Origin of the sequence: Pseudomonas sp. OV226 (assembly GCF_003148705.1) — a bacterium.
Taxonomy (GTDB): domain Bacteria; phylum Pseudomonadota; class Gammaproteobacteria; order Pseudomonadales; family Pseudomonadaceae; genus Aquipseudomonas.
Genome location: NZ_QGGS01000018.1, coordinates 57672 through 115342, shown reverse-complemented (window position 1 = coordinate 115342; position 57671 = coordinate 57672). Strand labels below are relative to the sequence as shown.

Below are 57671 nucleotides of genomic sequence, written 5' to 3'. Positions count from 1 at the left end.
AGCCTTGAAGGGTTGTATGTGGCCTTCGACAACGCGGCCACGGCGCGGCGCGTGGAGCATGAGCAGTGATTGGTGAAGGCATTCAGGAAGAGGTGCTCCGCGCCCTAGTCGAGCAGCACGCCGTGGGCGAATGCCTGGTGGCCAAGGTCGATGGCGGGCCGGATTGGGCTGTCGATCCGCCTCGGCGCCCGCTGGGTGCCGGCGCGTTCACGCCGCGAGAAGGTGCGCACCTGGCCAGCCTGACCGCTGTGGGTCGAATTGCGCCCCTCACTCACTGTGACTGATCCACCCTCATCCTCCCTCAACGTGGAGGATCAGCCATGAACACTAATGCCGCACACAGCCATCAGCCTTGGAACAAGGGAAAGATTGTCGGGCAGAAAGCACCACTTCGAGTCAGAGATATCTGGGCCATTCGGGTCAGACTCCAGCTCGCGGAGAAGACACGGGATCTGGCGCTCTTAAACTTGGCCATCGACAGCAAACTGCGTGCCTGTGACTTAACCAAGCTGCGAGTCCGAGACATAGCCCACGGGGAACATGTGTCGTCACGGGTCATCGTGATGCAGCAGAAAACTCATCACCCAGTACAATTTGAAATCACTGAGCAAACCCGAACGGTTTTGGAGGTTTGGATGCATCAGGCCACCTGCGCAGTGAGAATTTCTTGTTTCCGACCCGGTTGCATGACTCTAACCATCTCTCCACCAGACAGTACGCTCGAATAGTCAAAGCGTGGGTGACCGCCATTGGCCTTGACCCAACCATGTACGGTACTCACACGCTACGACGAACCAAGGCATCGTTGATCTATCGCAGAACAAAGAACCTGAGAGCAGTTCAACTCTTGCTGGGACATACGAAGCTTGAAAGCACCGTCAGATACCTGGGAATCGAGGTCGATGATGCCCTGGAAATGGCGGAACAGACTGAAGTCTGAGCATCCTTAGTGACGGTCGATGCTAGACCGTCGCTATTCGACCGATTCTGTTGAAAAAGTAGCTCCCATGTCTGGGCTGCGGCAAAATTGCTGCATTGGCCGGCGGGGGATCACACAGCATGATGGGACAGTTATCGAGTGGGCAGGAGCGACTGTTTTACTCGTTCAACCTTGAAGATCACATCCCAGCCAATCACCTTCTGCGCAGCATTGATCGGTGTCTCGATCTGAGTGATTTGCGCCATCACCTCGCCGACTTCTACAGCCCGATTGGGCGCCCGTCGATTGATCCTGAATTGATGATCCGCATGCTGATCGTGGGTTATTGCTACGGCATTCGCTCAGAGCGCCGGTTGTGCGAAGAGGCCCATTTGAACCTGGCGTATCGCTGGTTCTGCCGGTTGAGCCTTGAAGATGAAGTCCCCAATCACTCGACCTTTTCCAAAAATCGACACGGCCGTTTTCGGGACAGCGATCTGTTTCGCTGGCTGTTCAACGAGGTGCTGCGTCGTTGCATGGACGCTGGGTTGGTCAAGGGCGAAGGCTTTGCCGTGGACGCCAGCATCATCAAGGCGGATGCCAGCCGGCAACGCGGCGTACCGGGCGATGAGCCGATCAACTGGAGCGATCCGGCCTTTAGCACCCGCGCTGTACGTGAGTATCTTGAGGCGCTCGATGAAGAGGCTTTGGCCGAAACGCTGCCGAAGCGCCTATCGCTGACTGATCCTCAAGCCCGCTGGACCGCAGCTCCAGGCGGCCCAGCGTTCTACGCTTACTCTACGAATTATCTGATCGATACCGAGCACGGCGTCATCATGGATGTGGAACCCACACCGGCTCATCGCACGGCTGAGGTCGAGAGTACAAAGACCATGATCGACCGGGTCGAAGCGCAGTTCGACATCAAGCCGGATCGCCTCATCGGCGATACCGCTTACGGTACAGCGCCGATGTTGGCCTGGATGGTGGAGGAAAAAGACATCGAGCCGCATGTGCCGGTATGGGACAAAACCGAGCGCAAGAACGACAGTTTTTCGAGTAACGATTTCCACTGGAATGAAGAGGCCGAGGAATACCGCTGCCCAGCTGGCAACGTATTACGCAGTGAATGGCGAGCCTTCAAGAACGAGCGTTTGCACGTCACCAAAGCCAACACCATCATCTTCCGCTCCAGACAGACCGACTGCGCGACGTGTCCGATGAAAGCCAAGTGCTGCCCGAACACGTCGTTTCGCAAGATCGCTCGCAGCGTTCATGAAGCCGCTCGTGATGTCGCTCGACGCATCGCAGCGACGCCGGAGTACGTGCGCTCTCGCCATGAACGTAAGAAGGTCGAAATGTTGTTTGCCCACCTCAAGCGCATCCTGAAATTGGATCGCTTGCGACTACGTGGCATGAGTGGCGCGACCGATGAGTTCACGCTGGCAGCCACAGTGCAGAACCTACGTCGGCTGGCCAAACTGACATCTCAAGGGCCACCAGTCACGGGATAGGTGCGCCTGCACTAAGCCAAAAACCTCAAATTAACCCAATAACGACGCAGCAAAGGTCAACGAAGGGCCGAGAAACCACACAAAGTGGTGAGTAGGCTATCCGGTGGTAGCTGTGCTTGATTTTACTCAGGCTGAAAATCCGACTTTTTCAACAGAATCGACCCAAAGCCGCCCTTCGTAAAGGGCAGAGATCGGCCAACAGCTGACTGTCGATTTCGTCTGAGGCACATGCATGTGCATGTGCATGTGCATGTGCATGTGCATGGCATTTGACCAACTGCTTATTAGGATTAAAGTCTAAGGGAAAGATCGACCCCGTCAGTCTTTGATCCGCAACGGCTATCGCCACGCAGGTTCCTCAATGGCAGGTTCAGAAACGGAGTATTGCTCATGATCAAATATCTTCGAATGATGGCAATGATTTCAGTACTCGCGATCACGGCGGGCTGCCAAACGAATCAATCTACTTCCGCCTCAGATGTGAAGGCTGCTAACGCAGAAATGAACCGGGACGCGAACGCGGCGTTACAGAGTTTGTATACCAAAACGCCGCAAGCGCGCGCCCTGGCGCAGCGAGCCAAGGGTATCCTCGTTTTCCCTGATGTGCTGAAAGCGGGCCTCATCGCCGGCGCACAGCATGGCGAAGGCGAACTCATTGAGAACGGAAAAGTCACGGGATACTTCGCGACCACAGCGGCCTCATACGGCCTTCAGGCGGGCGTGCAGCGGTTTGGATACGTGATGTTCTTCATGACCTATTCAGCGATGAACGACCTGAAAAATGTTAATGGATTTGAGGTCGGCGTGGGCCCAAGCATCGTGGTCGTAGATTCGGGCATGGCCAAATCGTTGACTACCTCGACGGCTCAGTCCGATGTCTATGCGTTCATCTTTGATCAAAAGGGCTTAATGGCCGGGCTGGGATTGCAGGGTTCAAAAATTACCAGGCTCAATCGTTGAGGCCGTCTGCATATCGCTAACACTGAGTTGGGTTGTGTTGCATCGACCTGCTGAATTCACAATCCCTGGCTGCCCTTAGCGGAGGGCAGCAATGAGTCGTTCTCTGCCGGTCGTCACTGCGGCGCCTGTAGGTCAAGTTGAATTCAAACGGCTGGTCGGTGGACATACAAATGGGGGGGGCGAGTGGAATGTAATCTCCCACAAAGAATCCCATTTTTTCCCGCATTACATCGGGACTCGCTAGTGAAAGATGGGTAACAGGGCGTTAGATGATGCCTATAATTGCCGTAGTCTCATGATAGCGTCTGTGATGCCTTGAGCATTCTTGTCCAGCGTTTCCATGGCAGCAATTGCGTTAGCGGCAACACTCCCCACTCCATTCTCAGAGAGCCACTTGGTCACCTCTTCAATGGCCGCACATATGGCGTGCTGGTTGTGCAGGAGCAGTGTCAGAGCGTCTGCTGTGGCTATATTCGTTTCAGAGTTATCTGGCATGGGGGTCGTCGTTGAGTAACCGGTGCGGGAAGACTAGCTGAACTCACCGCTGGCTGGAGCCACTTCTCCAGATCCGCTGACACTTGGGTGTTTGAACTGACTTGACCACCCATTTGCATTCGACCTAACCAGCCACTTGCCCCGGATTGGACCCACTCCCTTAGCAAACATGACCAGAAGTGAACGACCAGAAGAAGTCCTCAGCAGTCAGCATCATGATTTAACATGCGAAGACATTGCGAGCTTAATGAATCGTGCCCGCCACGACAAAAAGTGTGAGTAACATCATGACCGAAGCCAAACGTTGGACAGTGAAATGCCAAGATCCTTTGGATGGAAGTGGCGACGTCATCATTGACTTGCCGACGGATCTTCTCGCCAGTTTTGGACTGAGCATCGGTGACGTGTTGACGATTGAAGTGATCGAAGATGCGATAGTCCTGACGCCGAAGTCGAGCGACTCAGCTACACCCTGAGTCGAGCCCGCGCGCTTCACCTAATCTTCAAACGGGCATAAGCGAACGGCACATCTCAGCGGCGGCGATTGAACACAAGTTGCCGGCGGTGACATGGCCAACTCACCCTTGAAGTGAGCAATTCAACAGGTGTGAGAAACCAAGATTCTCAAACCTCATGACGGTTTTGGCGCGCAGAGGCGCGATTGGCGGTACGCCGAGAAGGACAGGGGCCTGATTCACAAAAAGCCCGGGCCGATCCCGGTGATAGACTCAATGGGCCGTCTTGGTTTAGGTGTAGGCTGTAGGCGATTTACCAGGTAAAAAACTGCGTCGGACGCCATCAAGCGCGGAGCGGCTGGACCGTGCACGGTGTGTGCGAGGAGGACACCATGACAATGCCCAACGAGCGCACGCGCGCACTCATCCAGACGCGAGACCTTCTGGTCGAGCTGGCGCAAGATCCTGCGCAGTCAGAGTCCATTCGCCGTCAGGCCCGTCAGCTGTTACGCCATTATCCCCTTGCCAACGAGATCCTACTGGCTGGGCAGCTCGAAGAGCGCAGAGTCGACCGACTGACCGAACCCTTCCTGAGCTCCAGCATCGATTGACCGCCGTGGCCACTCATCATCAGCTCAAAGCCGCTGATCCTGAGCCATGGGTAGGTAGAGGGGAAAGGGCTCCCTCGCCTCATCGACCTAGGGTGTTATGGAATTCCACTGGCGCTCAATGGCGCTTCCGGTTAGACCGGTGTTAGCTCATATTCCTTAGGATGGGCAATCATTGGGGGGAAGTGTTAATGAGCACTTCAACTGCGACTCGACGTCCGGTAAAAAAGAAAGAGGTGTCTCGAGAGGTGGCGATCGCGGCCTTTTGGCGATTCTGTTCCGATCAAGAGTCGCTGACGGATGCGCAGAGGCTGCACCAAATTAAAGAAGGGTTGCCCGCTGACCTCATCCAGGTTGTTCGTTTGGCCTTCGACCTTCAAGAGCGCCACCTGGAAACGCTGCTCAATGCCTCAATTTCGACCCTGGAAAGACGCCGGCGAGAGCACAAGAAACTGGATTCTGTCGCCTCCGAGCGTGTGGACAGAATTGCTACGCTCAGTCGCTTGGCTGAGGCGATATTTGAGACACAAATGACAGCCACACAGTGGATGTCGGCACCGAATAAAGCGCTCGGTGGGACGGCACCGATCATGCTCTGCGAAACCGAGATCGGCGCTAAACAAGTTCGTCGTATTCTTCAGGCCCTTGAGTGGGGTGGTGCAACCTGATGGAAGGCGTTGGCAATAAGCTAGGGCGAAATGTGCGACCGGTCTTCGCGATTCATCCTGGGGAATCCGACGGGTCGGTATTGCCATGGTCGACCAACCACTGCCAGCCGAGTGTTGAGAAAAAACCGAATGTTTCATCGAGACCCGCTTATGCGGCGTCAGCTAAATGACTGGGCAGGTACTGATTTTCGGCTTTTCGTTTAGGGGGACGCTGGAGCGTGTTTGCCTAACGGTTTCGATTATAGGTGCGACGAACTGCACTGCACGTGAGGGCTGCATGACGCTACGCCCTAGAACCCCATACAAGAGGTGCCTCAGTTATGTTGACAACCGTCAGCTGTAGCCAAGCTCGCCGGCGACTCCGACGCCTTATTGCGCTGGTCGCCCAGGGGCACAGTTTCGTCATAACCAAGAACGGGCGAGCATTTTGCCGGTTGGAGGGCACCGAAGCGATTCAGCTTGATCATGGCGCCTCCTGCAAAGCCTCACTGTGATGCCTACTGGACGTGTCTACGCAACTTGGAGGTAAGCGTCCGTCCAGCTCACCTTGCACAATTTAAGGTGAGTACCTACATGCGCAGTCAGCCCAACCTTCCCTAGCCAACCTAGGGCTGTTTATCGTATTCGCTCAAAGCTGGTGAGATTGAAGCCGATTTCTGCCTGTCGCCACCCTCTCTTTGGGTCGATTTCGACTACTCGTGATACCGAGAAACCCAATGACGACGAAACTCATCGCGCGCGGGTAGATGCGTCGTTTTGTTTCTCCACTTTGCACTTAAATATCAGCTCTAAGGGAAAGAAATCTTTTCTCTGAATGCATAAATCACCCGCAATGACAAAATTTCTTTACTTAATCCTAAAGCTTTACGCGCAGCGTAAGCTGCGCGCCTAGCTACGAAATGCAGCGCCGAACCACCCGAATGCATCGAAATCTACCAGTATTCCCACAGTGAAGACCGGCAAAGTACGGCCAGAAGCGGTCACTGGACAGTCCACCACGGGATGAGTAGCGTGCAGTCGAAACATCGTCTCATTAGAGTTGGCTCATGGTTTCTATCGTTGTTCAAGAAGAGGTTCGAGACCGGCTACGTCGTGCTGAGAACGAGCATGACGTGAAAGTTCTTTTAGCTATTGAGTCTGGCAGTCGTGCCTGGGGATTTGCCTCTCCCAACAGCGACTACGACGCACGCTTCATCTACGTAAATAAACCCGAGTGGTATCTCTCTGTCGGCCTCGAGGAGCAACGCGACGTCATCGAGTATCCGATCATTGACGACATGGATATCAATGGCTGGGATCTACGTAAGGCACTCAGGCTATTTTGGAAGTCCAATCCAGGCTTTGTGGAGTGGATACAGTCGACCATCATTTACGAGCATGCTGGCTGTTTCCACGAGCGGGCAAAGGAGTTATTGCCGCAGGTGTATTCGTTGGAGAGTGGCGTCTACCACTATCGCAGCATGGCCAAAACCAACTATAGGGGATATTTGCAGGCCCCTCAGGTACCGCTGAAAAAATACTTCTACGTTCTGCGCCCGCTGTTATCGGTGCGGTGGCTTGAGCAGTTTGGTACACCTGCCCCCATAGAGTTTGAGAAGCTGCGCGGTGTCATCGAGCGAGAGTCCGGGCTCCAGCAGGCCATTGATGAATTGCTTGCGATCAAGCGCGCGTCTCCGGAGATGGGGTTATCACCCCAGATCACTCCCATCCAACAATTCATTGAGCGTGAACTGAATCGACTTGAGTCCATTAAGCCGATACGCACCGAGCGCAAAGACGTTGAGCCATTACTTTCGGAGCTGTTTCGAACTGTACTCAAAGAAACTTGGGGATGAGGTGCCCAATGGAATAAAGCGTTTGAAAAACCGATAACGGATCGTCAAAGCAATGCGCACGCGTTCACTTTGACCATCCGCTTTGGGTCGCTCTTTGCCGGTCATAGTTACGAAGCGTGCTGGCCAAGTCGAAGGCAAACGGGTGGGCAAGTGGAATGCAATTTCGCAACAGCTTCAATTTCCATATCCACTTCTGCCTTGTCGCCTTCACCACGTGGTCCTCCTACCCTTCCCCATTCGGCAACGAGTAATTCACCGACGTGCGTCACTGCATCAACGGTCTGAGCGAGGAGATCTGCAAGGTTCGAAGTGAGCATGGGACTCGGTACCTGGGAGCGGAGTTATTGATTGATGATTGCCTCAGTTGCCGCTCGGCACGCCCCACCCGCAAGTCTTCCACAAGGCTCGCATTCCATTACAAAAGGCGAGACAGAGTCTAGGAATCTACTGGCCGCATTTTTTGATCGTTTTGCGCATGTCCGACGGGACTCGACCTGAAATTGAATCATCAAAAGCCACTTGGCGTTTTTGATCTTACGTTTTCCTTTCATTTTGGGTCCCGTGGTACGACCTACCAGCATTGTGGACGAGGCGGCAGCGAGGCCGTGCCGAGAAGACAGCGTCGATTACTCAATATCACCTGATGCATCAGGAGAATTAACCGCATTCACCAACCGAGCAACGACAACGGATAGCCAAGTCTGGTGGGCAAGCAACTCTACAGCCTCGGGGCCATCAGGCGTGCATACTTCATAAAGTGAACGCCAGCACAAGACATCCGCAGGATCGATCTTCTCGTTGTCGCGGAAAACCTCGTTGGAGGCGAGGCGATACGCAAAGGTATCCACGCAAGGCTCGACGGGAGTCCGAAGTTTTACTTGAGCGAAATCGACCACAGTCTCCGCGACCCACTGGGGCGAACCATTTAGCTGTGGAGGTACCGCTAGCAGGATACCAACGAGATCTTTTTCTGAATCTGGATGATCCAGCTCTAAAAAGAGTTCAACCAGGTTTTGCCCCGACAGGCGTTTGACTATTTCGGTCCCCCGCTCAGGATGAATAACATTTGCAACCGCTACCAAGATCATGGTGGAGAAGCTATCTGCATTGCGATGTGCAGCTACCTGACGGGAGGTAATTTGCAGCGAAGTCATAAGAGTTACCAAAAAAATGAATACTATAGATTGTAGCCCTATAGAACTCAAAAAGGCTTCATCGTTCCTTTTGTGGGTCGAACACAATGGAACTCAAAGAGGCATTTGCCATCGCATTACGCACCACTCGAATTCGTCGTGGCTTAACACAAGAAGACTTCGGAATAATCAGTAGCAGGACCTACCTCAGCACGCTTGAACGGGGGCTTAAAAATGTCACGCTGGAGAAGGCATCGGAGCTAGCTCAAAGGATGGACGTGCACCCTCTCACCCTACTTGTGAAGAGTTTTTTACTCCTTGACCCAGAAGCTGATTTCGATTCGCTGGTAGAACGAATTCGGCGCGAGATTGAAGACAGCCAGCGCGGGTGACCGCATCGTTCTTTCGTCTAAAAAACACACACTTCTACTTGAACAAAACTAGCCGTCAATTGCTGCCTCTGTTTCACCGCAGAAGCGTCTAGCCGTTCTAATCCAATCGCGTATCTGGCTTTCTCACCACCAATAAGCGCTGCGGTGTCGCAGATCAAAATATGAAACCTTCTGCGACCTGAAACAACGTTTCCTCAACCAGGTGAGAGCCTTGGAAGGTGAAAAGCATCGCGAACGGACTGTTGCCCGAAAAGCGTGATTTGGAAGCCGAAAGCCAGCGTTTTGCTTTCTGCTGGTCGCAGAACCGCTGGTCGGCTATGGCAATGATGTGTACAGCACGAACAAGCGATCACTTTCGATGGCTGTGAGCCGGTTTCCATTTGTCAACGTGCGCGTGAGCGTCTTATACGGGATAATTTGGTCGCGCACAGTAGCGCTGATGACGGGAGGTTCAAAAAGACGACAGATACTCTCACTCGTGAAACCCGCTTCGATGGGTGCGTGAAGGCCTTGATCGGAAGCATCTATAGAAATTAGAAACAACGTTTCCAAGCGAACCCGACAAACAAAGCGATTGATGGCTCTCATCGTGTTTTCTACGTAAGGAGCACCATATGGGTATGCATCTACCTGCTAACATTCTGCAAAACTGGTCAGACGTGAAGGCGATCTTCCAACTTTAATCAATATGTTTCAGTTGATATCAAATAATCGGCCACGCATGCTAGAGCCTGATAAATATCGAAGCTATTTTCCTTAAAGTACCAAATGATGGATCAGAAGATACTGGTAGTACACTAGAGCGTACGATACCAGTTCGTGTGGCCACTGACTCTTCTACTGGAAATTGCAATGATCGACGTTAAGCTGGGTAAAAGCGCGAGCCGCGTTGTAGAGCGATAGGAAGGTGCTATTACGGTCCGACGCCTAATTTGTACGATTTAACTACGATTCTATATAGCATCGGCCCGAACATAGAATCGCTGTTGCTAGCATCCATGTGCGCTTATGGTAAGATAATCCCTGGACTGGCGGTGGATGAAATCATGCGACCGATTATTAGTGAAGAGATGGTAGAGCAAGCGTTATTCAGACTAAAGGAGAATGGTACTAAGCCAACTTTGGACGCTATTCGTACGGAACTAGGTAATCATGGATCAAAAACCACTATAGTAAAACATCTGCGAGCTTTGAAAGCTAAAAACACAGACAGCTGTTCGGATCAATCGCGAATGACTACGAGGTTCAATATTCCTGACGTCCGCTTCAAAAACTCCTCCGACTCGTGGAGTCGTAGCAATGACTTCGTTCGCCTGTTAGAGACCATTAACAAGCTTCGCGCAGTCACTTCGAACCCCCAAGTGATAGAAGAAATCACCACGATATTTCTGGAACTAAAGGAAGAGAATCTAAAATATCAAAACCTTTTGAGCACATTACAATTTTTTCAGCAGCAGCTTATAGAGTCGCTTAATAAATCCGTCAAACCTTAATTGCCCATCAAGAAATCAATTGAGAGCCTACGCGCTTTTCGGATAAGTTCATATCGACGATTGCGCACTTTCCTATAGACATATATTTGTTCAGTCTTTTTCTCATCGGAATCGCAAGGTGAAGCGTTACCTACAAACTCTAGATATGCTTTTCTCTCTAACCAATTCAAGCGAGATACCGAACCGCACCATACCGCCCACGTGGCAGGACTCAAATCTCGCTTATTCTCCTTGTAATCATCAAAAATAGCGCTCCAGAATTTATGGTTTGCTTCATTGTTAGATGAAATAAATTCGGCCGAAGAAAACCAAGGGACGCTCTCAAATCTTATTAGTATTAAATTTGATAAAGCCGTACTCAAATAAAACCATTCAGGCTCTAGGCTAAGCTGGGCGTAACTGTCTGCCAACCAATTAGTCACTATAGAAACAGTGGATTCATGATCTTCGGCCGACAATATCATTAAAACAAATAACGCAATACGGTCCAGCGCTGACATTGTGCTCATGTCATCTTCGAGTGAAGACAAGTAAAATGACTTTTTTGGATATGTCCTATTTTTTAAAATAGAATAAATATCTACTAAATCAGATTCCTCATCCATGATATCCCACAAAGGGTGATTAAATAATTTAACGAGTGCAGGTTCCAAATCAAGCAATATAGCCAATCTAGTTTTTTGGGGCATTAAACCTTCAAGAAATCTCCCCCAGGTACTATTAGATTCAGACTCATGGGGCAATCCCAGTTCCCTCTCATACCACCTTGCGAGTTGATGCCCGTTTGGCTTCACACCCGCAAGTACCGCCAGCAGGTGAGCTAAAGCTGATGCTTTCAGCACCTGTATTAGTGTCTTTCTCTTGCGCCCCATCGACCACCACCGTATCGGATAACTAAAAATATCATTCCGTACAAAATGGTACGGAGGCAAGAGATTTTTTTAGTCGTCGATGCGTAAACATTTCAACGCCATTTTATCCCGTGTTTACTGGGTTTCACGGTAAAAAAATATTTATATTTCGCATCTAGCGCAATTCCAAATTCCCTCTTAGCATTTTAATTACGAAAACGGTATCAGCAGTCACGCTATCGACAACGTACTGTATGACGACGCATCGGAACCCAAAATGCTGATATTTATACCTTCTGGGAGTTTATGTTGAGGATTGCAATCAAACGAGGCCAACTCGTGGTGGCTAATGGAGTACTGTCGATAGTTAGGGATATTGGAAAAAAAGGAGACGTTATAGTCAGTGACTATGGTTGCGAAACCATATCGGTTGTAGACGTCGCACATATCCAACCCATTCCCCAATCTAGTGACAGCCTAGAAAGCCATAAAAAAATAGAGGGAATTCTTACCGAGCATAACGCCACACAAATAATTTTAGCTGGCGAACGTTCAGTAGTTATCGAACTTTACTTAGGCGGTTCATTATCTGTAAAACAAGCTGCCGACATGCTTGGCTTAAAAAAAACTGCGTTTTACGCTCTGAAAAAAAAATACAGCCCCGAACTAGGCCCAGTTACGTTAATAAAAGGCAACCCTGGGCCTCACAAAGGGAGCATGAGAGTTACTGAAGAAATTAAAACCATCATCACGGATTGCTACAACGAGCACTATCACGGCCGGTCCGCCTCATACTCAAATGTGTGGAAACAGGTACAAAGTGAATGTTTTGCAAAAGGCCTGACTTCACCGAGCAGGGCATCGGTAAAAAAAATAATCGTGGGATTTGATCAAAAAAACACTTATAGGAAAAACATGGCGTTGATTCTTCAAATCAAATGTTTCAGCCTCGACCCGGTATTGCTCATACCGACTATCCGCTACAAGTAGCTCAAATGGATCATACGCGCGTGGACCTTCTCCTCCGTGCCGAACATGACCGCACAATCATAATTGGAAGGCCTTGGTTGTCGGTAATAATGGATCTACACACACGCGTCATACTGGGTTACTACTTAACTATGTTTCCACCCTCAATTATATCTGTGCAACAAACCATGGGCATGGCGATGCTTCCTAAGAATACAGGTTACTTTCAATTGGCCAGCGAGTCATGTCACTACCCGTATTTTGGATTTCCAGAACGTTTATTGATGGACAATGCTGCGGAGTTTCGCTCTCCGATTGTTGAAGCTGCAATGCGTAAATACAAAATAAAACCGGAGTGGCGAAAGCCTGGAAAAAAGCACATGGGAGGTCATATAGAGCGCCTAATAGGCACATTTATGACTTCGGCTGTCCATTTTTTACCTGGCACTACGTTCTCTAACACTCAACAGCGTGGAGACTACGATAGCGAAAAACAATCTGCATTAACCTTTAAAGAGTTTTGTACTTGGTTTGCCGGACAAGTCCTTATATATCACGGCACGGTCCATGCCGAGCTAGGAACCTCTCCTAAGGATGCTTGGGAGAAGGCGTTCGATAGCACCGAAATCCAACTTCCTGAAGTAGCGATAAATCCGCGAGCGCTTTATTTGGATTTTTTACCAGAAACAATAAAGCCCGTGAGAAATAACGGTATAACCCTGAATAAAAGGCGCTATTATTCAAGCCAGTTAAATCGCATACAGGGACGAGCTAGAGTTGTCGTAAAGTTCGACCCATTTGACATGACCATAGTATGGGTAAGCATTGATAGTGAATACGTTAAAGTTCCACAAGTTTCCTCAGGGCAAGACTATATCAGCTATGAAGAGTATCGATGCGACCGCCAGCACAATAAAAAAATACCGCCAGGCACAATCACAGACGAGGATGCGCTCAGGCAAATGCGCACCAATAATGCACTGGTCAAAAACAGCCAACGAAGCACTCGTATCGCCAAGATAGCGAGTAAACAATTGGAAGGAAACGCCCATCACGCCGAGCAACGTAAGCATGGTATTCCTAAAGCTGTCTGGGATGCGCATATTCCTAGCGACGACTTTATTGTTGACGAAAGCGAAGTAAATTTTTCATTAACTCCTAGATTATTTGACCAAAATGACTGATACGACTATCGATGTAAGCCATGTGCGTCAATCAAGGCAACATTTGTTAAACCTCACTAAGGAGGAACGACTCATGATATGTCTACAAGACGTATTTATCGAATACCCCAACTCCCAAGCGATCTTGAATGCAATGCACTACATGTTACGAACTGAAAACAAGGTTCAGGCCCCCTGCATGCTGGTTTGGGGTAGTGGTGGGTACGGAAAAACAAGCATTATCAATAAAATAAAAGAAGTCAACAAAAATGAAAAACATAAATTGGTATTCATGAGCTTCAGGCAGAACCCGAATAATTACAACTTCAGGGAACTACTGCTCGAAGCATTTGGTATGGAGGTCACCAAGAAATTCAGCGGGTACAATGCGTCAAAAGAATTTGCACGAACTGTCGAACGAAATAATATCAAAGGTATTGTCATTGACGAAATCCACGACGCCGTGACGCTTTCGACAATGCAGCAGAAAATCAACCTTTCGCTACTCAAAAACCTCTCCGGTGATCAGTACAATCTTAGTGTTTTCGCCTTTGGTGTAGATAAGGCAAGCGAGGCTCTTCGTCTAGACCCACAATTGGAACGCCGCTACTTGCAGTGGCCTTTAGAGAAATGGAAATTGAACGAAGAGTTCAGGGGGTTTATTGCAGCTTATGAGCGCACACTACCCTTAAAACAACCCTCGCATTTGCACAGTAAGGAATTAGCAACCGCTATATTAAAGCAAGCGGATGGCGTGATGGATAACGTAGTAAAAATCATTCAGGTTTGCGCTGCAGAAGCTGTTTCGTCTGGCATAGAAAAGATCACAATTGAGCTTATCACTAATGCGCCTTTTTTAGCAGCAAAATACGGAGTGTCGTTGCTTCGGCGCATCAAACGATAGCAAACAAATGACCAAACATAATTTCGATGCCAAAATTGCGCGGATTCATAATAGGTTTAATGTACCAACACCCCAAGTGTTAAGCATTTCAAATGCTATCGTAGCGACGCTTTTAAGCACTGATAAAGCAGGATCATTACACATTATTTTAGGCAAGACTGGCTCAGGACGTTCAACTGCAATTCAACTGTGCCGCAAACGATTGCAACGCAACTTAAAAAACGTAATAGTTTTGCGCCCATCTCCACTTGATGAAGAGTTCAATCCATGGAGACTTTTATTGCAATATTATGGGTTGGATTTCGATGAATCTGATCTAAAGATAAAAACAAGCTATATCCCTCCTCCAGTGATTGATCTAATTGAGCTCGCGGAAATTGATTGTATTATTTTTGAAGATTTCTCAGAGAATCTTTATAAATCGGCAGACAAGCAACAAGCAGTTGAGGCGTGGCTTAGCATTGCCCTCCATACTGTTTGCGTGGATGTAATATTATCAACTCACGATACCGCCTACGCCAAACGCTTTGCGAATGAAGAGTCAGCTACAATCCATCGTATAGACGAATGGAACGATGACCAGGAATTTTCGCTATACATTGGCGAACTCCAATACAATCTTCAAACTAAATTCAAGATCACGGTGAATCTGAGCGTTGGCAGAGATCAACTTTATAAGCTGTGCGATGGAAACACCGGAAATCTATTGAATTTGGTTCGGGAGTACGCCGTGGCGGAGCTACTTTCCCCATCATTCGCGAACTCGGATGTCACTGAATATCTATCACTAAAAAATATGGTCGGACAAAATGCCATTTTATTCGCTGTTAAATCCAGTCAACGATGAGTCTTTTACATCCTGGATCAGGAGATGTGAGCTTAAATTATCTCCACGCTTATTTTCATCAACAAAAATAAATTCTATGTTTTACTCAAATATAGATTGCTTTCCAATCCTTGACCCTGATTTCTCTGTGGATACCCTAGTATCAACCTCGGTGAATGACACGATTAAGGTCGATCAGCAAATACTACTTAATCTTTTCCGTCCTAGAACTACATGGGTGATCCCGTTTTCAGATTGGCAAAACGCTTGTACAGCCTGCCTAATGGAATCTTTAAAGGAAAAGGGATGCTATGTATTTCTAAAACGCTGGAGATACACTGCGCATCCTATTTGCTCCGTGCATCAGTGTCTATTAAGTCCATTACCATATAAGCAACGCAATAGTATAAGGGCGTTTCCGGACAAGTACATTGCCACTCACAAATGTACTCTTGATAGTCTAAGTCTCAAAAAACTCGTATTGCTTGCTCTGAAAATACAGCGCCATATTTATCGTTTGGAAAACTCTACAGATAATAGTGCGCTGGAAATTATGGCTGCTTACCGTTTTGTTATGGAGTTATTTTTGTGTGCTGGAGAATATAGGGGGCTTGCCTGTTTTCTATATTCGAAACCTACTCCGCAGCGGGGTGCCCTAAAACATTCAGGAGCACGATCGCTGATGCTCATAGGAGCATACACTGCTTCTTCTTTTGAACGCATGTGTGCATTGATATTAACAGGTTATGTCATCGGAGCATTTTCTCAATTAGACGCTCGCGCCTTTGAATCAATATCAAACGAACACAGTTCGCTTTACTCGTGCACGGCTTATGATATAGGCAGATTTAGCAAGATCTTTCCTTCAGATGAGTCTCCCGCGATACGACGTCGCCTTGCAAAATTGTGCTCGGTATTTCCCAGTCGAAGCTATCTGGACTTTTTGAAAGGCTTTGGAAATGATTAGTACATATAGGAAAATTGATTTTCTCTATATCGATATCGGCTTAGTAGTCACTGATGGTTATGGTAGCTCTTGCTCTGGGCTATATATGATATATGCAACCTCAAACAATCAAATAATTGGCTATATACTATCAAATCAAAAGCCGTCATACCCACCGTTAAATTTACTTAAGCTACAAATACCAGAGAACATCAAAGATATAAAAAAATGGATGATAAATCCGTACAGCTACAATCCGTTTTTTAAAACATCCCCTTTTATTTCACGCGCGCGAGAATCATATCTTCGCACTGCGAAATCAATCAAATATTTAAACATGATATTGAAGGTGGGTTCGGATGAGTTTTTAGACGCAATACTTGATATACCATCAGAATATCTTAGCCCACTGTTAAGAGTCTGGCTTTTCACACCACAACTAGCATTGCAATTAGTTCACGACCAAATGAAGCGAAATAGCTGTCTTATTGCCGCAGATGTTAAGCCCGAAGACTACGGCCGGAAATTTGTTGAGACCAACAACGCCCACTCAAGAAACATTTAGCTAACTTTAATGCCAAAAGGCCATCCGCTGCGATGAATCTATCTTCAAGAGAGCGCCGGATCAATAGTGGTTAAAGTATTAAGTTCCCCACTCCAGCCTTCCGCAGCAGCTTGGCTCCTCGGACCAGCGCCGACAACAGTACCAACCTCAGGTACGGCTTTTAACAAATCACGCAAAACGCCTGGAGCGACCACTATCTGTGCGAAGTATGCTGCGAAGCGTTAACTGCGAACACGGTTCCTAGAATGGTTTTTTCTATCGTCTTCAAGCGCTCCCATCGCCATCTCTTGGAATAGAGCCGATCTTTCGTCGACATTAGAATGAATTGCATTGAACTGCGTTTGAGCATTGACGCTATCGAAGGGGTGAGAGGACAGCTTGTGCGGTGAAGGTCTGTTCATCGTTTCTGAACAATGTAGCCATAGGTCTGGCACCTGAGAAAGCTTTGGGTGACTCATGGGCGAAACAGATATTCCGCGTCGGATTCATCTTCAATAAAAGCGAACCGCAGCAGCTTTAAAGCCAGGCACCAGCGCCAGGGCAAGGTGAAGCCTGAGCGGGAGAAACTCAAAGCCGTGCTGATCGAACATCACAAGGAATCCAGAGCCTCTGCCGGCTCGTGCACCTTGGCCAAGGAGCTGCAAGGCAAGGGACATCGTGTCGGGCGGCATATGGCTTGCGGCTAGATGCGCGAGGCGGGTGTTGCCAGTAATCAGCGGCGGCGGCACAAGTACAAACTCCGGCGTCAAAGCGCTGGTGGCGCCGCATGTGCTCAAGCGCAAGTTTGCTGTCACGGCGCAAGGGGGAACGGTGCCTACTTCGAATAAGAGCGAGACCTAGGCGTGGGGCATGAGGCCCAACCTGATGTGTAATTAACCGGAAAAAACGCGAAATATTCGTTACTTTTTCCGGTTAATTACAGAAAATAACCGGAAAGCGTTAATTTTCAATTAGTTACCGAGCTCCGGTTGATTGCGGATGCTGACATCGGTATTCATCTCCAGCAATCGACGCTCGAACCGTCTGATCATGTATGACCCGCCTCGGGAAGCTTCGGCTCAGCGTTCGATGGCAGGCACCCAGTTCAAAGCATCAGCCGGCTACCGCTGCGGCGACAAGACCGGCGCAGCGAACTTCGCCTATGGGACATTGAAGGACTCTATAAATCTCAAAAACCACCTGCATCGTTGCGTCTTCGATCGTTCCTTCATTGCGGCATAAAACCCAGCCGTTATCTGCAATCGCTTGCTCGAACGCCTGGGTACAAGCGACATGTTCTTCCAGCTTATGGATCACCGTACTACTCAGTCCACGACGTCGTGCCGCTGCCCTTGCCCATGAAATTTCAGGGTTGGTGACAACCCCGACATGCAGATCTGGCACTTGCACGTTTCGATCAATGTTCAACTGTAGAATTTCTGCAAACGGGACTAGCCGGCGAAACGCGGCATCAGACGGGTACCAGCGATCGATCAAGATGATGCTGTCTTGTGGCTGTTTAGACAGAACGTGCTGGGAAATCCAGGTACGGCTATCTGCAAAGCGCTCACAAACCTCCAACTCCAAATCCCGGGTGGGATTTCTGACGAGCTTGTTAACGAGGGTCATTGTTTCACGCCGATAGGGATCGCTTTTTTTCTCGCAAAGTCGGATCACCTTTTTGTTGTCCGCCCTCAGTACTTTCGTAACGGCCTCCAAAAGTGTGGTTTTTCCGGCTCCCTTGGGCCCATCTAGAGAAACAAACAGCGGACGATTCATTCTTCAAATATCGATTGATATACGGTTTTTTTTGCCCGGCTCGTGCGCTGGAACCGCTTGGCGCGGCTACCCGAATCGGGTGGAAGGCCCTATGAACAGGCATTGCTGAGCACTCTAACCCAGTTTCTGACCCAAGGGTCTCAAAACCAAGAGTCACAGTTGCTTATGAACACCGGTCATCGCCCATAAGTTAAATCATGTATCTGGTGGAGCTTCTCTCGCATCCATCCACTTCCCGGCACCCGGAAGCAATTCTTCGACGTTCACGGATCTGTCGTTGCAGTGTGCCTAATTCAATCGACGCAAATCCCCTTCTGAATCTGCGCCCCGCTACATTTCGCTGAAAATCAGCCCGGCATTGGCAAACTGTTGGTTAGCGTTGTGACCCAGCACGAACAGGACGGATTCGAGGCTGAAGTTGCCGATGTACTTGCCTTGGGAAGCAATACACGCGGCGATGTGACCGAAGACACTCAGCTGGTTCTGGCTCAGGGACAGTTTCAACGCCAGCAACAGGTTTTCCGTGCCCACCAATGTATTGGAATCCGCCAGCAGACTGCGATAGCAACCTTCAACCTCGCCTCCGTCGGCTGAGCCGGCAAGTTGCCGCAAGCGGTCGAGCATCGCATCGCCCAGGCGCAACGTTTGTAGCCGGTTATTGCGCAGGCGTAATTCGCCATAGCCGGGCTTGAGTCGGACTCGGCCGCGACTAAACGCAACACCCAGATTTTTCAGAAAATCGAGGTCCAGCGCTTCGTCGCTCTTGGCCTCGCCGTACAAGGACACGCGGCCGTTGATCTGGTTGTCCGCCAGCAAGGTATCCGCCTCGGCATCGCCAAGGGCCAGGGCGAAGCCGGTGTGGTTGAGCATCAGTTCCGTTCGTAAACGGTCCAGCGAGAGCAGCAGTCGACGCTGGCTGGCACCCTGTTCGATATCGCTGCGCAGCGTTGACAATGCCAATATTTCATCGGTGTTGAGGACTACCTGACGGCGATCCACTTGTTGCCCGAAAGCCTTGCGCTGAGCGGCGCTGAACGCTGCAAAGGCATCGACCACCTTGCTTGGGATAGCCGCAAAAAGTTCGCCCTTGCCTGATTTCATCGCCGCCTCCAGGGGGGCGAGCAAGGGTATGGCATCAAACAGTTCCCGGGCGTGCTGTGTCCCGCTCGACGAGTAGGCGTTGATCAGGCAAGCGCTCAGGTCAATGCGCTGGGCGTCGTCGATTTGCACCAGGCTGATCCCGGGAACCGTCAGCCCCGACAGGCGCATTCGTTGCAAGCGCAAATGCTGATTGCCTTGAAAACGCAGGCACTGGTTCTCGCCCAGCATGACGATGTCGAAATCCAGAAACGTCAGGGAGGCAAAATCGAAACAGTTGAACTCTTGATTACGCAGCACCAGCCGGCTCGCGGGGCCGCTACCGTGGATGAACAGATGGGTGCCGTTCGGCGCGACCTGGTCGATGCTGTCGGCCAGGTGATGCTCGCCAGGTAGCAGGCACAAGCAGATGTCGCGTTGACCCTGTTCGAGTAACACTTTGAGCGCGATGTCGAGGTTCTCGAACTCGCCGCCGACACCGACACTGGTGCAGCAGCCACCGCCGTGGTTTTTTTGACAGAGCGCGTCGAGCGCATCCTGCACGGTATGAATGCCCTGGGCGGCCATGTCGGCGCACTTCGCCGGGTCATAGGCGACTTGTGTGGCCACGGACAGACTGGCGGAAAAATGCAGGACGTTGTACTTGCCGGCCGCTACCTGGCCGGCTTCGAGCAGTTGCGCCGTGCAGGTCTGGTTCAGCACGCCGGGCGCCAGGCTCCAGATCACGCTGGCGATACCGTCCGCGCCGGTGGCGATGATCTGGCTGGCGGTGCCATTGGGCAGCGTGCCGTCACTGACGCTGAAGCTGACCTCGGCCCCGGCAACCGGGAACTTGCCATTGAACACCGCGACTTCCAGCGGGCTGGGCAACGGCAGGTTTTGTGGCGCCAAAGGGTTTGGCATAACCTCCTGGCCGTCGCCACCAACGTAATAGAGGTTGGTCAGTTCGGTCAGCGCCGGAAATAGCTGACGGCAATCGGACAGCGTGCTCCAGACCCCGGCCTGGCAGTTGAGCAAGGCCAGCCGGGTGAAGGAGCGCAATACCCCTTGCGGTGACTGGAAGGCGGGTTTATTGGCCACCAACGGCCACTCGATGTCAGCGGTAGCGGTGCGAGCGGGAATGGTCCAGAAATCCCCGACACGATACTTGCCGGGGATGAATTTGATCTCGACGCCCTCCTCCAGCTCCACCCAGCCACTGTTCAAATTGGCTGCCGCCGGGACCAGCTTCGCCCAACCGTCCCAGCGCCGCACACGCGGGTTGCTCAGGTACAGCGCCTTGTCCAGAGACCCGGTGGCGCTGGCCAGATCGAGGGTGACAATATTGCCTTCTGTCTTGAGCACCTGGACCAGAGTCCCCGGCCGGCCAAGCAGTTCGTAAGTATCGTCGAAGAATTCCAGCCAGCAGCCGGCGGTGATCGCAAGGTAGGCATCACGGCCAAGGCTGGCGACCTCGAACTCGTCCGCCGTCGGCTCGCCCAGCCAACGTACAACGCGGGTTTCAATGCTGCCGTTGTCACGCGACCATTTGTAGCGCTGGTCGGCTGAAACGCTGCCATCGTCGTGGATCTCGACGCGATACAACAGGTTTTCCAGGCGCCGGTAGCCTGCTTCCGGCGCCAGCAGGCAGGGATCTTTGGGCGGAGTGCTGGGTTCGGCGCGGGCCGCGAGCTTGCCATCGACTGCAGTGGTCAGGGTGGTCCAGGCCGCCAGCGCGCTCAGGCAGTTCAGGTCGGCGCCGATATCACCGGCACGCAGCAACTTGACCTGCCACAGCAGTTGGTCGCGGGTCGCGCTGTCCGGCCCACCGAGGGCGACTTCACGGATAAGCGGGTCTTCCAGCGCCGTGATGTGCCGCAGCCAGGCTTCGAGATAGCCAAGGTAGATCCCGTCCGGAGGGTCGATGGGTGCTCCGTTGTTGTCGTAGACCTTGATCTCGACCAACTGCGGCGCATTCGCCGGGGGTAATGGCAACAGACTGGCATTGGCCGGCAGCACCGGTGAGACGTTGCCCGGCAAGTGCGGCTGGCTGGTGGCCTGGACCTGGCTGGCGTTTTCGCAGAGCAAGCCTTCGACGTAGTAATGGCCGATGCCGATGCCGATGTTCTTGCCATTGCCGGTCAGCAGAAACCCGGGGTTGGCCAAGGACCCGCCACTATGGCCAATGGTATCGACGGTTTCACTCTCGATCCGGCGATTGAGAATGTCTTGCTGCTCGTTCCAGTCCGCATCCAGCTGCACCCGCCCCTGTTGCATGCGTACGGCGCGATAGTGCTGGTCCGGCTTGTCGGTCGAGCGGGTGAGATCGGCTTTCATAGTGGTAGTCCTTGCCCGTTTTGCGCGTTCGTTCAGTTCACAAAGATCACCCCGGCCTCCAGGCCGAAGCGCAGGTATTCGTCCAAGGCCTGATGCAGGTTGGCCTCGCGTTGTGGTTGTTGCAGCACATTCCAGACGCCCATTTCGGCGCCGTCCTCGGCGCCGGTGCGCAGCTCTTGAGCACTTGAAAGGCGCAGCTGGGCATATGCCGGATGGCTGAAACTCACCGAGGTAAAGGCTGGCGTCACCCGCACCCGTTCGCTCTTTGCCTGGGCGGTCGGCAACCCCTGGGTCACCAGGTCCGGCAGGCAGCGGTAGCGACGTGGCGTCTGCGAGCCCGATGGCACATAGCAGAAACGCACGCAGCCTTCCTGGCGTCGGGCGATATTCAATTTGGCGCTGAACAGACTGTTGCTGGCTTCCAGCTCCCCGGCGGCGCTGGCGCCGAAGACGCTGCAGCGGTCGAGTTGCAGGCGCGTGTCCGGTAAATCGAAGGCCAAGTCATCGCCGTTATCGAACACGCTGTTGCGGCCCTCGACTCCGGCAATGGCCTTGCTCGTCCGCAACGGCCCGCATAGGCAATGGGTCAGCCGCAGCCAGAGTTGGCTGCCGGTGCCGGTGTGACGGATGCCACCCTTGCTCGGCGTCAGGCTGCAATGACGCAGATTCACTTCGCCCAGCGCGCCGTCCAAACGCAGTTGACCGTCCAGCAGCAGCCCGGACAGGCTGAGCCGGGTGTCGAGGTTGCCGCGTAAACGCAGGTCGCCGATCAGTACCGGCCGCCGCTGGTTGGCGGCTTCAATGGCCAGGTGGGTATCTGGCAGGTTGAGATCAGGGGTCAGCTCCTGGGTCCCGTCGTCCAGCAGATAGATCAGCGTACGGGTCCCGGCAATGACTGCCGCCAGCGCGTCGGCCAGCGTCGCGTGGTCGCCCGGGACCCGCAGCAGTACCTGGAAATCCGCCGGATCGAGCAGGCCCTGCAACGGCTCATCGTCGCGACGCAACGGGCGTCGATCGTAGGGCCCCGCGCCGACATCGCCGGGGAAGCCATAGCTGTAGGCGACTTCCACCCGGTTCGCGGTCTTGCCGGCGGGCAAGGCGATACGTCCCAGGACCGGGTCGAAACCCACCAGAAACAGGTAGGCAACGCCAGGAAAGGTTTTATCCGGCTGACCGGCCTTGCTCGATTTCACCGTGACGCTGGCCGGTGGACGCCGCCATTCTTGCGGCACTACGCCGGGCAAGGGCGAGAGATTGCACACCAGCAGATGCTCCGGCGGTACTTCCACATCGTCCAGCCAGATCCGCAGAACCGGGCCACCCTCCTCCTCTCGATCGAGGGGAAAGTACACAGGGTCAGGTGTCTCACCATCGGTCAGGGCCTGACGTAGCGCCGTCAGTTCGTCGTGCAGCAGTCGCCGGGAAAGAGGCTCCGGCACGTTTTCCGGTTGCGCCAGGTGAGTGATTTCCTGCTCGGTGCGCGGCCGGTTGAACAACATGCCCTCCCCCCGCAACAGCGGCTCGGCGACGTCGCGACCCAGGGCATCGAAACTGTAGAAGCCCGCCAGGCTGGTCATGGCTCGGGCGGTGGCGCGTTGGAGTGCGTAGGCCTGCAACCGCCAGAGATAGAGACCAACATTGGCAATGTTGTAGCGCCCGGCCGGGAGCGAACGCACCTCGACGGTATGGGCGGCGCGGTCGAAGGGGCCGTCGACCCGCTCCAATTGTGTGGCATCACGCAGGTTCGGCGTGCGCACATTTTGTGGGCGGCAGTGTTCGAGGTATTGGGTCGTGCCCAGTAGCTCGAAAAACTCCACCGCCCGCGCACGCCAGCCGGTGGTATCGAATGCCAGCTGTTCCAGCACCGGCAGCGTGCCCTTGCGCCGTCGCAAGCGCAGGCTGTTGGCCACATACGCGCGCAGGCCGAACGCCTGGGTGCCGCTGACCGGATACAGACCGCGCACGCCCAGCAGATCGCCGATATAGGGGACCAACCAGTCGTCACAGGTTTCGATAAACCAGTTGTCGTAGAGCCGGGTGATGTCCTCTTCCAGCACCGCGCCCTGCTCGGCGATAACTTCCAGCAATGCCCGCAGCGGCCCACCCATTTCGGCATCGCGCTCGCGGTAGAAGGCCGGCAGCCGCGCCATCAGGAATTCGGCGTCAATGCTCATAGGCTAAGCTCCGTCAAGGTAACGGCGGACGGGTCCAGCAACAGCAGTTGTGCCGCCAATATTTGCTGACTCTGCCACCGGGCACCGCGGGCGCGCAGTCGGCCATCCGGCCCAGCCACACTGCTGCTGGACAGGCCGTCGTAGAGCCGCAAGCTATCCAGATCCACCCGCTCCACTCCCGGCACCCGCTGTATCACCGCCAGTACTTCGCTGCCACTGACGGGTTGCCCGTAGTAACGCGCGGCAAACCCGAAGGCCTGCCCCAAGGCGCTGCGCACTGCACTGAGGACTGTTGCGCTTTGATAGTCCGGGTTAACCCGAACCTTGGCTTCCACACCAAAACGCAGCACCACCCCGGGTGCAAGCTTGAGCGGCTGATGAGCCGGGCGCACCGCGTCAATGGCCGCGGCCAGGTTGCGATAGAGCGCCGATCCGGGATCGATGCTGACACCTTCTACCCCGCTGACCGTGAGGTGGACCAACCGCTGCTCGCCATCCCACAACCACACCGCTTGGGCCTTGCCGACGCCGGCGAAGGCCGCGGCGAAGTCTTCGAAATCCCGAAGCGAGACGATGCGATCCAGGGTCCGTACGCTCAGCGGTGCGTTCTGCCGGGCACTGTCGCGGTCTTCCGGATCGACCCCACCCGCCGCGGGTACCGGGTTGATCACATCCTTGACCCCCAACGGACGGGACAGCAGCAGGCTGATCCGCCCACTGTTGAGGTTGCCGGCCGCACCAATGCCGACGCGATAGTACGCCTGCACATTCATCTGTCCCGTGGGCAGGCGACTGCCGTGCACGCCGTCACCGAACTGCACGGTGACCCGGCCATCATCGCCCCGGCGCAGCAGATAGGCACGGTCTTGCGCGCCGAGCTCACCCAAGTGTGGCGCCTCGGACCAGCGCACACCTTCGACGCGTACCTGCAGCGTGCTCTGGATGCCCGAAGGGGTGGGTGAGGAAATGTAGGTCAACGGTTTCTGCAGCAGCAGGAAGCGCTGGAAGGCCTGGCTGGCGTCGCCACTGCCAAGGATTTCCGGCTGTATCTGCATCTGCTTGCTGTCGCCGTGACTGGCCGGCGCCACATTGGCGTTGATCCGCACACTCAACGGCAGATAGGCATGTTGCAGATCGCTCTCAAGTTCCAGGCGCGAACGCGGCCCGCTGCTGTCATTGCGTTGCAGGCGCGCCACTTCGCTGGCGAAGCCAAGCACTACTTCATGGCGCGCGCCATCGGTGAAGGACAGGCTGGCGAGCCGGCCGTCCCTGGCGATTTCCACCGCCACCAACGGGTCATTGGCCAACAGTCGCTGACGCGCCGGCGCATTTTGCGTCACGTCCGGCAAGGTGTGGCCGCTGATCGACAGCCAGCGCCCCGCCTCCAGCTCCGGTTGCAGATCATCCAGCGTCAGCACATGACCGCTGAGCAGCCCGGACCTGGGCCGGGTCGCCCACGGCAGCTCGATGGATTCCCCATAGGCCGTGGTCTCGCGCAGACGCTCGTTGAACAGCTCGCGCAGTTGTTCGCCACGCAGGCTCAGGCGCGTGGTCTTGCTGCTCAGGGTGAAGGCGGCGCGGGCATCCTCGCGGCTGTCGAGGATTTGATACAGCTCCTGATAATCGGGCAGCGTCAGCACCAGCCAACTGCCCGTGACCAGTCGCGGATAGCTGGCATCCAGATGCACGCTGTGTACGTCTCGTGGGTATAGACGACTTTGGGGAATGATTTGTTTGGCGATGCCAGGGCCCTGCCAGCGCAATTGAATCAAGGCAGCGCCACCGTTCTCGTAGTACTCCAGGCGCAGGTCGAGTTTTTGTCCGGCCTGGAGCTCGAACAGGCTCTCGCCGTATTCGGTCGCGCCTTGGTCTTGCCATTGATTGACCAGTAACTGGCCGCCAATCCACAGCCGCACGCCATCGTCGGCTTTGACGAAGAAGCTGTAATTGCCGCTTTCGGGTATTTGCAGCCAGCCGCTCCAGCGCACCGAGAAGGTATCGGCGGTCAGCTGCGGATCGGGGCTGGCGCTGCCCCAGTCGAAATCAACGGTGGCGTCGGTACGGCTGAGCTTGCGCGTCTTGAAGTCGATGCCTTCGAAATACTCGCCATACAGGCCGCTGCCGGTGGCCTGGCGGGTCGGCGGATCGGAAACATCGGCCAGGGTGAAGCCCGGCCACTGGCCGTGCAGGCTGATCTTCGCCTGATTATCATCGTCCAGGCCCAGGTAGCTTGCCCGCAGGCTGCGCGGCATCGCCCGCCAGTCCGGCGCCGCCTGGCCGAACAGCGCAGCCTTGGTCCGCAGGGCAAAACAGCGTGGATTGGCCTTGGCCGGCTGGACGTGGGGCATCACCTCACCCAGCGGCCGGTCGAGCGTGACCACCGTGTAGCCGGCCAGTGGGTCGGCGCTCGGCTCCACCGGCGAAATCACTTGCAGGCGAACGACGCAGCGCAGGTCCCAGTTTTCGCTGCCGGGATTTTTCAGGCGTTCATCGCCGACGATCAACAGTGCGTCGCCGGCTTGCAAGTGCGTGTTCTGCCCTTTCAGATACAGAGTGCGAGCGCCCCAGTACGGCGGCACCTCTTCCTGGCTCTGCAGGGCCAAGGCATTCCAGGCAGCGCGCGCGTACAACGGCTCCAGCGTTTCGAAAACCTGGGCCTGTTCATCCTGCTCTGGAATGCTCTGGCTCTTGTTGCCGGCGTCGATCCGCGCGGTTAACGGCGCGCCCGGCGCGGTCTCCAGAGAAAATGCCAGAAACGTCGAGGCGGCCACGCCAGGGCGCAGCTCGTAGCCGATGGAACGCCCCAGCTCCAATATCGAACGCCGCTCCGTGGCGGTACGCAGGAAGCCCTCGTTGACAATGCGCTCTTGATAGAAACTCAGCACATCGAGGACACCAGCCCAGGCATCGAGCAATGCCAGCGCCGGATCATCGGCATCGCGAGTGCTCAGCCCGAGCAGCGCCGTCTGGCTGGAAAGGCGCGCCAGCTGACTCTCGCGAAAACGCCCATGGGTGCCGACCCGATAGTGCAACGTCGTCTGCCCTGGCGGGTTCAATTCGTCGACCGGCGTCAGCACCTTGATCCCGGCGCAGCAGCCGCAGTGTTCGCCATTACTCATAAGCCACCTTGCATGTTCAGCAGCAGTCGGCCGTTTTCGGGGAAATTGGGATCGTTATCCAGGCGCAACACTTCCAGTAACGCGGCACCGATCAAGCCCTGCGCTATTTCCTGATTAGGGGTTTTGCCCCAGCGCTGGAACACCTCGACCTGAAGCGAGGCCACGCCGGTTACCGAATGCGCCGCCTCCATCAGGGTGGAAAGCGCCAGGCCCTGGCCAAAACTGAAGTGATCGGGATGAAAGAAGCCGAGTTGTCCCAGCCCGTCTGCGCCACTGCTCAGGCGCTTGAGCAGGCCAAGCTTGACCGTCGCGGCAAAGTGGCCCGGCAATACGCAGACGTTCAGCTGAATATCCAGCGGGGCATAGATCGGATCACGCAGTTCCAGGTCATAACCGGCCAACCGGTAGCGTTCCAGGTGGCGCAGCATTTCTTCACGAAACGGCTTATCCAGTGGCTGGCCGCCCTTGCGGTCGAGGCTGACGAACATCGTGTACCAGCTGCCGGTCCAGCGAAGCCTCGCAGCGGCCCGTTGTACTTGCGGATGACGCTCGGCGGCCCGCGCGTAATCGGCCTCGGTGACCGCCCGTTCCTGGGTGCGGAAAGCCTGGGGTGCAAACAGCTTGATCGCGTCAGCGCTTTGCGGCTCTGCGCCGCCGCTTGCCGACAACGGATTGCGCAGCGTTTGGATGAAGTCCTTGATCAGAGGGTCTTCACAGACCATCTGGGTGATGCTCTCGGCGCCGACATTCCCGATGCTGCCACCGCCTTGGCGATAGCTGGCCAACAGCCGGCTGAGGGGTTGCGGTTGCATGCCGAAGCGGTTGTCGCCAAAGCGCAGGTGGGCGCTGCCATCGGCTTCGGTCTCCACCACGAATTCCTGTGCGAAGCGGTCACTGCCGAGCAGATCCCGGCGTGGCAACCAAGGGCTGGCACCGGGCTTGGGTTGGTCGCCAAACTGATCGGGGTCGTCTTCGCGCAGTTGCATGCCGGACGGACGGGCTTGCCGGGGATCCTGATACAAGGTGCTGCTGGCGGAGCGCGTCGGGTCATGTTCATAGGCCTGGGCATAGACGATGCCGGGCTCGCGCAGGCGCGGCCGGTATTGGCCGGCAGTCGGTACAACGTCCGGCAGCAGCGACTCATCGGCGCGAGTCAGCCCGTGGTCGGCCAATACCACATTGCCGCAGACCTGAGCGACCCTGACCGTCTTGCTGATACCGGACTGTTGGATACGCGCGCTGATGCACAACGGGAACGGTAGCGCGTCCTCGGCGTGCCAACTGATCAGCTGCAACGGCGTGTCGGTCAGCAGGTCGTGCCCCGGCTTGACCTCGGTCAAGCGTACTGCATGCCGGTGGGTGCGGTCGGCATCCGGTGCACGGCCGGTGCCGGGGCTCAGGACTTCTTCGAAGATCAGCAGCATGCCGGCCTGCAAGCTCAGCGGCGGGACGTCGATCAGCGCGGCCTCTTGCGCGCCTTTGCCCAGACAGAAATCCGGCTCGCCCCAATGATGGATATCAATGCGGTTATGTGCGGACTGCAACGGCAACGCGTGCATCGTTTCGAAGACTTGGGTGCTGCCGTCAGGCAAGGTTTGCAGCGCGGATTCTTTCAAGACAGTCCCGGGCTCGCCGGTGCGGGTCAACAGCGGCGTACCGGCGGCCAACACTCGACCGTCAGCTTGGGGCGAGACGCTCAGACTGACGAAGACCCGACTGTTGCAGCCGTCGTGTATCGGGTAATCCAGTAGCCGCGCATGCCGGCGCAGGGAGACGCGGCGTCGGGCAGTGCCCAGATACGCTTCGGTGGCGACTGCATCCTGGTAATAGCTGAGCTGATCGCCGATATGCGCCAGCATTTCCACCAGGGCCACGGAAAAATCCGCCGGGTTGCGCTCGTGAAAGCCAGGAATCAGCTGCCCCATGCGGTCCAGCATCAACCGGCGAAAGCTCCCGTAATCCTTGGCCAGGTAATCCAGCAGCGGCTCGGCCGGTACCTGCGGCGGGCAGGGTTGGTCGTCGGCACAATCGAACTCGGAACGGCACTGTGCCTTGAAACTGAATCGGATACTCGACAGGCAAGGGTCGAAGCCCGGCGGTGGGTCTTCGGGCGCCGTGGGGTTGATCAACACGAAACGGTACCAGGAGAAATCACCGGCCCGGTCCACCGTAATGTCGAGCTGATTGCCGTTGATATTCAGGCTCTCGATTTGTACACACGTGATGCGCACCCCGCCCTCGATCCGGCAATGGGCGGCGGTGATGCCAGCCAACGGATTGACGAACACCACACTGAGCTTGCGCTGATTCAGGGGCGCCACTTCCAGGTAGTCGATGCCGTTCAGGCTCGGTGGATCGAGGTCACGCAGCAATTGCAGACGATGGCGGTTGTCAGACAAAAACTGGCGTTTCATGGTGCAATCCCTCGGCTGAAGGTCGCCAGTTGCCTCTGGCGATCCCGGCGCATGACGTACTGCACCGTCACGTCGAGGCGCGCGTCGAGGTTCTCGACGGTCACCGCCTCGACCTCGATCAGCTCCCCCAACCATTGTTGCAGCGAACCTTGCACGGTCATCTGCACGGCGGCAGCGAGGGCATCGCTGTTGGGCGCGAACACCAATTGCAATAAGCCGCAGCCGAAGTCCGGACGGTTCACCCGCTCGCCCGGCACGGTGAACAGCACCTGTTCGATCATGTCCCGCACCTGCAGATCGGCGAACACTTCGGCGCTGCGCCCGCGCGAGTCGATGCTGAAGGGAAAGTCCAAAGCCATATCAGACTCCTGAGACCCGTAGCTGAGTGACGGTAACCATCATCGGCGTGCCGGTGGGGACGCAGATCGAGGTGCTCGATTGCAGTAGCACCGGCAGCCCGCCGGCGAACACCCGGGTCGCGCCGACCAGCCATTGGCCGGTCACGCAGGGGCCATTGCCGGAGGGCGGTGGCGGCATGGCGCAGCCGGCAATCACATAGGGCGCGGCCAGGGTCGTCACGGGCTGGCCGGAGAGTGTCACCCGGGGAAAAGGCGCGGTCGGTGTCGCCTGGCCGCCGTGGCTGCACATCACCGTGGCGCCCAGATGCAGGAGAAAACCGGGCATCAGCGGTCCTCCCCTGTCATGGCCGGTTTCAGCTGCCGATTGCGTGAAATGTTCATTTCAAATCACCGTCAATGCGCCTTGATTGATATTCACCGCCGGCCCGTTGAGCATGATCGTCGCGCCTTGGCCGTTGCTGATGGTGATGCCGATTTCGTTGATCGAAATCATCGCCCCCGTCAGGGTCTTGAGCAGAATGCCGCCCGTGGGCCCCGGCAGGTCAGAGATCGTCAGGCCGTTCTGGTTGCCGGTTTGCAGCACAATGCTTGGCGATACCGGCAACCCCGCCAACGCCAAGGCGGGCACCTCTGCCGCACTGCCCCAGAAACCGCCGACCCAGATGGGGTAATCCTGGTTGCCCTGCTCGAATTCGACCCAGACCCCGGCGCCGATCTGCGGCACCACAAACATCCCACTCTGCTTCCCGGCGAACGGAACGCAGGGCATGGCCCAGCTGGAGATGCCGAGCCCCAGCACATCAGGCACCTGGACCTGGATGCGGGCCATCTGCATCGGGTCGATATTGTTCAACACCACACCGCGGAATTTGCCGTAGAACTTGCCTTGCTCAGCGCTCATACCGGTACCCTCGGCAGCGTCGAGATCAAACCGTTGCGGGTCAGCGTGAAGCTCTGCTTGAACTCGCCGGGCTTGAAGTTGCTGGTCACGTTTTTCACGTAGTACAAACCGTCAAAGGCGCTGCCCGCACCGCGCACGCCGACCAGTTGGCGCGCCTTCAACACGGAGCCGTAACGCAGTACATCGACCGAGCCAGTGGCGGTCACCACATCCGCTGAGCCCGCCGCCTCCGCCAAGCCCTTGGACAAGGCCGCCATTGGCGAGAGCTTGGCGGTGTCCTTCAGCAGGTGGATCGACTTTGGAATGGGCGGCAACGCACCGAGCGGCGGGTTGAGCAGACTGATGTCGGGGATCGGCAACGGAATCGGGAACTTGGTCAGCGGGTTCTGGATAAACACGATCGGCAGGCTGGCCTTGGTGTTGTCCACACTGAACGACAGCGCCTCGACGTTGCTGTGGGCATCCATCCCCAGGTTCAGTGCCGGTTGCGGTATCCCGAGCTTGATCTCCGGGCCCCAGTAGGCGGTATTCATCCCCGGCAACGGGCCGGGTTCGACGTAGAACACATAGCCGGCGTCCTTGGCCAACTTCTGCACGTAGGCCAGGTCAGTGCCGTCATGGGTGGGGATTTTTTCCACCGGGATCGGCACATCGCTGAAGATTTGCGGGATCACCAGCGGCACCATGCCAAAGATCGCGTACTTGGCGACAATCAGCGCCACCCGCGCCTCGGCCGGCATGGCCGGATAGGGAATGCCGTTGAATTCCTGCTGATCCATGGCCACCGACAGGTCCTCACCGGTGATGGTCAGGGTGCTCTGCCCCGGCTCGTTGGAGCCACTGACCTCCTGGCGGGTAATCAGGCCGTCCATCAACACCATCGGCAGGCTGTTGAGGGTGATCACGATCAGCACCCGCAGCCAGGGCACCCGCCCGCCGGTGAGCAACAACAGGGTGTGCAGCGGTGAATTGTTGTGCAGTGCGAAGCTGATCTGGAAGCCACTGCGGGCGCCCGCCGCCGACGTCACCTGGATGCTCTGCAAGGCATCGATCAGCGGCTTGGGCACCGGTAACGGTATCGCCGGGCCGACCAGCAGCGAGACATGCATGCCTTTAAGCATCGCTCGGCCCCTGCATGCCTTCGGGCAAGGTCAGGCGGATTTGCCGGCCCAGCTCTTCCAGCTCCAGTGGGTGGAGGCAACCATTGGCATCCGGCAGGCGCCAGAACTGTTCCGGGTCACCGAGCACCGCAGCGGCCATGCGATCGATCCGGTCGCCCTCGATCACGGTGTAGATCTGCAAGGTGACAAAGTTAGCCGGGTCCGGTACGAAGCGCCGCCGCAGGTAAACCACGCGTCGACCGTCGACCTGGACCAACTCGGCGGTGTCGGTCGGGTAGTAACGGCTGTTAGGTGGGAAGCGGTCGCTCATCGTGGCTGTCCTTTCGTTCATCAGCGTTCCGTTGTTTTAAAAAAGCGCGCTCAAACCCAGGCTGGCCAGGGTCGCGCTGCTGGCCTTGCGCGCCAGGCGTTCGCGGCTCTGGTGGTAAACCATGTAGAGGTGCCCGCCCTTGTCGCCGAAGCCCAAATCATTGATGTTGAGCACGCGCATGCCGAGGGTGATGCGTGCGCGGATCGGGTTGAGGTTGACGTCGAACGCCTCCTCGACGATCGAAAAATCGGTGATGCGCACGGGCACCACGCGCTCCTTGCTCCACACAAACAAGGGCAGTGGCGCCTGTACCGGAACGATTTCCAGGGTGCCGGCACTCGCCATCTGGTTGTTGCGGATCAAGGCGTTGCTGTCCGGGTAGACGATGGTTTCCAGTGCGGCGAGTTGCGGGTGGATGCCGACCTCGATCGCACCAGGGTGCTGATCGGAAAACTCCAATTGGTCGGTGGCGTCGATCTCGGCGTCGAGCTTGATCGTTTCCACCGGCGGTCCTTTGAGGCGCAATGGCTCGCTGATCGCTGCACTGCCGCCGGTGCTCTGCGGTTGCAGGCTGCGGGTCAGCAGATCGGGGTTGTACTGCAGCGCAATGACTCGCAGCACGGCACCGCTGGCCGGGTCGATCAGGATCAGGCCGCCCTTGAGCACTTTCGGCGAATTGGAAAAGCCGGTCATACCTCGTGCTCCTCTTTCGTGGCATTGCCGAACAGGTTGGACAGCATCTTCGAGGGGTCGAGATTGAGCTGCGCAGGTTCCGGTTTGATATCGGAGAGCTTGGGCATTCGAAAGCCATCAATGCTGTCGTAGTGCAGCGGCAGGCGTACGCCGAGGCTCAGCCCGGTGTCGAAGGTGCCACCGAGCAGTTTCCAGGTTTTTTCGGTCCGTACCTTGAACCGCCAGACCCCGGCTTCGGCGAAGACCCGGGCATTCAACGCGGCGGCCAGCACTACGCTGCCGCCGATATAGGCGCTGGCATCGACGCTGAATTTGTCCTTGCTGTAAGCGATCTCGCCGGCCAGCTCGGCCTTGCCTTCAAGCCCTGCCCTGGCCTCGACATTGAGGCCGCCACCGACCTCGGCGATGTACAGATCGATCACCACATCGGCGCCGACTTTGCCGCTGATCCCCCCGCCTGCCGGGATGCTGGCCTTGGCCTTGAGGTTGAAACTGAAGTCCGGGTCGGCTTCGAACGGGCTGAACTTGACCGTGGCCTTGATCCCGGTGAGTACCCCGGGGCCGACATAGTAGTAATACCCCAGGCTGCCCCAGAGTTTGACCTTGAGCCCGATCGGGCCGATGGAGGCGCCAGGAATCGGGATGCTTCCCGAGGCCGAGAAAATAGGCTGGTCTTCCTGTTTCTCCGGGAAGCGCTTGAACAGGGTGATGTCGGGAAAGCTCAGCTCGCCGTCAAAGGTGATCTTTTGCTGTTCGTCCACCGTGATGCCAGCCGTGGCGACCATGTCCTTCTTGATTTCGTAGGAGAGCTTGCCCTTGCCGATGATCTTTTCATTGGGCAGCAACTCGACAACGATATTGCCTTTGGCGCGCCCCTTGTCGATCTTGATATCGCCCTTGCCGTAGACCTTCTCCTTGCCGCCCTTGTTCTCGTAGGTGGCATCGATGATGCCGTCGAGCCCCGAGAAGGCGAATCCGGCCTGGCCCTTGGCGATAAACAGTTCGCCGTCGTACCAGAGGCTGGCCTGGATCGGTTTGAGGTAGGGGCTCTTGACCTTGATCTTTCCGCGTCCCTGGAACACCCACTTGTTGGCGGCGTAACTGATCTCCAGCGCAGCCTCGTTGCCGCCTGGCAGTTCCAGATTGACCTTGCCGCTGGCGTCGATCTTGCCGGCCTTGAGAAACACATCGACAGCGCCGCTTTTTACATAGGGAATCTTGCCGGCCATCTGCCCCGACTCGATGTGCGCCCCGCCACTCCACTCGCCGGCCTGATACTTGATCTCGCCCTTGGCTTCATCGACGCCGGGCAAATACACAAAGAGCACCCCGGTCAACACCAGGCCATTCTCGTCGGCACTGACCTCGACTTTGCTCGCGGCGATTTTCTTCGCGGTGCCGAACTCGAACGCGACAGTCCCGACCGGTTTCAGTTTCGGCGCCAGATCGATGGCCAGCGATGCCTCGGTGATTTTCACCCCGGCGAACGGTGGCTTCAGTTTGTCCTTGTCCAGCGGCGCCTTGAGCCGGAAATACTCCGGCGAGAAGGCCACTTCGATTTTTTGCAACAAAGGCACTTTGCTCGGTGTGATGTAGCCCTCGCCCGCGACCCCACCGGGCACCAGGTCCAGTTTGGTGAAGACGCCGGGGCTCAGGTAGTCATAAGTGAACGCGATACCGGCGTTCTTCTTCGCCGCCGCCGAGAGGGTCAGGCCACCGTCCTCGGCGACATCCAGCACCACCCCGGTGCCCTTGGCCGGCAAGGTGATCGGCAGGCGGGTCCGGTCGCGGTTGTCGATCATCGCGTTGATGGTGTCCTTGCCCTTGCCGACCCGGCGCAAGGTCATCAACAACAACCCGGGAAGGATTTCGGCCCCTGCGACGTTTTCCGGGATACCGGACTCAAAGATCGGCGGCGTCTTGCTCTTTTCACTGACCCGCAGCACCCGCGTGCTACCGCCGGCCACCACCGGGTAGTCGATCAGGGTTTCAGTGGACTTGTCGGCGCGCCCGTCCTTGCCGGGCTTGCCGAGTTTCTTGCCGGTTTCGCAACAGGGTCCGCACTTGCCGGTGCCCTTCATTTTGGAATCGGCGAATACCATGCGGATCTGCGCCGGCGGCTCCTCGCCGCCCTCCTCGATCTTTTGCGCGATAGCTTGTGCCAGGCCAAAGACCTGTTGCTTGATCAGGCTGCCGCTCATGCCGTTATCAAGGCGATCGAGCACCTGGATATTTTCCTGAGTGTTATCGCCACCCACCTGCAATTCGATGATGTGATCCATCTCGCAGGTGCCACCGCCGACCTTGGGAAATTCGGCATCGCCACCGGCCTTTTGCCACGCGGCGTTCAACGCATCGCCCATCTTCCAGCCGCGCAGATTGACCCAGCGCGAACGCAACTCGTCGGAGCTGACACGCATTTGCCACAGGCCCGCTTCCTGGGCCTTGGCCCCCTGCAAGGTGATGATTGCACGCAGGGCCTTGGCCTTGGCCTTGCTTTGCCATTCCTTGAGCACCGGGCCCTTGACCTCATGCAACTCAAGGAAATCGACGTCGTACGAAGCCAGCTCCTTGTCCTTGCCCTTCACTTTGGCAGTGGTTTTTTTCTCCGGCGTGACCTTGTGCCCGGTGGACATTTCCAGGTCTTTGTAACGGCTCTCCACCTCATAGTCTTGCGACTTGCCCTTGCCATCCTTGCGCGACAGTCGCGGCCCGCCCTGACTGAGCACGCCGCTGGCCAGAGGCTGGCCGCGCATCACGCTGTCGGCGGCGAAGTCGGCCTCGCGTTCCAGCCGCTGGTAGTGCGGCCCCTGATCGGCGAGGTTGCTGATGCCGGAGCGTTGCAGGCCTTGTTGCTGCACGGTGTGGGCCAGTTCGTGGGCCAACAGGTGTCGACCGCTGTCGCTGTGAGGCTGGTATTGACCGTCACCGAACACGATGTCCTGACCGACCGTGAAGGCATGCGCATCCACATCCCGGGCGCTGGCCCCGGCGGCGCTGTCGTCGTGTACGCGTACGGCAGCGAAGTCGCTGCCGAAACGGCTTTCCATGAAATCGCGGGTGTCCGCATCCAGCGGTCTGCCGGGACGTGCCAGGGTCTCATTGACCGAGTCCGGTACACCCTGCCCGCCCGAGGCACCGTTGCTCTTGCGTTGCAGGTTCTGCTGGCGGCCGGCGGCGCAGCTTTCGCACTCGCCGCTGCTGCCGGCACCCGCGCCACAGGCGCACTTGCGCTGTAAAAGCAGACCGCGCACGGCGGTTTTCGGCGGCGAGGCGTCGCGTTCGGCACTGGGGGCAAGGGCGTGTTCGGTCATTGTCCCGGCCCCTGCAGTTGTTCGGCAATCAACCGTGCCAAGCGCCGCCCGGTGCGCTCCGGGCGTTCTCCGGCGGGCGTGGCGAACCGGGGGATTTGCACCTGCTCAAGCGCAAAGCCCTGCCCTGGCAGCGGTCCCTGGATCAGCAAACGTCCCAACTCGCGTTCCAGGGCGCCGGCCAGTCGCTGGCCATTGCGCAACGAATAACCGGGCAGCGCCAGAGTCCCTATCGTAAGGCTGATGGTCGGGGCGGCGGGTGCCAGGGTACGGGTCATTCCCAGTCCCCCACTTCCGCCGCCGGCAGCGGTTTTTCCAGTTTGGCGAATTCCGCTTCGGCCGCCGCGCGCAGATGCTGCATGCCGATGGCCATGTCCTTGTCCGCCGCGAGGAAAGCCGCGTTCAAGGCCAGGTTGCGGATATGCCCGCCTGACAGCGATAGCCGCGCCAACTTGCCAATATCCAATGCGCTGCACGGTGCATCGGACGGAAACGCCCGCTGCCAGATGGCGCTGCGGGCGTCCACATCGGGGAAAGGGAATTGCACGATGAAACGGATGCGGCGCTGGAACGCCGGGTCGATGGCCTGCTTCAAGTTGGTGGTGAGAATCGCCAGGCCACGGTAAGTCTCGATCCGTTGCAGCAGGTAGCTGACCTCCAGGTTCGCGTAGCGGTCATGGCTGTCGCGCACTTCACTGCGTTTACCGAACAAGGCGTCGGCCTCGTCGAACAGCAGGATCGCGCCACTGCTTTCAGCCGCGGCGAATACCCGTGACAGGTTCTTCTCGGTCTCGCCGATGTACTTGCTGACCAGCGCCGCCAGATCGATGCGGTACAGGTCCAGCTGCAGTTCGTTGGCCAGCACTTCGGCGGCCAGGGTCTTGCCGGTGCCGCTGCCGCCGGCGAACAAGGCGCTGATGCCCAGGCCTCGGTCGCTGCGTTCGGCAAAGCCCCAGTCGCGGTAGACCCGCGTGCGCTGGCGGACTTGCGCCGCCAACGTATGCAGACTGGTCAGGGCCGCGTCCGGCAGCACCAGGTCGTCCCAGCCGGCGCGGGCGTCCACCCGTTCGGCCAAGTGTTCCAGGCCGCGTCGAGCTTCTTCGCGACACACCTGCCAGAGGTGTTCGGCACCACCTTGAGGGCTGGCTTTGAAAACCTCGGCCAGACGCAGAATGGTACTGCTGCTGAGCTGGAACTGTTCCGCCAGCAGGCCGAGACGGCCGTTGAGGCCCGCGACTGACTCACCCAATTGTTGCTGCCAGAGCTTGAGCCGTGCCGATGCATCGCTGCCCTGAACGCTGACCCGACATTGACGGCGACGCAAGGCTGGCGCGCTGTCACCACTGAGCAGCAGCAAGCTCTGCAGGTGATCGAGGAAGTCGCCCAGGCGTTGTGCCTGCTCCGGGTTCAGACTTTGCGGTTGCAACCAGAGCAGCACGCCGTGCAACAGCGCTTCACGTTCCCATAAGTGCGCCAATTGCCCGCGCTCGGCTTGCCCTGCAGGCAGGTCGAACTCGGTCATCCGGTAGAGCTTGAGCCCCAGCTCTGTCGCCAAGGCGTGGGCGTAGCCATCGCCGTCACCGTCCACCAGTCGCGCAATGGGCGCCAGGGCCAGGTTGGGCGCCACCTGCCACTGCGCGGCGATCTCGAGGATGCTGGCCCTGGCCTGATGCTCATCGACAGCGACCGACGCGGCGTCTGGCAGGTTTTCCCGGCGAAACCAGGGCTCCAGGCGCGGGTCTGGGAAGCTCAGGCCGGCGATCCGGTGCAGGATGATTTCATCCACCACCAGCCGCGCTTGCAGCACCCCGCCGCTGCCGCACGGTTCGAGCAATTGCCAGCGCCGCAGAGGGCCGATAGGGGTGATTGAACTCCACTCAGGGTCCGGGAGCAGATTCAGGGCCAGCTCGAAACTCAACCAGGGTTGGTTCGCGTCGCCTTGGGCTTGTGCCAGCAGGTCACGAAAGCGTGGGTCGAGGTCAGCGGCGGCGGCCAGCAGCAACAGATCCTGCTCGAAACGGCTCAGCCCCAACCGCTCGCTCAGCCGCGCCAGGGCTGGCGGGGTTTGCAGATAAGCGCCCAAGGGCGCAGGCTCGTTAGCCAGTCGCGCCGTCAGGTAGGCGGCAAAGGCATTCAACGTCTGGGTCAGCACGCGGCGGTTTTCGGCAAAATCATGGCGCTGGCTCATGGCAGCACCTGCGGCGTGCTGAATTGCCCGTCACCGCCCATGACCAGCGCGCTGGTTCCGGCATCCACCTGCACCCTTGCCAGGTAAGCGCCTTGGGCGACGCCCTGGTACTCGACGGTGACTGTCGAGCTCTGCTCGGCCGGCGGGAGAATGCCATTGCCGTCAGTCGCGCTGAAACTATAGGCCCGTGCCGGCCGGTCGCTCGGCGGGTTCTTTTCGTTGAGTAGCAAGCGCACCCGCTGCCCGGGGCCCACTGGCGGAGCGCATGTCACCTCGATGCTGCCGAAGCGGTAGGTGACGCCGTCGACCACCGTGCTGGTGGCACCGGGTAGCACGACAAAACCCGCCTGCGGGTTGAGGATGAACACGCCAAGGTTCGACTGCACCGCCCCATGGGCTACCGGCGGCGTACCCAACCATTGCCCATGGGCCACCTGCAACGTGCAGACCCCCGCCCGCAAGGATGAAGGCAGCGCCGGCGGATGAGGCAGATCCGGCAACAGGAAACCGAACTCCAGGGTCTCGTTATCGACGGTGCTCAGACCAGCGCTCAGGTCCAGTCCGTTGACCCACAGTTGTACGGTCTGGGCCTTGAAGTTGGCGCCGCTGACCCGCACGCTGCCATCCGGCAGAATCGGCATTGACGCGCCGGCCACCGACTCGACCCGGTCCACCCGTGGCATCCGCAACGGCACCACATAGAGGTTGCGTGCCAATACCGGCAGCGGCGTGCGTTGGCTCCTGGCCGTCGATTGCAGCAGTACGCTGATCAGGTACGCCGCGCTGGGCCGCGCCGGCACCTGGATCGCCGACCAGATGCGCGAGAGTTCGTCGGTGCTGAGATTGAGAGGCGTGATCCGCAGTTGCTCCAGCTGATCGGCCAGCCCGGCGCGTTCCAGCGCTTTGGGCACATTGGGTTTGTTCGGCGCCGGCTTGAGCGCCGCGCGGATGGCATCGCGGCCCATTCCCGGGGTGTCATGAAGGATCTGCATGGCAGCGCCGAGGAGGATTTCGGCGTGGAAGTCGGCAGCGCCATAGGCTGTGATGAGTATGTGCAAGTCCAGCGCCAGAGGCGGATTGCCAATGCGCTCACCCACACTGTCGCGGCTTGGCAGGCCAAGGTTGGCCCAGCCGGGGTTGCGCGTCTGGTTGTAGAGATAGAGGTTCAATTGGTCGCCACCGGCGGGATCTATGCGGTCCGGGCCGATACAGGTGACGCTCGGGGCACCGCCCAGCACATCGCTGACTTTCAATTCCGCCAGGCCGCTTTCCAGCAACTGTTGGAGCGTCACGAGCGCTGCGGCCAGCCCAAGTGGCGAACTCATGACCGCGGTCCTGCACCCGAGTTACGCTCGCTCAGGTAGTCATCCAGGGACTTGGCCGGCAAGCGCCGGGGTGGCTCTTCGCGACGCGACGCAGGCGCTGCCTCGGACGGGAGAATTTCGATGCGACCGATATTGATCTCGACCCGCGGTGCGGCAGCAGGCCCATCGGGCTGCGTCGGGTGCGGTTCCTGCCGGACATGCAGAGGCTGCGATGCCGAGGTGGCGTTGGGCGCTTGCTCGTGCAGGCGTTCGACACGGCGTTCGATCAGCTCCCGAGTCAGCTCGTGGCGCTCGATACGCTGTTCACTGTGGGAGCGTTCGATCAGCCGGGATTCCAGGCGCAGGGGTGGCTGTCCTTGCGCAGTCTCGACAACCGGCGGTAACGGTAGCGGAATTCGGGGTAGCCCGGCCTCCTTCGGTGATTCAAGCATTGACGAAACCACCGTCTGCGCAGGGCCTGGCATGGGTGGCGGGATGGTCGCCACCGGCGATGTTGGTTGCAGCAGCGAGGTCACCTGACGCAACACCTGCGTAACAGGCCGCGCCATCGGCGATGACGGCTCGGCCCTCGGTTGCACCGTTACCGGGATCGCGGCAGTCGCGGTGGACGGTTCTTGGGTGGGTGTCAGTTGCGACTGCGGTGCCTGCTCAAAATCCCGCGGCGCGATAGCGTCGTTTTCAAAGCGCGAGCCGATTCGCGGGCGAATTGTTGGCGGCTGTAAGGCGCGCCGGGCCAAGGCCAGCAGCCAGTCGCTCATGACTGCACGCGATGCAGATAGCGGGCGCGACGCTGCGGGCTCAAGGCGAGAATCTGCGTCTCGCTCCAGCCGTAGGCCGCGGCCAGCAAATGGACCTGATCGAGCGTCCGTTGCGCCCAATGGTCGAGGCTTTCCAGCAGGTAGCTGCCGATATCGAAGACCTCGCTCCAACGTTCCTTGCACGCCGGACAGCACATGTCTAACTCAATCAGCGCTTGTGGATCGGCCTGGCTCATGGCCTCGCTCAAGGCTTGCATCGCCCCCTGCGGCAAGTTCTCGAGCGATATTGGCTGCGCGCCCTGCGCAGCCTCCAGCACGCAGCGCCGGACCAATAGCTGCCGCGCCTGCTCGATGTCCGACAATTGGGCCACGGCCGCCAGATCGAGGCTGTCCGGCAGGCGAAAACGCAGGCGGTAATCTTGCCACTGCAATTGCAACTCCGGCGCGTCGGCGGGCGGATCATCCAGACGCAGGTCGGCCGTACTCAGGTTCAGCTCCAGGCGTTCGGCACAATGTTCGCAACAGGCCATGGCGGTCAATTGCGGCCCGAGCAGCGCGCCATACAGGTCCAGCAGATGGGCATCGCGGCGCCCCACTGGCAACCGCTCGGCACCCGTCAGGCCGTCGGCCAGCAAGGGCGCCAACAGCGCGCAGGATTGCAGTGCGGGGGGCAGCGTCTGGCTGTGGTCCCAGATCGCCAGCCAGTCAGCGGAATCAAGCTTGGACACGGTCAGGGATCTCCATCATGGAAATGCCAACAGGCACGATGCCTCGTCAGTTCGGCTCGTTGAAGCTTGGTTCGCTCGGTTCGACCACCTCGTAATCGCGCTCCCAGCCTTCGTTTTCCAACTTCAGACGGGCGATGGCGACGGCGTTGGCATTGGCGTCCAGGTCCGGCAGCGACTGAAACTCGCTGACCCAGCAGCGGAACACCTTGTACGCCAGGGCTAATTGGCCGGCCTCGTTGTATAGCTCGATGATGATGTCCTTGCGAAAATCCTTGAGCGACACCTCCGCGCCCAAGCCGGAAGCGAAGTTCCAGACCTTGTTCGCCCAACGCTCGAAATCGGCATCGTGGGTCACCCCACGTTCCAGGGTGATCGCCTCGAACTCGGTGCGCCCCGGCGATTTGCGGCTGCTGCTGGGGTCACCGCCCTCGCGGTGTTTGACCACTTCAGTGGTGCGCTTGAGTGCCGATACCTTGCTGATGCCGGCGACATAGCGACCGTCCCACTTGACGCGGAATTTGAAGTTTTTGTAAGGATCGAAACGCTGGGCGTTGACCGTGAACTGAGCCATGGCATATCTCCCTGATGCAGCGATTCAGCGGCCACCCACCCGGGTGGCCGCTGCCTGGATCACACCTGAATTTGCCCAGCCAGCTGCTGGATCCTGATCACCACGAACTCCGCCGGTTTCAGCGGAGCGAAAGCCACCAGGATATTCACCACGCCGCGATTGATGTCGTCCTGGGTGGTGGTTTCACGATCGCACTTGACCAGATAGGCCTCGCGCGGCGTTTTGCCCTGGAAGGCGCCCTGGCGGAACAGGCTGTTCATGAAGGCGCCGAGGTTGAGCCGGATCTGCGCCCAGAGCGGCTCATCATTGGGCTCGAACACCACCCATTGAGTGCCGCGATACAGGCTTTCTTCCAGGAACAGGGCCAGTCGGCGCACCGGCACGTATTTGTATTCGGAGGTCATCTGGTCAGCCCCGCGCAGGGTCCGGGCTCCCCAGGACACCGCGCCGTAAACCGGAAAACTGCGCAGGCAGTTGACCCCCAGCGGGTTGAGACTGCCATTCTCGCGGTCGTTCAATTGATAGTTCAGCGCCTGTACCCCGATCAGGCTGGCTTCAGTGCCGGCCGGCGCCTTCCAGACACCACGGTCACCATCGGTGCGGGCGTAAAGCCCGGCCACGGTTCCGCAGGGTGCGCTCAGGCGCAACTTGCCGTTTTTCAGGGGATCGGCGATGTAGATCCAGGGGTAGTAGACGGCGGCGTGATCGGATTTTGGCAACGCGGTCCCGGAAACCGTCGCCACCATCTGCTGCGGATCGACAGCGGTTGGTGGCGAGTCGATCACGAAGAATGCCCGGCGTTCCTCACAGTAAGCCGCTGCATCCATCAGCACGCCGGTGTCGGTGATACCCGGCAGACAGAGGATGTTGAACAGGTCCACTTCTTCCAGGGCATACAACCCTTTGCGTGTGTCACGGTCCGCAATGAAGGCGGAATAGATATCCGCGGCGGCATAGGCTGTTTCACTGCCGCCTTGCAGGGTGACGTTCACCGGCTGGGTGGTCAGCGAGCCTGCCAGCAAATGCAGTTGGCTGGCGATGCTGTTCAGCGGCGAATCCGAGACCGCGATACTTGAGGCCGCGCCTTGGGTGCCGGTGGCCAGGACCAGGGTGCTGCCGGCCACTGCACAGGTAAAGTTGCGGTAGGCGGGATCTCCCGGTTTACGCGCACGCACCGCAGCCTGAATCCGCGCGGCGACGTCCGTCAGTTTGGCGGCCAGATTGGCGCCAGCCGCCCCCGCGTCACCAATATCGATCACATCGGAATTGCCATCGAGGCTGATGCGAAGGCCCGTGTGGGTCGCATTTGGCAGAGCATCCAGGTCGTTGGCAGCGAAGGTATCGCTCGTCAGGGTCGCAGGATCAGGCACCGGCACCGGACGGATTGCCCCGACCGCATCGACCTCCACTCCACCTGCTTCACTGGCGAGTTTGAGCGCAGCACTGGCATTGCTTTTCTGCCCGGGCAGCACCCGCACACTGGAGAATTCACCGCCGACACCGGACGTCATCAGGATCGTTTGCGTAGCGGCCGGCCGCCCACAAGTGAAGTTCTGGTAGGCCAGTTGGCTGTTCGCTTGGGCCCGGACTTTGGCCTGGATTGCACCACACAGAGAATCCAGACGCTGGGTCGGCGTACCACCGGCGATATCCGCCGGCAGCGCGATCAGCACCTTGACCGGCGGCAGATTGTTCACGCTGACCCGAAACTCGTTGTGATTGGCGTCCAGCAGGGTCGTCACATCGGCCAGACTGGCACCGCGCGAAGTGCCGGCTGCCAACCCGTCCAGTGCTGCCTGACCGACCACCCGACTCACGTTGACCAACTGAGAAACCGCATTGACCTGATCCAGCACGTAGCGGGCGTCCATCGAGTTCATTGACAGATTTTCAAAGCGTTCGGCGCGTCCATCCGAGGCGCGGATGAACGTGATGTTGAATGAGCTACCAGGGTTGATGGTGAGGTGATCCACCCGTACTTCGATACCGTTACCCGCAGCGCCTTCGTCCAGCGCTTCGACCTTCAGTACATCGATCGGGTTTGTGTTCTGCAAGGTTTTGCTGGCTGTACTGGCGTCCTTGACGATACGCACCACGTAGGCCTCGGTACCGCCGTTCTGGAAGAACTGCCGGACCGCGTAACCCATCTCGGAATCCACTGCCAAGCCGCCGAAGCGCCGCTCGTAATCGGCGAAACTGAACAGGTGCTGGGCTTTGTTGATCGGCCCGCGTGGCGCCGAACCGGCAAAGGCAGCCACCGAGGTCGCGACGCCGGTAATGGTCCGCACGCCGCTGGGAAGTTCTTCGATATAGACGCCTGGATAGCTGAGTTGGGCAGGCATGACGGATCCTTTCCGGGCTGGATGCAGGAGGTTGATGGCCAAATCCCTTCAGAGGCAGATACAACGTCGCCTCACAACCAACACAACTACATCCGAACCCATCCACTGCCCGGAAACCGTTGACGACCTGGACGCAGTTCATATTTCTTATGGGAACTGACAGCCCACGATCCGAAAGGTATGGATAGCTATAGATCGTTTTTTTTATTACGCAAATTCAAGCATTTCCATCTTTAGCTAATGGCTTATTGATATTTTTAGTTCTATAAGCACCTGAACTTAAAGGGCTGCCGCCAAAAGCCAATACCCAATAGTTATAAAGCGTCGAAGTAAAACAATAATTAACTGTAAAAGCCCAATGACTGTTTTGTTGTAACGCTAATAGCCAGACATCATTAAAATCAGCGAAGCCCCCCCACTTTCATCGCTCAGTTAAGATGTGGCTGGATGGAACTTCTCTCGCTTGAGGTTATAGTCCCGTACAGAAAAGCCCCGTACAGAAAATGATCCGGGTGACGTCAACATGAAAACGCTCACGGCCCTTTTCACCTGCTTGCATGTTGCCAGCGTATGCGCGGTCACGATCTCCTGCGCGAATGCTGCGTCACCTGCGCGCACCTTCAAGACCAGCTTCGACTGCGCCGACACAAAAGCATCCGTCGAGAGACTCATCTGCCGCGATCCGCAACTGGCGCAAATGGATATTGAACTGATGCGTCTCTATCGACTGGCGCTCACGGATGAGCATTCGGTGCCGCCCGCAAACAAAGTCATGATCGACCAGCAGTTCTGGATCGAGGCCCGCAACCAGTGTGGTTCCGGGCCGGAGTCCAAGGCATGCGTGATCCGCAGTTATGCCGAACGTGCGTATCAGCTCCGCCAAGGCTCGGCAATTGTGAGAACCAAGGATCCAGACAGACTGACCGAAGGCCCCCAGGCGTTCCGTTGTACCGGGCTTAGCGACTTGATGACTGCGACATTTTTTAATACGCAGCCAGGCGTGGTTTACCTGAAATGGGCGAACTCCTCGATCACCCTGAGCCAGGTGCAAAGTGATTTTGAAACCCGATACACCGGCAAGAATTACCAGGGGAACTACAGCTTTCGGCAAAACGAAAACGGGGTCTATTTCCAGAAGCCTGGTGCCGGGGAAGTAAGCTGTACGGCCGAGCCGGTTGGTTGAGGGCTCTGCCCGCCCCCTCCTCACCCACCCTGCATCCGGTCGCCCTCGTGCTCGATGTCCATGAGCAAGTGGTTTTCCACCCAGCGCACCGGTACCGACTCCAACTGTGCGCCCTTGCAAGGGCCGTCGATGCATTGCCCGTCGTCGAAACGGAACATAGCGCTGTGATGCGCGCACATCAGGACCTTGCCGCGATAGGTGCAAAATTCCAGTGGCCGATAATCCAGAGGCACCGAGAAATGCGGGCAGCGGTTGACGTACACCCACACCTGCTGACCTTGGCGCACTGCCACCAACCCGGCCGGATGCAGTTGCTGGTGCTGCGGCAGGCCCAGGGCGCCGCCGTCCGCGATGTCGTCGAGTTGGCACAACGTGATGGTGATCATGGTCAGCCGCGCAACTCCGGGTTGCCCAGGCTCCAGTGCCAGGGGCGAATCTGCACACTGGCGAACAGCCCGGCCTGGACATAAGGATCGTCCTGAATAAACGCTTCCACTTCAGGCAAGCTGCCCGCCTCGATGACCAGCAGCGTGCCATTCATGGACGTGCCCGCTTCATCGAGGGTCGGGCCGCCGAAGCGCACCACTACCCGATGAGCCTGGTTGGCACGTAAATGCGCCTGATGGCTAGGCCGCAAACGCTGACGCAAGGCTAGCGAGTCCGGATGGTCGGTGGCGAATACCGCAAAAAACTGGCCCATGATTCACACAATTTCCATGACAAATTCATAACACGCACGCTTGAACGGCAATTGCATATCCAGGTCGGCGGACAAGTCGTCGTGAGTGAAACGGTCTTCGTAGATCACCTGCAACGACTGTTTGACGCCAAACACCGCATCGGACTCCAGGTACGGATCATCGTGATTGAACAGGTGCGTGACCAGTTTTCGATAGCCCGGTACGTCGATCATGAAGTGCAGGTGTGCGGGCCGCCACGCGTGACGGTTGGCGGCATTGAGCATACGCCCGACCGGGCCATCGGTAGGGATCGGGTAGCACACGGGAACAATCGTGCGAATGGCGAAGTAGCCATTGGCATCGGTGCGATATCGACCGCGTAAATTGCCGAACGGCTGCTCCGTGTCCTGGCCTGAATACATCCCGTTTTCGGCGGTTTGCCACACGTCCAACACCGCGCCGGCCAGTGGGTTGCCCTGAGTGTCGACCACACGACCGCGCACCAGTGCTGTTTCGCCAGGTGTGCAGGCCATGTTTTCACCAAACTCACGCTCTGGCATGCCGTCGATGTAGAACGGCCCGAACACGGTGGTGTCGGTGGCATTGGCGGTGTGTCGATGGTTGATGGCGTCGACCAGCATCGAGACACCAAGGGTGTCCGAGAGCAGGATGAATTCCTGGCGCACCAGACCATCGCACGTGTGGCCGGTATCGGTCAGAAAGCGTATGCCTTCAAACCATTCCTGCTCGGTCAGTTCGACTTCGCTGACAAACGCGTGCAGGTGCCGAACCAGGCTTTGCATGATGTATTTGTAACGCGCGTTCGGCGCGTCCTTGAAGCTGTTCACCGCCTGCTCGGAAATCCGCAGTTCGATGGTTTTGTCTTGATCGGTCATTGTTGTTATTCCGACGAGGGAGAGTGTACGGCTAGCGCAGGCATCGGGGCCGTGGTTCGCCCCGACGCTGCCCTGATCAATCAGGCTGGTGCCTGGCCTTTCAACGCGCGGGTCAACAGCGCTTCAATCGGTCCTTGTTCAAATGGCCGGGGGTTGTAATACGGACTGGCGCAGGCGATTTGCGCCGCTTCGGCAGGGCCGTGCTCAGGCAGGCCAATGTCCCCCAGCGCCAGAGGAATGCCCAGCTTCTGGTTCAGCGCGTACAACAAAGCGCCGACCTCGCTTGCCTCGTTGCCACCCAGGGCGCGCGCGGCCCGTTGCAACGGCTGCGCTGCCGCTTTGCGGTTGTAATGCGCGGCGTGGGGCAGAACGATTGCATGGGCCTGGGCGTGCGGCAGATTGAACGTCCCGCCCAAGGTGTGGCAAAGCTTGTGGTGCAAAGCCATGCCCACCGAACCCAGGCAAATGCCCGCCAGCCACGCACCATACAACGCCTGGCTACGCGCCTCGGGATCATCGGGATCGTTAACCACGCCCGGCAATGCCAGGGCCAGCGAACGAATCGATTCTTCGGCCATGAAGCCGATGATCGGGTTGGCGTCCTGGGCGTACAGCGCCTCGACGGCGTGGGCCATGGCGTTCATGCCCGAGCAGGCGGAAATCTGCGACGGCAAAGTCAACGTCAACTGTGGGTCGTAGATCACGGTTTTGGGCAAGACCCTGGGATCACGCCCGGTTTTCTTCAGGCGATTTTCCGTCAAGCCGTAGATGGGCGTCATTTCGGAGCCGGCGTAAGTGGTCGGCACCGCCACGATGGGCAGGCCTGAATCCATGGCAATCGCCTTGCCCAGGCCAATGGTCGAACCACCGCCAATGGCCACGCAGCAATCGGCATCCAGACGTGCCGCTTCAAGACGCGCCGCTTGCGCCACTTCCAGCGGAACGTGCATCACGGCCTTGGAATAGATGCCCGCCGCGCGGTCACCGAGCAATGCCGCGACCTGTTCGCCTAACCCGTGCTGTTCCGGCGTGGTCAGGATCAGTGCACGCCGGGCGCCCAGGCGTTCGATTTCTTCAGCCAGCGTCGAGAGTTTGCCCCAACCGAACACCACACGGGTCGGCAGGCTTTGGTAAACAAATGGGTTCATGGCAGGCCTCAACGTGGGTAATACGGCGCGATTTTGGCGTCGACGTTGACCCACACCGAATGGGCTTCGGTGTAGTCGTGTATCGCTTCGAAGCCCATTTCACGGCCATAACCCGATTGGCCGACACCGCCAAACGGGCTACCAGGGTTGACGCGTTTGTAGCAGTTGATCCAGCACATGCCGGCGTGGATGGCGTCGGCCATTTTGTGCGCGCGGGCCAGGTTCTGCGTCCACAGCCCGCTGCCCAGCCCATATTCGGTGCTGTTGGCAATGGCCAGGGCTTCTTCGTCGGTGCTGAAGCGCACCACGGTGACGAAAGGCCCAAAGACTTCTTCCTGGCAGACACGATCACCGGGCCGGGCTTCGACGACGGTCGGCTCGACGTAAAAACCCTTGGCCAGGCTTTTGTCGTCCGGTGCCTTGCCGCCGACGAGGACCTTGCCGCCCTGCTCGATGGCGATATCGATATAAGCCAGGACGCGGTCGCGGTGCAGCGCCGAAGTCAGTGGCCCCATTTCGGTCTGAGGGTCCATCGGATCGCCCAGGCGAATGGATTTGGCCAGCGCGATGAATCGCTCAAGGAACGGGTCAGCAATGTCTTTATGCAGAATCAGACGCGAGCCGGCGATGCAGGCCTGGCCCTGATTGTGAAAGATTGCCCAGGCAGCGCCATTGACCGCCGCCTCCAGATTGGCGTCTTCGAAGACGATGTTGGCACCCTTCCCGCCCAGCTCCAGTTGGATGCGCTTGAGGTTGCTTGTCGACGATTCGACAATCCGTCGACCGGTCGCCGTCGAGCCGGTAAAGGCAATCTTGCCGACGTCGAGGTGTTCTGCCAGCGCTTGCCCGGCAGTATGGCCGTAGCCCGGCACCACGTTGACCACACCTTTCGGAAAGCCGACTTCTGTCATCAGCTCGACGATGCGCAGGGTCGTTAACGGCGTGATCTCCGAGGGTTTGATGACGATGGTGTTGCCCGCCGCCAGTGCCGGGCCCATTTTCCAGCTGGTGAACATCAGCGGAAAGTTCCAGGGCACGATCTGCCCCACCACGCCAATGGGCTTGCGTTGCACGTAGTTGAGGAAGCCGGCTTCAACCGGGATCACTGAACCTTCGACCTTGTCGGCCATGCCGCCGAAGTAGCGGAAGCAGGCGGCCGTGCGCGGTACGTCGAGGCCACGGGAGTCGCGGATCGGGTGGCCGGTGTTCAAGGATTCGAGCTGCGCCAGTTCTTCGCCGCACTCTTCGATCTTGTCCGCCAGTTTGAGCAACAGGCGCCCGCGCTCGGCGGCACCCAAACCCGACCAGGCTGGAAAGGCACGCTTGGCGGCGGCGACGGCGAGATCGATGTCTGCGGCTTCAGCGGCGGCGATGCGGGTGATCAACGAACCGTCATGGGGCGACAGGACGTCGATGGTTCCACCGGCGACGGCGTCAACGAAGCGGCCATCGATATAGAGCTGATTTTGCATAATTGTTTCCTCGCACCGCGCGTGTAGCGCAGTGTCTGACTCAAGGGCTGGGAGCATGGCCCGACATGACGCCGGGCAAGACACGAGGTCTTAAAACTCGATCGGGTACGGCTTGAGTTCGCCGCTCTCGTAGCGTTGCGGCAGGTTCGGCGTGGCGTTTTCCCAGACCATCAACATCGAGCGTTTGGTCGAGTAGCCCTGGTGACGTATGTCGGCGGGCATGGCGCAGATGTCACCGGCGCGCATGGTGATGCGGGCGCGTGGGTTGCCGTCATCCTTGTCACCGACATCCCAGATGATCTCGTCGGACATTTGCAGGAACCACTCGATGCGGTCATTGCCATGGAACACCGGCAGGATGAATTCTTCGGTGGTCGGGCAGAACAGGCTGGCCTTGCACACCGAGGTCACGGACGGGTTCCAGGTCACGTCGGAGCGCGACAGGTACTTGAACAGGTTGAAGGCATGCAACTCACCTTCGAAACCTTCTGCGGCGTGGACTTCAGGTTCGTCCTGAGGCACATCGATGAACTGGCGATTGACCGGAAGATCGTTGCGCAGCGGCGAATCATCCTTCAGGCCCGGCATGCGTTTGGTGGCGATGCGGGAGCGCTCGATGGCTTCAATGTTGTTGCCGTTCTTGCGACCGAAAGCGCTGCCGGTTTCTTCCGGTGCGGCGAACGGGTCAAATGTCGAGTTGGTCCAATCACGCAAAATGGCCTTGAACGTCGCCATGATCAGCGGTGTTTCAAAGTTTTCGGTGTAGTTGACCCCGGCAGCCTTGAGCGTGCCGTTGAAGGTGCCGGCATACAGATCGACCCTGCCGTAGTAATTGCGAGTGCCAATGACCTGGTCGAAGTTGACCCAGCCATAGAAAAAGCCCCAGGCCACATCGCGCATCATGGCGCGCAGGAAGGCGTCGACCGGAATCAGGTGCGAGCGGGTCTGGCCTTTGGCGGGCCAGGTGATGCGGGCGAAGTACTCGTCGCGCGACAGGTCGAAGGCGCCGAGTTTGAATGAGCAGTAGCCAGTAACGGCATGGGGTGCGCTGGCCTGGACGTCATCGTCGGCAAACAGGGCGGTATCGGCAGCGGTTTCAAGCATGGCCATGGCGGGATTCCTTTTGTTGTTGGTTTAGGCGGCTGGGCAGATCACTTGAAGCAGATGTCAGCCCACTTCTCGACTGACAGCGGGCCTTTGATGGTCTGCTGCAGGATCACGCCCGGGCGGCTGGCTTCGAAGCGATAAGCAGTGCCCACCGGCAACAGGCACTGATGGCCGCGCTTGAGCAACACGTAGCCCATGGGTTTGCCCGCCGGTACTTCGCCGGCCAGTTGCGTGCCCTCGCTGTCTTTGAGCGGCGCATCGAGCTTGAGGAAATCCACCCGCACTTCACCGTCCATGACGATGGCGAATTCGTCGTGCGCGGCGGTGTACCAAGGCGATTGACCTTCGGCGCGGATGGACTCCACGACATAGCCGAGGTTGAGGCCGACCACGACTTTTTCGTAAGGACGGGACTGTGCCGCCACTTCGAAGATGTTCGAAAAAGCGTAGTGACTGGCCTGGCCGCTGATGAGTTCAACCGACCCTTTGGTGTAGTTGTCCAGCGAGCCGAATACCGTTTCGATTGCAGCGCTACTCATGGTTTTCACCGTTTTGTTGTTGTAGTAACAGTGAGCCAACAGTACGTCGCGCCTGGCCCCGGAACAATTAGAGGACCGGCGACAACAGTGTTTGCGAAACGCAAACACTGGAGCGAGCCAAGTGCCGGTCAGCGAACCCAGCCACGCTCCAGCAAGGGTATGTCCCAGCATGGCTCATCGCCGAAGTTCTCCACCAGAAAGTCGATCAACGTGCGTACTTTCAAGGCCCGGCGCTGCGTCGCGGGGTAGACCGCGGAGAAGTTGAAGGATGACAAGGCGTACTCGGACAGCACCGGAATCAACCGGCCACTGAGCAAGTCATCGCTGGCCACCAGTGTCGGCAGGCAGACAATGCACACCCCGGTTTGTGCGTAATCGCGCAGCAAATGCACTGAATTGGAACGCACTTGGCCCGGCAGGCTCAGTTCTACTTGCTCATCTTCGCGGGTGAAGATCCAGCGGTTGCGCGACGGATAGCCCTCGTACAGGGCGATCTTGTGTTGCAGCAGCTCCTGAGGATGGGTCGGCACGCCGAACTCGCTGGCGTAATCGGGGGACACGCAGAACAATCGGCGCACACTGAACAGTTTGCGCTCGATCAGGGTTTCCGCCATAGGCGGGAACATCTGGAACGCCACATCGAAGCCTTCTTCGATGGGGTCCACCACCCGGTCGTTGACGATGACATCCACTTCAATGTCCGGATAAAGCCGCGTGAACTCGGCCAACAGTCGCCCGAAGTGACCGATGGCAAACCCTGGCAGCATTTGTACGCGCAACTTGCCGGTGGGTTTGGCCCGCAGTTCGCGCATGTGTTCGGTAAGCGAATTGAAACTCGCCACCATGTCCGCGCATTCCTTGTAATACGTCTCCCCTACCTCAGACAGCCGCACATGGCGGGTACTGCGGTGGAACAGCGGCGCATTGATGAACTGTTCGAGTTGCTGGATGCGGTGGGTGATGACTGAGCGGGTCACGCCCAATTGCTGGGCCGCCCTGGCGAAGTTGCCGGTCTCGGCAACTCGCACAAAGGCTTCGACACTGAGTAAACGATCCATGGGGCCGGCTCTCTGGATGTTTTTGTTCTTATAGGAACAGCGAGGTTAGCCTGTCGGCACCTCGCGCTCCACATCCCGGAGCCGTCTTATGGCTGGGGCCGCACGGATAACCGTCGCTGCATGGGGAAAACCTGCCAGCCCAGGCGTTCGCTGATCAGCCCCCACACGCCTTGCGGCGCCTTGAGCATCATCACCACCGCAACGGCGCCGAGAATGATCATGTACACCGCGCCGTATTGCGCCAGGCAGCCGCGCAATACGAAGTAAATCAGCGTGCCGATCAGCGGTCCTTCGAGGGTGCCGATGCCGCCGATAATCACGATGAAGATCACGACTGCCGTCCAGTCTTGCAGGTTGAACGCCGCGTCCGGTGAAATGCGCAGTTTTTGCAGGAAGATCAGTGCCCCGACCACGCCTGTGCAACCGGCGGCCAACACGTAGACCATCAGTTTGGTGCGGAATGTATCGACCCCTAGACTGCCGGACGCCGGTTCCGAATCACGAATTGACGCCAGGGCCAATCCCTGTCGCGAACGCAGCAGCAAGAACACCACTGCCACGGCGCCAATGGCGATGGCAAGCGCGGTGAAATAGATCAACGTCTCGCGCCCGTCCCGGTCATTGCCGATCTGCCGCACGATCGCCGCCGGCAGACTTTGCCCGGATCCACCGCCAAGGCTGCTCATTTGCGCCAGGCCCAGGCGAAACACTTCTGCCACCACCCAGGTACCAATGGCGAAATAGGCTCCGCGCAGACGAAACACAATCAACGCCGTGGGAATCGCCAGCAGCGCAACCGCCACGCCAGAGAGCAGCACCGCGAGCAAGGGCGGTACACCGAACTGGCTCGCCAGCATAAACAGCAGATAACCGCCGAGGCCAACGAAGGCCTGTTGCCCGACCGACACCATGCCGGCGTACCCGGCCAGCAGGTTCCACATTTGCGCCAAGGCCAGGTAGTAAGCGAACTCCACCACCAGACGAAGACTCGCGCGATCGGCCCAAAGAGGGGCACTGAGCAGCACCAATACACAGAGTCCCAGCAAGGACAGACCAATCGTGCTGCTGAGGGTCGTTCGTTGCACGCGATAACCGAGCGCGGGATTGTTCAAGGCATTCATCAATCGACACTCCGGGGAAACAGGCCACGCGGGCGCACGACCAGGATCAGCAGAAACACAAGGTGACCGGCGAGGATTTGCCAGCCGGGATCGATTTTTGCGCCCAGGGTTTGCGCTACACCAAGGATCACCCCGCCTGCCAAGGTGCCCCACAGGCTGCCCAGGCCGCCGATGATCACCGCTTCGAAACCGTACAAAAGCCGCGCCGGCCCCACGGTAGGGTCGAAACTGGTACGGATGGCCAGAAACACCCCGGCAATCGACACCACCGCCATCGCCAGCGCCATCGCAAGGCCAAAGATGTGCGCGTTGTTCACGCCCATCAGCCGTGCGGTGTGCTGGTCATCGGACGTGGCGCGAAACGCCCGCCCCAGCGAGGTTTTGTAGAACAGCAATTGCAGGCCGCCAATGATCAGCAACGCGCTGCAAAACACGATCAGCGGCATCTCGCCCACGCTCAGGCTACCGATGCCGACACTGGCCACATCAAGATCGCCTTGGGACAGTTTCTGGCTGTCGGCGCTGAAAAATTCCAGCAGCACGTTCTGCACGATGATCGACAAACCAAAGGTCACCAGCAGTGGCGGCAGAATGTCCGTGCCCAGCGTGCGGTTGAGTAATAGCCGTTGCAGCAGGTAGCCGAAACAGAACATCAGCGGCACGACGATCACCAGGCTCGCCAACGGACTGAACCCCAGATGATTGACCACCATCAGCGCCAGATAAGACGCCAGAACGATGAAGTCACCATGGGCGATATTGACCAGGCGCATGATGCCGAACATCAGCGACAGCCCCACCGCGAACATCGCGTACAGGCCACCGAGCAACATGCCTTGAAGCAAAGTATTGAGCCATTCCATCACTAGATCCCGAAGTACGCGGCTTTGATGTGTGTTTTGTCCGCATCCCCTGGCCGCCCGGTCAGGGACACGCGCCCTTCCTGGAAGCAATAGAAGCGGTCGCACACACTCAGCGCCTGATTGATGTCCTGCTCGACAAGAATCACCGTGGTGCCGTCAGCCTTGATCGACGGCAGCGCGGCATAGATGTCCTTGATCGTGGTCGGCGCCAGGCCCAGGCTGATCTCATCGCACAACAGCAAGTGCGGGTTGGCCATCAAGCCCCGGCCAATCGCGACCATTTGCTGCTGGCCACCGGACAAGGCAGTGCCGGGGCGCTTGCGCAGTTTTTCCAGCACTGGAAACAGTTGGTAGATCCTGGCCAGCGTCCACGGTCCCGGGCGTTTGCTGTAGGCACCGATCAGCAGGTTTTCCTCAACCGACAGCGAAGGAAACAGCTTTCGGCCTTCCGGCACTAAAGCGATGCCCTGCTCCAGCACCTGATTGGCCGCCAGGTCACCAATGGCCTGCCCCTTGAAGGTGATGGCACCGGGCGAGTTTTTGATCAGCCCGGCCAGCGAGCGCAAAAAAGTCGACTTGCCCGCACCGTTGGAACCGATGATCGCTACGGTTTCACCCGCCTCAAGGGTCAGGCTGATGTCGAACAGCGCTTGAAAGTCGCCGTAGCCGGCGCAGAGTTTTTCGATGGTCAGCATGCGTCAGCTCCCGATGCCCATGTAAATGTCCTGGACCCGAGGGTCGGCCATAACGCTGCGCGGTTCGCCTTCGGCCAGTTTGGCGCCGAAGTTGATCACCGTCAGACGGCTGACCACCGCCAGCAAGGCATGCACGATGTGCTCGATCCAGATGATCGCGACGCCGGACGTGTGGATGCCCTGAATGGTGTCCACCAGTTGCAGGCATTCCGGTTCGGTCAAACCACCGGCAATTTCGTCCAGCAACAACAGACGCGGCTGGGTCGACAAGGCGCGGGCCATTTCCAGGCGTTTGCGATCGAGCAAGGTCAAGGAGCCAGCCAAGGCATTGGCCTTGCGCATCAGGCCGGTCAGCTCCAGTGTTTGCGCACACCACTGACTGGCTTCCTTGTCACTGAGCCGCGCACCGAAAGTCGCGCCCACCAAAAGGTTCTCGAACACGGTCATTTTCACAAACGGGTGCGGAATCTGATGGGAGCGACCGATGCCTTGCTGGCAACGTTTGAACACCGGCTCGCGAGTGACGTTGCGACCTTCGAAATGGATCGTGCCCTTGTCGGACGCCACGCCACCGGCGATCAGGTTGAACAGCGTGCTTTTGCCCGCACCGTTCGGGCCGATGATGCCCAGCGCCTCACCCGGTTGCAGGGTCAGATTGATCGCGTCCGTGACCTTCACCGAGCCGTAGCTTTTGTGCACGTCGGTCATTTGCAGAAGTGGCTGTTGCATGCTGCCCTCGTCTCTGTTTTGCGCGATCAATACGTGATGGCCTGCATCTCGCCGCCTAGCGGAATCGCCGGGGCGTTGGCATTGCTGGTCACGATCAGGTCGTATTTGTTGTCATTGCCCAGCCGCCACTGACCGCTGACCAGTGGCGTCTTGGCCACGTTCTTCACCGGCCCGCCGTTCCAGTTGATCGGCCCGACCACGGTATTCAGATGGGTCTTGAGCAAGGCATCGCGTACTGCATGGGCGTTCCCGACTTCTTCGGTGCGCTTGAGGATGTCCACCGCCAGTTCAAACAGGGCATGCACGAACCCCAGGGGTTGCGTCCACTGCTTGCCGGTGGCCTGGGTGAAACCCTGGGCCAGCTGCCCGGCACTGGCACCGGTCAATGACGAACTGAACGGATGCGTCGGGCTCCACCAGATTTCGGTCGAGAGGTTGTTGCCCGCCTTGCCCAACGCTTCAACCGCCGTGGGAAACAGCAACGCCTTGCCTACCGATACCGCTTTTGGCTTGAAGCCTTGCTGGCGGGCCTGGGTCCAGAACGTGCTGAGGTCCGGTGGAATCACTACGCCGGTGACAATCTCGACATCGGCTTTTTTGAACGCGGCAATTTGCGCGGAGAAATCGTCCGTCAGGCTTTGAAATCGGCCGGGGTCGACCAACTGAAAACCCTTCTGCGCCAGCACCGGTGGAAAGCCGAGTTTCTGGTCGCCCCAGGCATTGCCGTCGCCGTCATTGGGGAACAGACCGCCGACCACCTTGTTGGACGGCATGGCACCCCACATTGAACTGTAAGTGCCAATCACATCTTCCAGGCCCCAGAAAAAGTGATAAGTCCACTCAAAGCCCTGGTCCGGTTTGCCACCACGGGTAAAGAACCACGGCTGCCAGGGCGCCACGGTGGAGATGCAGGGAATCTCGTTGATTTCGCATTGGTCGGACACCGGATTGGTGGTTTCCGGGGTCGATGACACCAGCATCAGATCGACTTGGTCTGACAGGATCAACTCGCTTGCCACTTCCGCCGCACGGTTGGGGTTGGACTGGCTGTCCTTGACGATGACTTCCAGGCGATAGGCCTTGCCCGCCACATTGATCGTGTTTTTCAGCACCTGCTTGAGCGATTCGATGATGTAGTTGTCGGCGGCGGCAAACGGCGCCAGCGGCCCGGTCTGCGGGCTGACATAGCCGAGCTTGATCACCCGCTCGCCGCCGATTGCAAAATTGAACGGCAGGCTGGCCAGCGCCAAGCCGCCAGCGGCAGCGCCAGTGCTGCGCAGGAAGTTGCGCCGTGAGAAGTCGCGGCCAAACAGGTTTTTATCGTTGTTGTCTGTCATGTCAGTACTCCAAAAGCCTGGACGAACAGGGTCGCCACGTGTGGCCGGGCCAGCACGCAGGGTCAGGGGTAAACGAAAGAAGTCGGTTTAGAAGAAGAAGCTGACGTCGAAGGACGCCACGACCTGCGAGTCCTGTTGCCCATCGGCGTAGGCATCGCGACCGGGACCGGAATGAATGTCGTAACGCAATTCCGGACGCAGGCGCACGTTGGGTGTCGGCGTCCAGGCCACGTTGGTGGTCACGCCGTAGAAACTGCCCCAGGTCGGGTCCGGGATGCCGGTGTTCGGGTCGATGTTGGCCATCATCACGTGGACCGGTGCGTCGGTGTAGAACCACTCGGCGCGACTGTTCCACATCAGGTTTTCGCTGAGTTTGTGATACCAGTTGATATCGGTGCCGTACCAGGTGGCATCGTTTTTGTTGGCGAACCCGGCGAAGGCGCCTTGCTCCTGTTTGCCGTAGTTCAGCTCCAGTGCCACGCGGTTGTTCGGATCGACGACGTGCGAAAGGGTCAGGTAAGACGCCAGGCGCTTGTAGTCGTCATCCTTGGTTCCGGCCGGCAGCGGTGAGCCGCAGCTGCATTCGGCGAAGCTGTCGCCGGCGCCGTTACCGTAGATGTTTTCCCAGTCGATCCAGGTGCCGAAGTCCGCCGAGCGCCAG

The 57671-nt window shown here is 57.8% G+C and carries 55 protein-coding genes and 1 pseudogene (2 of these 56 cut by a window edge); 18 read left to right on the top strand and 38 right to left on the bottom strand.

Features of this window, described 5'->3' with window-relative positions; genetic code table 11:
* From C7534_RS23650 to C7534_RS23630, 5 genes and pseudogenes are all read left to right on the top strand, one after another.
* A protein-coding gene (locus C7534_RS23650) for a hypothetical protein (RefSeq protein WP_109787216.1) crosses the window boundary here: on the top strand, positions 1-69 show its final stretch. 186 nt of this gene lie to the left of the window's left edge; only the last 69 of its 255 coding nucleotides appear in the window; the start codon falls outside the window, past its left edge; it ends in the stop codon at positions 67-69.
* A complete protein-coding gene (locus tag C7534_RS23645; protein ID WP_256594811.1) occupies positions 66-284 on the top strand; it encodes a hypothetical protein in 219 nt (72 codons plus the stop codon). The genes C7534_RS23650 and C7534_RS23645 overlap by 4 nt, the downstream gene beginning before the upstream one ends.
* A 36-nt stretch (positions 285-320) precedes the next feature.
* Positions 321-940, top strand: a pseudogene (locus C7534_RS23640) (tyrosine-type recombinase/integrase).
* 119 nt (positions 941-1059) lie between these two features.
* Positions 1060-2433 carry a transposase gene (locus C7534_RS23635; RefSeq protein WP_109787215.1) on the top strand — a complete coding sequence of 458 codons (1374 nt, stop codon included), beginning with the start codon at positions 1060-1062 and terminating at the stop codon, positions 2431-2433.
* A gap of 390 nt (positions 2434-2823) precedes the next feature.
* Positions 2824-3393, top strand: coding sequence for a YSC84-related protein (locus tag C7534_RS23630; RefSeq protein WP_109787214.1), 570 nt, complete (start codon positions 2824-2826; stop codon positions 3391-3393).
* Positions 3394-3669: 276 nt separating this feature from the next.
* Here C7534_RS23630 and C7534_RS32910 read toward each other — a convergent pair whose 3' ends face one another.
* Positions 3670-3888, bottom strand: coding sequence for a hypothetical protein (locus tag C7534_RS32910; RefSeq protein ID WP_109787213.1), 219 nt, complete (start codon positions 3886-3888; stop codon positions 3670-3672).
* Positions 3889-4175: 287 nt separating this feature from the next.
* Here C7534_RS32910 and C7534_RS23620 point away from each other — a divergent pair, with 287 nt between their 5' ends.
* The 3 genes from C7534_RS23620 (at position 4176) to parS (ending at position 5619) form a co-directional block, all read left to right on the top strand.
* The gene (locus tag C7534_RS23620) at positions 4176-4364 is read left to right on the top strand and encodes an AbrB/MazE/SpoVT family DNA-binding domain-containing protein (RefSeq protein ID WP_109787212.1); all 189 of its coding nucleotides are present in this window, start codon (positions 4176-4178) and stop codon (positions 4362-4364) included.
* A 371-nt stretch (positions 4365-4735) separates the two neighbouring features.
* Positions 4736-4954: a BPSL0761 family protein gene (locus C7534_RS23615; protein WP_109787211.1), complete on the top strand. Its 219-nt coding sequence runs from the start codon at positions 4736-4738 to the stop codon at positions 4952-4954.
* 188 nt (positions 4955-5142) lie between these two features.
* Complete coding sequence (parS, locus tag C7534_RS23610) at positions 5143-5619, top strand: type II RES/Xre toxin-antitoxin system antitoxin (protein ID WP_109787210.1); 477 nt, start codon at positions 5143-5145, stop codon at positions 5617-5619.
* Positions 5620-5933: 314 nt separating this feature from the next.
* Here parS and C7534_RS32545 read toward each other — a convergent pair whose 3' ends face one another.
* Positions 5934-6086 (bottom strand): hypothetical protein, encoded by a 153-nt coding sequence (locus C7534_RS32545; protein ID WP_158283938.1) that lies wholly within the window; start codon positions 6084-6086, stop codon positions 5934-5936.
* Positions 6087-6665: 579 nt separating this feature from the next.
* Between C7534_RS32545 and C7534_RS23600 the strand changes: the two genes are divergently transcribed.
* Positions 6666-7454, top strand: a complete 789-nt coding sequence (locus tag C7534_RS23600; RefSeq protein ID WP_109787208.1) for a nucleotidyltransferase domain-containing protein — start codon at positions 6666-6668, stop codon at positions 7452-7454.
* A 626-nt stretch (positions 7455-8080) separates the two neighbouring features.
* Here C7534_RS23600 and C7534_RS23590 read toward each other — a convergent pair.
* The gene (locus C7534_RS23590) at positions 8081-8608 is read right to left on the bottom strand and encodes a hypothetical protein (RefSeq protein WP_256594804.1); all 528 of its coding nucleotides are present in this window, start codon (positions 8606-8608) and stop codon (positions 8081-8083) included.
* A gap of 86 nt (positions 8609-8694) precedes the next feature.
* On the opposite strand from C7534_RS23590, the gene C7534_RS23585 reads away from it, so the two are divergent.
* Complete coding sequence (locus tag C7534_RS23585) at positions 8695-8979, top strand: helix-turn-helix domain-containing protein (RefSeq protein WP_109787207.1); 285 nt, start codon at positions 8695-8697, stop codon at positions 8977-8979.
* A 154-nt stretch (positions 8980-9133) separates the two neighbouring features.
* On the opposite strand, the gene C7534_RS33350 is transcribed toward C7534_RS23585, so the two are convergent.
* Positions 9134-9298 (bottom strand): MbcA/ParS/Xre antitoxin family protein, encoded by a 165-nt coding sequence (locus tag C7534_RS33350; protein WP_442963230.1) that lies wholly within the window; start codon positions 9296-9298, stop codon positions 9134-9136.
* A 715-nt stretch (positions 9299-10013) separates the two neighbouring features.
* On the opposite strand from C7534_RS33350, the gene C7534_RS23575 reads away from it, so the two are divergent.
* The gene (locus C7534_RS23575) at positions 10014-10472 is read left to right on the top strand and encodes a DNA-binding protein (RefSeq protein WP_158283937.1); all 459 of its coding nucleotides are present in this window, start codon (positions 10014-10016) and stop codon (positions 10470-10472) included.
* Here the strand turns inward: C7534_RS23575 and C7534_RS32390 are convergent.
* The gene (locus tag C7534_RS32390) at positions 10469-11344 is read right to left on the bottom strand and encodes a hypothetical protein (RefSeq protein ID WP_146206189.1); all 876 of its coding nucleotides are present in this window, start codon (positions 11342-11344) and stop codon (positions 10469-10471) included. The genes C7534_RS23575 and C7534_RS32390 overlap by 4 nt on opposite strands.
* A gap of 321 nt (positions 11345-11665) precedes the next feature.
* On the opposite strand from C7534_RS32390, the gene C7534_RS32385 reads away from it, so the two are divergent.
* From C7534_RS32385 to C7534_RS32375, 6 genes are all read left to right on the top strand, one after another.
* Positions 11666-12313 carry a helix-turn-helix domain-containing protein gene (locus tag C7534_RS32385; RefSeq protein WP_146206188.1) on the top strand — a complete coding sequence of 216 codons (648 nt, stop codon included), beginning with the start codon at positions 11666-11668 and terminating at the stop codon, positions 12311-12313.
* Positions 12314-12333: 20 nt separating this feature from the next.
* Positions 12334-13476 carry a Mu transposase C-terminal domain-containing protein gene (locus tag C7534_RS23570; protein WP_158283936.1) on the top strand — a complete coding sequence of 381 codons (1143 nt, stop codon included), beginning with the start codon at positions 12334-12336 and terminating at the stop codon, positions 13474-13476.
* Between the two features lie 73 nt (positions 13477-13549).
* Entirely contained in the window at positions 13550-14359 is an 810-nt protein-coding gene (locus tag C7534_RS23565) for a TniB family NTP-binding protein (RefSeq protein ID WP_158283935.1), read from the top strand.
* A gap of 7 nt (positions 14360-14366) precedes the next feature.
* Positions 14367-15206 (top strand): hypothetical protein, encoded by an 840-nt coding sequence (locus tag C7534_RS23560; protein ID WP_146206187.1) that lies wholly within the window; start codon positions 14367-14369, stop codon positions 15204-15206.
* Positions 15169-16152: a hypothetical protein gene (locus tag C7534_RS32380; RefSeq protein ID WP_158283934.1), complete on the top strand. Its 984-nt coding sequence runs from the start codon at positions 15169-15171 to the stop codon at positions 16150-16152. Before C7534_RS23560 ends, C7534_RS32380 begins: the two co-directional genes overlap by 38 nt.
* Entirely contained in the window at positions 16145-16696 is a 552-nt protein-coding gene (locus C7534_RS32375; RefSeq protein ID WP_146206185.1) for a hypothetical protein, read from the top strand. The genes C7534_RS32380 and C7534_RS32375 overlap by 8 nt, the downstream gene beginning before the upstream one ends.
* A 1092-nt stretch (positions 16697-17788) precedes the next feature.
* Here C7534_RS32375 and C7534_RS23550 read toward each other — a convergent pair.
* From C7534_RS23550 to C7534_RS23460, 19 genes are all read right to left on the bottom strand, one after another.
* Entirely contained in the window at positions 17789-18454 is a 666-nt protein-coding gene (locus tag C7534_RS23550) for a dTMP kinase (protein ID WP_109787202.1), read from the bottom strand.
* A gap of 330 nt (positions 18455-18784) precedes the next feature.
* On the bottom strand, positions 18785-21868 hold the full coding sequence (locus C7534_RS23545) for an Ig-like domain-containing protein (protein WP_109787201.1): 3084 nt from the start codon (positions 21866-21868) through the stop codon (positions 18785-18787).
* A gap of 32 nt (positions 21869-21900) precedes the next feature.
* The gene (locus C7534_RS23540) at positions 21901-24042 is read right to left on the bottom strand and encodes a hypothetical protein (protein WP_109787200.1); all 2142 of its coding nucleotides are present in this window, start codon (positions 24040-24042) and stop codon (positions 21901-21903) included.
* Entirely contained in the window at positions 24039-27161 is a 3123-nt protein-coding gene (locus C7534_RS23535) for a putative baseplate assembly protein (protein WP_109787199.1), read from the bottom strand. Before C7534_RS23535 ends, C7534_RS23540 begins: the two co-directional genes overlap by 4 nt.
* A complete protein-coding gene (locus C7534_RS23530) occupies positions 27158-29575 on the bottom strand; it encodes a putative baseplate assembly protein (protein WP_109787198.1) in 2418 nt (805 codons plus the stop codon). Before C7534_RS23530 ends, C7534_RS23535 begins: the two co-directional genes overlap by 4 nt.
* Complete coding sequence (locus C7534_RS23525; protein WP_046027217.1) at positions 29572-29934, bottom strand: GPW/gp25 family protein; 363 nt, start codon at positions 29932-29934, stop codon at positions 29572-29574. Before C7534_RS23525 ends, C7534_RS23530 begins: the two co-directional genes overlap by 4 nt.
* A gap of 1 nt (position 29935) precedes the next feature.
* Positions 29936-30259 (bottom strand): hypothetical protein, encoded by a 324-nt coding sequence (locus C7534_RS23520; RefSeq protein ID WP_046027216.1) that lies wholly within the window; start codon positions 30257-30259, stop codon positions 29936-29938.
* 57 nt (positions 30260-30316) lie between these two features.
* Positions 30317-30835, bottom strand: a complete 519-nt coding sequence (locus C7534_RS23515; RefSeq protein ID WP_046027215.1) for a phage baseplate assembly protein V — start codon at positions 30833-30835, stop codon at positions 30317-30319.
* Positions 30832-31956: a hypothetical protein gene (locus tag C7534_RS23510; protein WP_109787197.1), complete on the bottom strand. Its 1125-nt coding sequence runs from the start codon at positions 31954-31956 to the stop codon at positions 30832-30834. Before C7534_RS23510 ends, C7534_RS23515 begins: the two co-directional genes overlap by 4 nt.
* Positions 31949-32266: a hypothetical protein gene (locus tag C7534_RS23505; RefSeq protein WP_046027213.1), complete on the bottom strand. Its 318-nt coding sequence runs from the start codon at positions 32264-32266 to the stop codon at positions 31949-31951. Before C7534_RS23505 ends, C7534_RS23510 begins: the two co-directional genes overlap by 8 nt.
* Before the next feature lie 36 nt (positions 32267-32302).
* The gene (locus C7534_RS23500; RefSeq protein WP_046027212.1) at positions 32303-32959 is read right to left on the bottom strand and encodes a hypothetical protein; all 657 of its coding nucleotides are present in this window, start codon (positions 32957-32959) and stop codon (positions 32303-32305) included.
* Positions 32956-36273, bottom strand: a complete 3318-nt coding sequence (locus tag C7534_RS23495; protein WP_109787196.1) for an eCIS core domain-containing protein — start codon at positions 36271-36273, stop codon at positions 32956-32958. The genes C7534_RS23500 and C7534_RS23495 overlap by 4 nt, the downstream gene beginning before the upstream one ends.
* Entirely contained in the window at positions 36270-36548 is a 279-nt protein-coding gene (locus C7534_RS23490; protein ID WP_109787195.1) for a hypothetical protein, read from the bottom strand. The genes C7534_RS23495 and C7534_RS23490 overlap by 4 nt, the downstream gene beginning before the upstream one ends.
* Positions 36545-38458, bottom strand: a complete 1914-nt coding sequence (locus C7534_RS23485) for an ATP-binding protein (protein ID WP_109787194.1) — start codon at positions 38456-38458, stop codon at positions 36545-36547. Before C7534_RS23485 ends, C7534_RS23490 begins: the two co-directional genes overlap by 4 nt.
* Positions 38455-39783, bottom strand: a complete 1329-nt coding sequence (locus tag C7534_RS23480) for a DUF4255 domain-containing protein (protein ID WP_109787193.1) — start codon at positions 39781-39783, stop codon at positions 38455-38457. The genes C7534_RS23485 and C7534_RS23480 overlap by 4 nt, the downstream gene beginning before the upstream one ends.
* Entirely contained in the window at positions 39780-40541 is a 762-nt protein-coding gene (locus C7534_RS23475) for a hypothetical protein (RefSeq protein WP_109787192.1), read from the bottom strand. The genes C7534_RS23480 and C7534_RS23475 overlap by 4 nt, the downstream gene beginning before the upstream one ends.
* The gene (locus C7534_RS23470; RefSeq protein WP_109787191.1) at positions 40538-41269 is read right to left on the bottom strand and encodes a T4 family baseplate hub assembly chaperone; all 732 of its coding nucleotides are present in this window, start codon (positions 41267-41269) and stop codon (positions 40538-40540) included. The genes C7534_RS23475 and C7534_RS23470 overlap by 4 nt, the downstream gene beginning before the upstream one ends.
* 46 nt (positions 41270-41315) lie before the next feature.
* On the bottom strand, positions 41316-41840 hold the full coding sequence (locus C7534_RS23465) for a phage tail protein (RefSeq protein ID WP_077430158.1): 525 nt from the start codon (positions 41838-41840) through the stop codon (positions 41316-41318).
* A 59-nt stretch (positions 41841-41899) separates the two neighbouring features.
* Complete coding sequence (locus tag C7534_RS23460) at positions 41900-44182, bottom strand: phage tail sheath family protein (RefSeq protein ID WP_109787190.1); 2283 nt, start codon at positions 44180-44182, stop codon at positions 41900-41902.
* Between the two features lie 523 nt (positions 44183-44705).
* Between C7534_RS23460 and C7534_RS23455 the strand changes: the two genes are divergently transcribed.
* Complete coding sequence (locus C7534_RS23455) at positions 44706-45365, top strand: lysozyme inhibitor LprI family protein (protein ID WP_109787189.1); 660 nt, start codon at positions 44706-44708, stop codon at positions 45363-45365.
* Between the two features lie 20 nt (positions 45366-45385).
* Here the strand turns inward: C7534_RS23455 and C7534_RS23450 are convergent, their stop codons facing one another.
* From C7534_RS23450 to C7534_RS23385, 14 genes are all read right to left on the bottom strand, one after another.
* Positions 45386-45751: a Rieske (2Fe-2S) protein gene (locus C7534_RS23450; protein WP_109787188.1), complete on the bottom strand. Its 366-nt coding sequence runs from the start codon at positions 45749-45751 to the stop codon at positions 45386-45388.
* Positions 45752-45753: 2 nt separating this feature from the next.
* Positions 45754-46065, bottom strand: a complete 312-nt coding sequence (locus C7534_RS23445) for a YciI family protein (protein WP_109787187.1) — start codon at positions 46063-46065, stop codon at positions 45754-45756.
* 3 nt (positions 46066-46068) lie between these two features.
* Positions 46069-46941 (bottom strand): dioxygenase family protein, encoded by an 873-nt coding sequence (locus C7534_RS23440; protein WP_109787186.1) that lies wholly within the window; start codon positions 46939-46941, stop codon positions 46069-46071.
* Positions 46942-47021: 80 nt separating this feature from the next.
* On the bottom strand, positions 47022-48089 hold the full coding sequence (locus C7534_RS23435) for a maleylacetate reductase (protein WP_109787185.1): 1068 nt from the start codon (positions 48087-48089) through the stop codon (positions 47022-47024).
* Positions 48090-48097: 8 nt separating this feature from the next.
* Complete coding sequence (locus C7534_RS23430) at positions 48098-49561, bottom strand: aldehyde dehydrogenase family protein (protein WP_109787184.1); 1464 nt, start codon at positions 49559-49561, stop codon at positions 48098-48100.
* Between the two features lie 90 nt (positions 49562-49651).
* Positions 49652-50671, bottom strand: a complete 1020-nt coding sequence (locus C7534_RS23425) for a hydroxyquinol 1,2-dioxygenase (protein WP_109787183.1) — start codon at positions 50669-50671, stop codon at positions 49652-49654.
* A 41-nt stretch (positions 50672-50712) separates the two neighbouring features.
* Positions 50713-51207: a hydroxyquinol 1,2-dioxygenase gene (locus tag C7534_RS23420; RefSeq protein WP_109787234.1), complete on the bottom strand. Its 495-nt coding sequence runs from the start codon at positions 51205-51207 to the stop codon at positions 50713-50715.
* A 128-nt stretch (positions 51208-51335) separates the two neighbouring features.
* A complete protein-coding gene (locus C7534_RS23415; RefSeq protein WP_109787182.1) occupies positions 51336-52265 on the bottom strand; it encodes a LysR family transcriptional regulator in 930 nt (309 codons plus the stop codon).
* A gap of 86 nt (positions 52266-52351) precedes the next feature.
* Complete coding sequence (locus C7534_RS23410; protein WP_109787181.1) at positions 52352-53386, bottom strand: branched-chain amino acid ABC transporter permease; 1035 nt, start codon at positions 53384-53386, stop codon at positions 52352-52354.
* Entirely contained in the window at positions 53386-54249 is an 864-nt protein-coding gene (locus tag C7534_RS23405; RefSeq protein WP_109787180.1) for a branched-chain amino acid ABC transporter permease, read from the bottom strand. Before C7534_RS23405 ends, C7534_RS23410 begins: the two co-directional genes overlap by 1 nt.
* Before the next feature lie 2 nt (positions 54250-54251).
* A complete protein-coding gene (locus C7534_RS23400; protein ID WP_109787179.1) occupies positions 54252-54944 on the bottom strand; it encodes an ABC transporter ATP-binding protein in 693 nt (230 codons plus the stop codon).
* 3 nt (positions 54945-54947) lie between these two features.
* Positions 54948-55673, bottom strand: a complete 726-nt coding sequence (locus tag C7534_RS23395) for an ABC transporter ATP-binding protein (protein ID WP_109787178.1) — start codon at positions 55671-55673, stop codon at positions 54948-54950.
* A 26-nt stretch (positions 55674-55699) separates the two neighbouring features.
* Complete coding sequence (locus tag C7534_RS23390; protein WP_109787177.1) at positions 55700-57010, bottom strand: ABC transporter substrate-binding protein; 1311 nt, start codon at positions 57008-57010, stop codon at positions 55700-55702.
* 87 nt (positions 57011-57097) lie between these two features.
* Positions 57098-57671, bottom strand: partial view of an outer membrane beta-barrel protein gene (locus tag C7534_RS23385; protein ID WP_109787176.1) — the 3' portion only. Its footprint extends 773 nt past the window's final position; 574 of the gene's 1347 nt are visible here — the last part of the coding sequence; its start codon lies off the right edge, out of view; it ends in the stop codon at positions 57098-57100.

What these genes read in the sequence shown, in the direction of transcription:
- C7534_RS23635 (WP_109787215.1), top strand. Translation starts at nt 1,060, where the DNA reads ATGATGGGACAGTTATCGAGTGGGCAGGAGCGACTGTTTTACTCGTTC.
- C7534_RS23630 (WP_109787214.1), top strand. Translation starts at nt 2,824, where the DNA reads ATGATCAAATATCTTCGAATGATGGCAATGATTTCAGTACTCGCGATC.
- C7534_RS32910 (WP_109787213.1), bottom strand. Translation starts at nt 3,888, where the DNA reads ATGCCAGATAACTCTGAAACGAATATAGCCACAGCAGACGCTCTGACA.
- C7534_RS23620 (WP_109787212.1), top strand. Translation starts at nt 4,176, where the DNA reads ATGACCGAAGCCAAACGTTGGACAGTGAAATGCCAAGATCCTTTGGAT.
- C7534_RS23615 (WP_109787211.1), top strand. Translation starts at nt 4,736, where the DNA reads ATGACAATGCCCAACGAGCGCACGCGCGCACTCATCCAGACGCGAGAC.
- parS (WP_109787210.1), top strand. Translation starts at nt 5,143, where the DNA reads ATGAGCACTTCAACTGCGACTCGACGTCCGGTAAAAAAGAAAGAGGTG.
- C7534_RS32545 (WP_158283938.1), bottom strand. Translation starts at nt 6,086, where the DNA reads ATGATCAAGCTGAATCGCTTCGGTGCCCTCCAACCGGCAAAATGCTCG.
- C7534_RS23600 (WP_109787208.1), top strand. Translation starts at nt 6,666, where the DNA reads ATGGTTTCTATCGTTGTTCAAGAAGAGGTTCGAGACCGGCTACGTCGT.
- C7534_RS23590 (WP_256594804.1), bottom strand. Translation starts at nt 8,608, where the DNA reads ATGACTTCGCTGCAAATTACCTCCCGTCAGGTAGCTGCACATCGCAAT.
- C7534_RS23585 (WP_109787207.1), top strand. Translation starts at nt 8,695, where the DNA reads ATGGAACTCAAAGAGGCATTTGCCATCGCATTACGCACCACTCGAATT.
- C7534_RS32390 (WP_146206189.1), bottom strand. Translation starts at nt 11,344, where the DNA reads ATGGGGCGCAAGAGAAAGACACTAATACAGGTGCTGAAAGCATCAGCT.
- C7534_RS23565 (WP_158283935.1), top strand. Translation starts at nt 13,550, where the DNA reads ATGATATGTCTACAAGACGTATTTATCGAATACCCCAACTCCCAAGCG.
- C7534_RS23560 (WP_146206187.1), top strand. Translation starts at nt 14,367, where the DNA reads ATGACCAAACATAATTTCGATGCCAAAATTGCGCGGATTCATAATAGG.
- C7534_RS32380 (WP_158283934.1), top strand. Translation starts at nt 15,169, where the DNA reads ATGCCATTTTATTCGCTGTTAAATCCAGTCAACGATGAGTCTTTTACA.
- C7534_RS32375 (WP_146206185.1), top strand. Translation starts at nt 16,145, where the DNA reads ATGATTAGTACATATAGGAAAATTGATTTTCTCTATATCGATATCGGC.
- C7534_RS23550 (WP_109787202.1), bottom strand. Translation starts at nt 18,454, where the DNA reads ATGAATCGTCCGCTGTTTGTTTCTCTAGATGGGCCCAAGGGAGCCGGA.
- C7534_RS23545 (WP_109787201.1), bottom strand. Translation starts at nt 21,868, where the DNA reads ATGAAAGCCGATCTCACCCGCTCGACCGACAAGCCGGACCAGCACTAT.
- C7534_RS23540 (WP_109787200.1), bottom strand. Translation starts at nt 24,042, where the DNA reads ATGAGCATTGACGCCGAATTCCTGATGGCGCGGCTGCCGGCCTTCTAC.
- C7534_RS23535 (WP_109787199.1), bottom strand. Translation starts at nt 27,161, where the DNA reads ATGAGTAATGGCGAACACTGCGGCTGCTGCGCCGGGATCAAGGTGCTG.
- C7534_RS23530 (WP_109787198.1), bottom strand. Translation starts at nt 29,575, where the DNA reads ATGAAACGCCAGTTTTTGTCTGACAACCGCCATCGTCTGCAATTGCTG.
- C7534_RS23525 (WP_046027217.1), bottom strand. Translation starts at nt 29,934, where the DNA reads ATGGCTTTGGACTTTCCCTTCAGCATCGACTCGCGCGGGCGCAGCGCC.
- C7534_RS23520 (WP_046027216.1), bottom strand. Translation starts at nt 30,259, where the DNA reads ATGCCCGGTTTTCTCCTGCATCTGGGCGCCACGGTGATGTGCAGCCAC.
- C7534_RS23515 (WP_046027215.1), bottom strand. Translation starts at nt 30,835, where the DNA reads ATGAGCGCTGAGCAAGGCAAGTTCTACGGCAAATTCCGCGGTGTGGTG.
- C7534_RS23510 (WP_109787197.1), bottom strand. Translation starts at nt 31,956, where the DNA reads ATGCTTAAAGGCATGCATGTCTCGCTGCTGGTCGGCCCGGCGATACCG.
- C7534_RS23505 (WP_046027213.1), bottom strand. Translation starts at nt 32,266, where the DNA reads ATGAGCGACCGCTTCCCACCTAACAGCCGTTACTACCCGACCGACACC.
- C7534_RS23500 (WP_046027212.1), bottom strand. Translation starts at nt 32,959, where the DNA reads ATGACCGGCTTTTCCAATTCGCCGAAAGTGCTCAAGGGCGGCCTGATC.
- C7534_RS23495 (WP_109787196.1), bottom strand. Translation starts at nt 36,273, where the DNA reads ATGACCGAACACGCCCTTGCCCCCAGTGCCGAACGCGACGCCTCGCCG.
- C7534_RS23490 (WP_109787195.1), bottom strand. Translation starts at nt 36,548, where the DNA reads ATGACCCGTACCCTGGCACCCGCCGCCCCGACCATCAGCCTTACGATA.
- C7534_RS23485 (WP_109787194.1), bottom strand. Translation starts at nt 38,458, where the DNA reads ATGAGCCAGCGCCATGATTTTGCCGAAAACCGCCGCGTGCTGACCCAG.
- C7534_RS23480 (WP_109787193.1), bottom strand. Translation starts at nt 39,783, where the DNA reads ATGAGTTCGCCACTTGGGCTGGCCGCAGCGCTCGTGACGCTCCAACAG.
- C7534_RS23475 (WP_109787192.1), bottom strand. Translation starts at nt 40,541, where the DNA reads ATGAGCGACTGGCTGCTGGCCTTGGCCCGGCGCGCCTTACAGCCGCCA.
- C7534_RS23465 (WP_077430158.1), bottom strand. Translation starts at nt 41,840, where the DNA reads ATGGCTCAGTTCACGGTCAACGCCCAGCGTTTCGATCCTTACAAAAAC.
- C7534_RS23460 (WP_109787190.1), bottom strand. Translation starts at nt 44,182, where the DNA reads ATGCCTGCCCAACTCAGCTATCCAGGCGTCTATATCGAAGAACTTCCC.
- C7534_RS23455 (WP_109787189.1), top strand. Translation starts at nt 44,706, where the DNA reads ATGAAAACGCTCACGGCCCTTTTCACCTGCTTGCATGTTGCCAGCGTA.
- C7534_RS23450 (WP_109787188.1), bottom strand. Translation starts at nt 45,751, where the DNA reads ATGATCACCATCACGTTGTGCCAACTCGACGACATCGCGGACGGCGGC.
- C7534_RS23445 (WP_109787187.1), bottom strand. Translation starts at nt 46,065, where the DNA reads ATGGGCCAGTTTTTTGCGGTATTCGCCACCGACCATCCGGACTCGCTA.
- C7534_RS23440 (WP_109787186.1), bottom strand. Translation starts at nt 46,941, where the DNA reads ATGACCGATCAAGACAAAACCATCGAACTGCGGATTTCCGAGCAGGCG.
- C7534_RS23435 (WP_109787185.1), bottom strand. Translation starts at nt 48,089, where the DNA reads ATGAACCCATTTGTTTACCAAAGCCTGCCGACCCGTGTGGTGTTCGGT.
- C7534_RS23430 (WP_109787184.1), bottom strand. Translation starts at nt 49,561, where the DNA reads ATGCAAAATCAGCTCTATATCGATGGCCGCTTCGTTGACGCCGTCGCC.
- C7534_RS23425 (WP_109787183.1), bottom strand. Translation starts at nt 50,671, where the DNA reads ATGGCCATGCTTGAAACCGCTGCCGATACCGCCCTGTTTGCCGACGAT.
- C7534_RS23420 (WP_109787234.1), bottom strand. Translation starts at nt 51,207, where the DNA reads ATGAGTAGCGCTGCAATCGAAACGGTATTCGGCTCGCTGGACAACTAC.
- C7534_RS23415 (WP_109787182.1), bottom strand. Translation starts at nt 52,265, where the DNA reads ATGGATCGTTTACTCAGTGTCGAAGCCTTTGTGCGAGTTGCCGAGACC.
- C7534_RS23410 (WP_109787181.1), bottom strand. Translation starts at nt 53,386, where the DNA reads ATGAATGCCTTGAACAATCCCGCGCTCGGTTATCGCGTGCAACGAACG.
- C7534_RS23405 (WP_109787180.1), bottom strand. Translation starts at nt 54,249, where the DNA reads ATGGAATGGCTCAATACTTTGCTTCAAGGCATGTTGCTCGGTGGCCTG.
- C7534_RS23400 (WP_109787179.1), bottom strand. Translation starts at nt 54,944, where the DNA reads ATGCTGACCATCGAAAAACTCTGCGCCGGCTACGGCGACTTTCAAGCG.
- C7534_RS23395 (WP_109787178.1), bottom strand. Translation starts at nt 55,673, where the DNA reads ATGCAACAGCCACTTCTGCAAATGACCGACGTGCACAAAAGCTACGGC.
- C7534_RS23390 (WP_109787177.1), bottom strand. Translation starts at nt 57,010, where the DNA reads ATGACAGACAACAACGATAAAAACCTGTTTGGCCGCGACTTCTCACGG.